Source organism: Chromobacterium rhizoryzae, assembly GCF_020544465.1.
Taxonomy (GTDB): domain Bacteria; phylum Pseudomonadota; class Gammaproteobacteria; order Burkholderiales; family Chromobacteriaceae; genus Chromobacterium.
This window is the reverse complement of record NZ_CP066126.1, coordinates 3,868,493-3,920,444: the sequence shown is the minus strand read 5'-3', so window position 1 is coordinate 3,920,444 and position 51,952 is coordinate 3,868,493. Positions and strand designations below refer to the sequence as shown.

66 protein-coding genes and 5 tRNA genes (2 of these 71 cut by a window edge) are annotated in these 51,952 nt (G+C 59.6%); 26 read left to right on the top strand and 45 right to left on the bottom strand.

Features of this window, described 5'->3' with window-relative positions:
• Nucleotides 1-1,464 carry the 3' portion of a carboxypeptidase M32 gene (locus JC616_RS17715; protein ID WP_227104564.1) on the top strand. 30 nt of this gene lie to the left of the window's left edge, so only the last 1,464 of its 1,494 coding nucleotides appear in the window; its start codon lies beyond the left edge, outside the window; it ends in the stop codon at nt 1,462-1,464.
• Nucleotides 1,465-1,623: 159 nt separating this feature from the next.
• Here JC616_RS17715 and JC616_RS17710 read toward each other — a convergent pair whose 3' ends face one another.
• The 3 genes from JC616_RS17710 to JC616_RS17700 form a co-directional block, all read right to left on the bottom strand.
• Nucleotides 1,624-2,502, bottom strand: coding sequence for an alpha/beta fold hydrolase (locus JC616_RS17710; protein WP_227104562.1), 879 nt, complete (start codon nt 2,500-2,502; stop codon nt 1,624-1,626).
• A gap of 200 nt (nt 2,503-2,702) precedes the next feature.
• The gene (locus JC616_RS17705; protein WP_227104560.1) at nt 2,703-4,319 is read right to left on the bottom strand and encodes an MFS transporter; all 1,617 of its coding nucleotides are present in this window, start codon (nt 4,317-4,319) and stop codon (nt 2,703-2,705) included.
• 92 nt (nt 4,320-4,411) lie between these two features.
• Nucleotides 4,412-6,028, bottom strand: a complete 1,617-nt coding sequence (locus tag JC616_RS17700; RefSeq protein WP_227104558.1) for a GMC family oxidoreductase — start codon at nt 6,026-6,028, stop codon at nt 4,412-4,414.
• Nucleotides 6,029-6,190: 162 nt separating this feature from the next.
• Here JC616_RS17700 and JC616_RS17695 point away from each other — a divergent pair, with 162 nt between their 5' ends.
• Nucleotides 6,191-7,114, top strand: coding sequence for a LysR family transcriptional regulator (locus JC616_RS17695; protein ID WP_107798474.1), 924 nt, complete (start codon nt 6,191-6,193; stop codon nt 7,112-7,114).
• 9 nt (nt 7,115-7,123) lie between these two features.
• Nucleotides 7,124-7,987 (top strand): AraC family transcriptional regulator, encoded by an 864-nt coding sequence (locus tag JC616_RS17690; protein ID WP_227104556.1) that lies wholly within the window; start codon nt 7,124-7,126, stop codon nt 7,985-7,987.
• Between the two features lie 82 nt (nt 7,988-8,069).
• On the opposite strand, the gene guaB is transcribed toward JC616_RS17690, so the two are convergent.
• The gene (gene guaB / locus JC616_RS17685; RefSeq protein WP_107798476.1) at nt 8,070-9,533 is read right to left on the bottom strand and encodes an IMP dehydrogenase; all 1,464 of its coding nucleotides are present in this window, start codon (nt 9,531-9,533) and stop codon (nt 8,070-8,072) included.
• A gap of 160 nt (nt 9,534-9,693) precedes the next feature.
• Between guaB and JC616_RS17680 the strand changes: the two genes are divergently transcribed.
• The 9 genes from JC616_RS17680 to JC616_RS17640 all read left to right on the top strand — a co-directional run bounded on the left by JC616_RS17680 (nt 9,694) and on the right by JC616_RS17640 (nt 14,568).
• The gene (locus JC616_RS17680; RefSeq protein WP_158274239.1) at nt 9,694-10,128 is read left to right on the top strand and encodes a DUF4124 domain-containing protein; all 435 of its coding nucleotides are present in this window, start codon (nt 9,694-9,696) and stop codon (nt 10,126-10,128) included.
• On the top strand, nt 10,129-11,934 hold the full coding sequence (gene uvrC, locus JC616_RS17675) for an excinuclease ABC subunit UvrC (RefSeq protein WP_107798478.1): 1,806 nt from the start codon (nt 10,129-10,131) through the stop codon (nt 11,932-11,934).
• Nucleotides 11,935-12,046: 112 nt separating this feature from the next.
• Nucleotides 12,047-12,628, top strand: coding sequence for a CDP-diacylglycerol--glycerol-3-phosphate 3-phosphatidyltransferase (gene pgsA / locus JC616_RS17670; protein ID WP_107798479.1), 582 nt, complete (start codon nt 12,047-12,049; stop codon nt 12,626-12,628).
• Nucleotides 12,629-12,726: 98 nt separating this feature from the next.
• Nucleotides 12,727-12,802: transfer RNA gene (locus JC616_RS17665), tRNA-Gly, on the top strand.
• 26 nt (nt 12,803-12,828) lie between these two features.
• Nucleotides 12,829-12,904 (top strand) — tRNA-Gly (locus JC616_RS17660).
• 26 nt (nt 12,905-12,930) lie between these two features.
• Nucleotides 12,931-13,006 (top strand) — tRNA-Gly (locus JC616_RS17655).
• 31 nt (nt 13,007-13,037) lie between these two features.
• Nucleotides 13,038-13,113 (top strand) — tRNA-Gly (locus JC616_RS17650).
• A 40-nt stretch (nt 13,114-13,153) separates the two neighbouring features.
• Nucleotides 13,154-13,227, top strand: a tRNA-Cys gene (locus JC616_RS17645).
• Nucleotides 13,228-13,392: 165 nt separating this feature from the next.
• On the top strand, nt 13,393-14,568 hold the full coding sequence (locus JC616_RS17640; RefSeq protein WP_227104554.1) for a site-specific integrase: 1,176 nt from the start codon (nt 13,393-13,395) through the stop codon (nt 14,566-14,568).
• A 61-nt stretch (nt 14,569-14,629) separates the two neighbouring features.
• Here JC616_RS17640 and JC616_RS17635 read toward each other — a convergent pair whose 3' ends face one another.
• The 9 genes from JC616_RS17635 to JC616_RS17595 all read right to left on the bottom strand — a co-directional run bounded on the left by JC616_RS17635 (nt 14,630) and on the right by JC616_RS17595 (nt 20,305).
• The gene (locus tag JC616_RS17635; protein ID WP_227104552.1) at nt 14,630-15,235 is read right to left on the bottom strand and encodes a hypothetical protein; all 606 of its coding nucleotides are present in this window, start codon (nt 15,233-15,235) and stop codon (nt 14,630-14,632) included.
• A gap of 197 nt (nt 15,236-15,432) precedes the next feature.
• On the bottom strand, nt 15,433-15,774 hold the full coding sequence (locus JC616_RS17630; protein WP_227104550.1) for a helix-turn-helix domain-containing protein: 342 nt from the start codon (nt 15,772-15,774) through the stop codon (nt 15,433-15,435).
• A gap of 105 nt (nt 15,775-15,879) precedes the next feature.
• The gene (locus JC616_RS17625) at nt 15,880-16,239 is read right to left on the bottom strand and encodes a hypothetical protein (protein WP_227104548.1); all 360 of its coding nucleotides are present in this window, start codon (nt 16,237-16,239) and stop codon (nt 15,880-15,882) included.
• Nucleotides 16,240-16,476: 237 nt separating this feature from the next.
• Nucleotides 16,477-18,735: a replication endonuclease gene (locus JC616_RS17620; protein WP_227104546.1), complete on the bottom strand. Its 2,259-nt coding sequence runs from the start codon at nt 18,733-18,735 to the stop codon at nt 16,477-16,479.
• Complete coding sequence (locus JC616_RS17615) at nt 18,732-19,109, bottom strand: hypothetical protein (RefSeq protein ID WP_227104544.1); 378 nt, start codon at nt 19,107-19,109, stop codon at nt 18,732-18,734. The genes JC616_RS17620 and JC616_RS17615 overlap by 4 nt, the downstream gene beginning before the upstream one ends.
• A 10-nt stretch (nt 19,110-19,119) precedes the next feature.
• Nucleotides 19,120-19,266, bottom strand: coding sequence for a hypothetical protein (locus JC616_RS17610; RefSeq protein WP_227104542.1), 147 nt, complete (start codon nt 19,264-19,266; stop codon nt 19,120-19,122).
• Between the two features lie 88 nt (nt 19,267-19,354).
• Complete coding sequence (locus tag JC616_RS17605) at nt 19,355-19,579, bottom strand: ogr/Delta-like zinc finger family protein (RefSeq protein WP_019102738.1); 225 nt, start codon at nt 19,577-19,579, stop codon at nt 19,355-19,357.
• A 2-nt stretch (nt 19,580-19,581) separates the two neighbouring features.
• Nucleotides 19,582-20,028 (bottom strand): YmfL family putative regulatory protein, encoded by a 447-nt coding sequence (locus JC616_RS17600; protein ID WP_227104540.1) that lies wholly within the window; start codon nt 20,026-20,028, stop codon nt 19,582-19,584.
• Between the two features lie 61 nt (nt 20,029-20,089).
• Entirely contained in the window at nt 20,090-20,305 is a 216-nt protein-coding gene (locus JC616_RS17595) for a hypothetical protein (protein ID WP_227104538.1), read from the bottom strand.
• A gap of 125 nt (nt 20,306-20,430) precedes the next feature.
• On the opposite strand from JC616_RS17595, the gene JC616_RS17590 reads away from it, so the two are divergent.
• The 3 genes from JC616_RS17590 (at nt 20,431) to JC616_RS17580 (ending at nt 22,491) form a co-directional block, all read left to right on the top strand.
• The gene (locus JC616_RS17590; RefSeq protein ID WP_227104537.1) at nt 20,431-20,748 is read left to right on the top strand and encodes a helix-turn-helix domain-containing protein; all 318 of its coding nucleotides are present in this window, start codon (nt 20,431-20,433) and stop codon (nt 20,746-20,748) included.
• Nucleotides 20,749-20,886: 138 nt separating this feature from the next.
• Entirely contained in the window at nt 20,887-21,366 is a 480-nt protein-coding gene (locus JC616_RS17585; RefSeq protein ID WP_227104536.1) for an OB-fold putative lipoprotein, read from the top strand.
• 60 nt (nt 21,367-21,426) lie between these two features.
• Nucleotides 21,427-22,491 carry a hypothetical protein gene (locus JC616_RS17580; protein ID WP_227104535.1) on the top strand — a complete coding sequence of 355 codons (1,065 nt, stop codon included), beginning with the start codon at nt 21,427-21,429 and terminating at the stop codon, nt 22,489-22,491.
• Nucleotides 22,492-22,681: 190 nt separating this feature from the next.
• Here JC616_RS17580 and JC616_RS24615 read toward each other — a convergent pair whose 3' ends face one another.
• Both JC616_RS24615 and JC616_RS17575 read right to left on the bottom strand, forming a co-directional pair.
• Nucleotides 22,682-22,996 carry a 4-fold beta flower protein gene (locus JC616_RS24615; RefSeq protein WP_404990254.1) on the bottom strand — a complete coding sequence of 105 codons (315 nt, stop codon included), beginning with the start codon at nt 22,994-22,996 and terminating at the stop codon, nt 22,682-22,684.
• Nucleotides 22,997-23,114: 118 nt separating this feature from the next.
• Entirely contained in the window at nt 23,115-23,420 is a 306-nt protein-coding gene (locus tag JC616_RS17575) for a hypothetical protein (RefSeq protein WP_227104534.1), read from the bottom strand.
• 737 nt (nt 23,421-24,157) lie between these two features.
• On the opposite strand from JC616_RS17575, the gene JC616_RS17570 reads away from it, so the two are divergent.
• The 7 genes from JC616_RS17570 to JC616_RS17540 all read left to right on the top strand — a co-directional run bounded on the left by JC616_RS17570 (nt 24,158) and on the right by JC616_RS17540 (nt 30,052).
• Nucleotides 24,158-25,057, top strand: a complete 900-nt coding sequence (locus tag JC616_RS17570) for a WYL domain-containing protein (protein ID WP_227104533.1) — start codon at nt 24,158-24,160, stop codon at nt 25,055-25,057.
• Between the two features lie 62 nt (nt 25,058-25,119).
• On the top strand, nt 25,120-26,400 hold the full coding sequence (locus JC616_RS17565) for a hypothetical protein (RefSeq protein WP_227104532.1): 1,281 nt from the start codon (nt 25,120-25,122) through the stop codon (nt 26,398-26,400).
• A gap of 311 nt (nt 26,401-26,711) precedes the next feature.
• Entirely contained in the window at nt 26,712-27,590 is an 879-nt protein-coding gene (locus tag JC616_RS17560) for a DUF6731 family protein (protein ID WP_227104530.1), read from the top strand.
• Between the two features lie 2 nt (nt 27,591-27,592).
• Nucleotides 27,593-28,009, top strand: coding sequence for a hypothetical protein (locus JC616_RS17555; protein ID WP_227104528.1), 417 nt, complete (start codon nt 27,593-27,595; stop codon nt 28,007-28,009).
• Between the two features lie 751 nt (nt 28,010-28,760).
• Complete coding sequence (locus JC616_RS17550) at nt 28,761-29,141, top strand: hypothetical protein (RefSeq protein WP_227104527.1); 381 nt, start codon at nt 28,761-28,763, stop codon at nt 29,139-29,141.
• The gene (locus JC616_RS17545) at nt 29,128-29,580 is read left to right on the top strand and encodes a helix-turn-helix domain-containing protein (RefSeq protein ID WP_227104525.1); all 453 of its coding nucleotides are present in this window, start codon (nt 29,128-29,130) and stop codon (nt 29,578-29,580) included. Before JC616_RS17550 ends, JC616_RS17545 begins: the two co-directional genes overlap by 14 nt.
• A complete protein-coding gene (locus tag JC616_RS17540) occupies nt 29,555-30,052 on the top strand; it encodes a protein-export chaperone SecB (RefSeq protein ID WP_227104523.1) in 498 nt (165 codons plus the stop codon). Before JC616_RS17545 ends, JC616_RS17540 begins: the two co-directional genes overlap by 26 nt.
• A gap of 113 nt (nt 30,053-30,165) precedes the next feature.
• Here JC616_RS17540 and JC616_RS17535 read toward each other — a convergent pair whose 3' ends face one another.
• The 4 genes from JC616_RS17535 to JC616_RS17520 all read right to left on the bottom strand — a co-directional run bounded on the left by JC616_RS17535 (nt 30,166) and on the right by JC616_RS17520 (nt 32,986).
• Nucleotides 30,166-30,639, bottom strand: a complete 474-nt coding sequence (locus tag JC616_RS17535; RefSeq protein WP_227104521.1) for a hypothetical protein — start codon at nt 30,637-30,639, stop codon at nt 30,166-30,168.
• Between the two features lie 603 nt (nt 30,640-31,242).
• Nucleotides 31,243-32,145 carry a DUF4238 domain-containing protein gene (locus tag JC616_RS17530; RefSeq protein WP_227104519.1) on the bottom strand — a complete coding sequence of 301 codons (903 nt, stop codon included), beginning with the start codon at nt 32,143-32,145 and terminating at the stop codon, nt 31,243-31,245.
• Between the two features lie 140 nt (nt 32,146-32,285).
• Nucleotides 32,286-32,702: a helix-turn-helix domain-containing protein gene (locus tag JC616_RS17525; protein WP_227104518.1), complete on the bottom strand. Its 417-nt coding sequence runs from the start codon at nt 32,700-32,702 to the stop codon at nt 32,286-32,288.
• Nucleotides 32,699-32,986 carry a type II toxin-antitoxin system HigB family toxin gene (locus JC616_RS17520; RefSeq protein ID WP_227104517.1) on the bottom strand — a complete coding sequence of 96 codons (288 nt, stop codon included), beginning with the start codon at nt 32,984-32,986 and terminating at the stop codon, nt 32,699-32,701. The genes JC616_RS17525 and JC616_RS17520 overlap by 4 nt, the downstream gene beginning before the upstream one ends.
• Before the next feature lie 237 nt (nt 32,987-33,223).
• Between JC616_RS17520 and JC616_RS17515 the strand changes: the two genes are divergently transcribed.
• Nucleotides 33,224-33,613: a hypothetical protein gene (locus JC616_RS17515; RefSeq protein WP_227104516.1), complete on the top strand. Its 390-nt coding sequence runs from the start codon at nt 33,224-33,226 to the stop codon at nt 33,611-33,613.
• Between the two features lie 20 nt (nt 33,614-33,633).
• On the opposite strand, the gene JC616_RS17510 is transcribed toward JC616_RS17515, so the two are convergent.
• The 7 genes from JC616_RS17510 to JC616_RS17480 are packed head-to-tail and all read right to left on the bottom strand — an operon-like array spanning nt 33,634 to nt 40,190.
• Nucleotides 33,634-34,839 (bottom strand): phage late control D family protein, encoded by a 1,206-nt coding sequence (locus JC616_RS17510; RefSeq protein WP_227104515.1) that lies wholly within the window; start codon nt 34,837-34,839, stop codon nt 33,634-33,636.
• Nucleotides 34,836-35,279 carry a phage tail protein gene (locus JC616_RS17505; protein ID WP_227104514.1) on the bottom strand — a complete coding sequence of 148 codons (444 nt, stop codon included), beginning with the start codon at nt 35,277-35,279 and terminating at the stop codon, nt 34,836-34,838. The genes JC616_RS17510 and JC616_RS17505 overlap by 4 nt, the downstream gene beginning before the upstream one ends.
• Nucleotides 35,279-38,008, bottom strand: a complete 2,730-nt coding sequence (locus tag JC616_RS17500; RefSeq protein ID WP_227104513.1) for a phage tail tape measure protein — start codon at nt 38,006-38,008, stop codon at nt 35,279-35,281. Before JC616_RS17500 ends, JC616_RS17505 begins: the two co-directional genes overlap by 1 nt.
• A complete protein-coding gene (locus JC616_RS17495) occupies nt 38,005-38,115 on the bottom strand; it encodes a GpE family phage tail protein (protein ID WP_264372984.1) in 111 nt (36 codons plus the stop codon). Before JC616_RS17495 ends, JC616_RS17500 begins: the two co-directional genes overlap by 4 nt.
• Before the next feature lie 17 nt (nt 38,116-38,132).
• Entirely contained in the window at nt 38,133-38,441 is a 309-nt protein-coding gene (locus tag JC616_RS17490; protein ID WP_227104512.1) for a phage tail assembly protein, read from the bottom strand.
• 45 nt (nt 38,442-38,486) lie between these two features.
• Nucleotides 38,487-39,005 (bottom strand): phage major tail tube protein, encoded by a 519-nt coding sequence (locus tag JC616_RS17485; protein WP_227104510.1) that lies wholly within the window; start codon nt 39,003-39,005, stop codon nt 38,487-38,489.
• A 12-nt stretch (nt 39,006-39,017) separates the two neighbouring features.
• Nucleotides 39,018-40,190 carry a phage tail sheath protein gene (locus JC616_RS17480; RefSeq protein ID WP_227104508.1) on the bottom strand — a complete coding sequence of 391 codons (1,173 nt, stop codon included), beginning with the start codon at nt 40,188-40,190 and terminating at the stop codon, nt 39,018-39,020.
• Nucleotides 40,191-40,320: 130 nt separating this feature from the next.
• Here JC616_RS17480 and JC616_RS17475 point away from each other — a divergent pair, with 130 nt between their 5' ends.
• Together JC616_RS17475 and JC616_RS24530 are read left to right on the top strand one after the other, a co-directional pair.
• A complete protein-coding gene (locus JC616_RS17475; RefSeq protein ID WP_227104506.1) occupies nt 40,321-40,755 on the top strand; it encodes a response regulator transcription factor in 435 nt (144 codons plus the stop codon).
• A 138-nt stretch (nt 40,756-40,893) separates the two neighbouring features.
• Complete coding sequence (locus tag JC616_RS24530) at nt 40,894-41,022, top strand: hypothetical protein (RefSeq protein ID WP_264372983.1); 129 nt, start codon at nt 40,894-40,896, stop codon at nt 41,020-41,022.
• A 61-nt stretch (nt 41,023-41,083) separates the two neighbouring features.
• On the opposite strand, the gene JC616_RS17470 is transcribed toward JC616_RS24530, so the two are convergent.
• The 19 genes from JC616_RS17470 to JC616_RS17380 all read right to left on the bottom strand — a co-directional run bounded on the left by JC616_RS17470 (nt 41,084) and on the right by JC616_RS17380 (nt 51,763).
• A complete protein-coding gene (locus JC616_RS17470) occupies nt 41,084-41,563 on the bottom strand; it encodes a tail fiber assembly protein (RefSeq protein ID WP_227104504.1) in 480 nt (159 codons plus the stop codon).
• Between the two features lie 2 nt (nt 41,564-41,565).
• Nucleotides 41,566-42,492, bottom strand: coding sequence for a gp53-like domain-containing protein (locus JC616_RS17465; protein WP_227104502.1), 927 nt, complete (start codon nt 42,490-42,492; stop codon nt 41,566-41,568).
• A 15-nt stretch (nt 42,493-42,507) separates the two neighbouring features.
• A complete protein-coding gene (locus JC616_RS17460) occupies nt 42,508-43,071 on the bottom strand; it encodes a phage tail protein I (protein ID WP_227104500.1) in 564 nt (187 codons plus the stop codon).
• The gene (locus tag JC616_RS17455; RefSeq protein WP_227104498.1) at nt 43,064-43,978 is read right to left on the bottom strand and encodes a baseplate assembly protein; all 915 of its coding nucleotides are present in this window, start codon (nt 43,976-43,978) and stop codon (nt 43,064-43,066) included. Before JC616_RS17455 ends, JC616_RS17460 begins: the two co-directional genes overlap by 8 nt.
• Nucleotides 43,975-44,334 carry a GPW/gp25 family protein gene (locus tag JC616_RS17450; RefSeq protein ID WP_227104496.1) on the bottom strand — a complete coding sequence of 120 codons (360 nt, stop codon included), beginning with the start codon at nt 44,332-44,334 and terminating at the stop codon, nt 43,975-43,977. The genes JC616_RS17455 and JC616_RS17450 overlap by 4 nt, the downstream gene beginning before the upstream one ends.
• Complete coding sequence (locus JC616_RS17445; RefSeq protein WP_227104494.1) at nt 44,331-44,975, bottom strand: phage baseplate assembly protein V; 645 nt, start codon at nt 44,973-44,975, stop codon at nt 44,331-44,333. Before JC616_RS17445 ends, JC616_RS17450 begins: the two co-directional genes overlap by 4 nt.
• A gap of 114 nt (nt 44,976-45,089) precedes the next feature.
• Entirely contained in the window at nt 45,090-45,524 is a 435-nt protein-coding gene (locus tag JC616_RS17440) for a hypothetical protein (RefSeq protein ID WP_227104492.1), read from the bottom strand.
• Between the two features lie 65 nt (nt 45,525-45,589).
• Nucleotides 45,590-46,048 carry a phage virion morphogenesis protein gene (locus JC616_RS17435; protein WP_227104490.1) on the bottom strand — a complete coding sequence of 153 codons (459 nt, stop codon included), beginning with the start codon at nt 46,046-46,048 and terminating at the stop codon, nt 45,590-45,592.
• A complete protein-coding gene (locus JC616_RS17430; protein WP_227104487.1) occupies nt 46,048-46,464 on the bottom strand; it encodes a phage tail protein in 417 nt (138 codons plus the stop codon). Before JC616_RS17430 ends, JC616_RS17435 begins: the two co-directional genes overlap by 1 nt.
• Nucleotides 46,461-46,664: a TraR/DksA family transcriptional regulator gene (locus JC616_RS17425; RefSeq protein ID WP_019100194.1), complete on the bottom strand. Its 204-nt coding sequence runs from the start codon at nt 46,662-46,664 to the stop codon at nt 46,461-46,463. Before JC616_RS17425 ends, JC616_RS17430 begins: the two co-directional genes overlap by 4 nt.
• Nucleotides 46,657-46,881: an Rz1-like lysis system protein LysC gene (gene lysC, locus JC616_RS24610; RefSeq protein ID WP_227104485.1), complete on the bottom strand. Its 225-nt coding sequence runs from the start codon at nt 46,879-46,881 to the stop codon at nt 46,657-46,659. The genes JC616_RS17425 and lysC overlap by 8 nt, the downstream gene beginning before the upstream one ends.
• Before the next feature lie 327 nt (nt 46,882-47,208).
• Nucleotides 47,209-47,616, bottom strand: a complete 408-nt coding sequence (locus JC616_RS17415; RefSeq protein WP_227104483.1) for a M15 family metallopeptidase — start codon at nt 47,614-47,616, stop codon at nt 47,209-47,211.
• Nucleotides 47,617-47,630: 14 nt separating this feature from the next.
• Complete coding sequence (locus JC616_RS17410; protein ID WP_043591227.1) at nt 47,631-47,939, bottom strand: phage holin family protein; 309 nt, start codon at nt 47,937-47,939, stop codon at nt 47,631-47,633.
• The gene (locus JC616_RS17405; protein ID WP_227104482.1) at nt 47,936-48,316 is read right to left on the bottom strand and encodes a putative holin; all 381 of its coding nucleotides are present in this window, start codon (nt 48,314-48,316) and stop codon (nt 47,936-47,938) included. The genes JC616_RS17410 and JC616_RS17405 overlap by 4 nt, the downstream gene beginning before the upstream one ends.
• A 2-nt stretch (nt 48,317-48,318) precedes the next feature.
• Nucleotides 48,319-48,534 carry a tail protein X gene (locus tag JC616_RS17400; RefSeq protein WP_227104480.1) on the bottom strand — a complete coding sequence of 72 codons (216 nt, stop codon included), beginning with the start codon at nt 48,532-48,534 and terminating at the stop codon, nt 48,319-48,321.
• Nucleotides 48,534-49,007, bottom strand: coding sequence for a head completion/stabilization protein (locus JC616_RS17395; protein ID WP_227104478.1), 474 nt, complete (start codon nt 49,005-49,007; stop codon nt 48,534-48,536). Before JC616_RS17395 ends, JC616_RS17400 begins: the two co-directional genes overlap by 1 nt.
• A 203-nt stretch (nt 49,008-49,210) precedes the next feature.
• Nucleotides 49,211-49,873, bottom strand: a complete 663-nt coding sequence (gpM, locus tag JC616_RS17390; RefSeq protein WP_227104476.1) for a phage terminase small subunit — start codon at nt 49,871-49,873, stop codon at nt 49,211-49,213.
• Nucleotides 49,870-50,901 carry a phage major capsid protein, P2 family gene (locus JC616_RS17385; protein WP_227104474.1) on the bottom strand — a complete coding sequence of 344 codons (1,032 nt, stop codon included), beginning with the start codon at nt 50,899-50,901 and terminating at the stop codon, nt 49,870-49,872. Before JC616_RS17385 ends, gpM begins: the two co-directional genes overlap by 4 nt.
• Before the next feature lie 46 nt (nt 50,902-50,947).
• On the bottom strand, nt 50,948-51,763 hold the full coding sequence (locus JC616_RS17380; RefSeq protein WP_227104472.1) for a GPO family capsid scaffolding protein: 816 nt from the start codon (nt 51,761-51,763) through the stop codon (nt 50,948-50,950).
• Nucleotides 51,764-51,911: 148 nt separating this feature from the next.
• Between JC616_RS17380 and JC616_RS17375 the strand changes: the two genes are divergently transcribed.
• Nucleotides 51,912-51,952, top strand: the start of a protein-coding gene (locus tag JC616_RS17375) for a terminase ATPase subunit family protein (protein WP_227104470.1). 1,726 nt of this gene lie beyond the right edge of the window; the window shows 41 of its 1,767 coding nt (coding positions 1-41); it begins with the start codon at nt 51,912-51,914; its stop codon lies off the right edge, out of view.

The window sequence follows — 51,952 nt, the reverse complement described above, 5'->3', positions numbered from 1 at the left end:
ACCCACACTTTCGCCCGCCTGCACCGCTTTAACCACCTCGGCGCCATCGCCGGCTGGGACCAGGCGGCGATGATGCCGAGCAAGGGCAACGACGCCCGCGCCGCCGCGCTGGCGGAGCTGGGGGTGCTGACTCACGGCATCATCACCGCGCCGCAGCTGAAGGAGCAGCTGGACGCGGCGGAACAGGAAAACCTGGACGAGCTGCAACGCGCCAATCTGCGCGAGATGCGCCGCGAATGGGCGCAGGCCAATCTGCTGCCGGCGGAGTTGGTGGAGGCCAAAACCCTGGCCGGCGCGCGCTGCGAGCACGCCTGGCGCAGCCAGCGCCCGGCTAATGACTGGAAGGGCTTTCTGGAAAACCTGCGCGAGGTGGTCAAACTGTCGCGCGAGGAGGGCCGCTTACTGGCCGAGGCCAATGGCGGCAGCCGTTACGACGCGCTGATGGACAAGTACGAGCCGGGGATGAAGAGCGCGGAGATCGAGCGCATTTTCACCGAGGTGAAGTCCTGGCTGCCGGGCCTGATCGAACGCGCGCGCGCCAAGCAGGCGTCGGAAACGGTGATCGAGCCGGTGGGGCCGTTCGCGGTGGCGCAGCAGCGCGCCTTGGGCGTGGAGGCGATGAAGCTGCTGCGCTTCGACTTCGATGGCGGCCGGCTGGATGTCAGCAGCCATCCCTTTTGCGGCGGGGTGCCGGAAGACGTGCGCATCACCACCCGCTACCGCGACGATGATTTCGTCCAGAGCTTGATGGGCATTGTTCACGAAACCGGCCACGCCCGTTACGAGCAGAACCTGCCCAAGGACTGGCTGGAGCAGCCGCTGGGCCGCGCGCGTTCCATGGGTATTCATGAGAGCCAGAGTCTGTCCTTCGAGATGCAGCTGGGCCGCAGCCCGGCCTTCCTGCAGTTGATCGCGCCGCTGATCCGCAGCCATTTCGGCGAGCAGCCGGCGTTTACACTGGAAAATCTGCAAGGCCTGTATAGCCGGGTGCAGCCGGGTTACATCCGCGTGGACGCCGACGAGTTGTGCTATCCGGCGCATGTGATCCTGCGTTTCGAAATCGAGCGCGCGCTGATGGACGGCGAGATCGAGGCCGAGGACATCCCGGCGCTGTGGGACGAGAAGATGATGGCCTATCTGGGCGTGGACACCCGCGGTAATTACACCAACGGCTGCATGCAGGACATCCACTGGACCGACGGCGGCTTCGGCTATTTCCCCAGCTACACGCTGGGCGCGATGTACGCGGCGCAGTATTTCGCCAGCCTGCGCCGCGCCGAGCCGGAGCTGGACGCGCAGGTGGCGGCCGGCAATCTGGAGCCCATCTTCAATTGGCTGAACACCCATATCTGGAGCCAGGGCAGCCGCTGGAGCACGGACGAACTGGTGCGGCGCGCCACCGGCGAAACGCTGAACCCGGCGCATTTCAAGGCGCACCTGGAGCGGCGTTATCTAGGCGTTTGAGTTTGTGGAAGGCAGATGAAAAGCGCGGCTTGGCCGCGCTTTTTTTTGATCCGCTAATCAAACCCCTGATCCTGCGTTGCGCCTCCTGGTCGTACCACTTGTACTGCCTGCGTCGGCGCGCCTTGGCTCAGGTTCTCTGCGAGGTTTTCTTAGCGGCTCTTATTGGGGCTGACTGAAAAACGCGTGGATCGCCGCCGCTAGCGTTTCCGGCTGTTCCCATTGCAGCATGTGGCCGGCGTCGGCAATCACGGTTTCCTGGAGTTGGGCGAAACAGGCGCGCCGCTGCGTCATGCTGGCGGCCACGCTCTTGGCCAGCGGGTGGTCGTCGGTGTCGCCGCCCAGCGCCCACAGCACCGGCGCGCTGATGCGCTGCCAGCAAGCCATCGCTTCTTCCAGCCGGTACAGCACCGGGTTGACCATTTTGTGGCGCGGGTCGGCGCGGTAGTAGAGGCCGTCGTCGCGCTGGCGGGTCAGTTCGCGCGCCAGCCATTGGGCGCGTTCCGGCGTCAGCCTGGGGTTGCGTTCCAATAGTTTGGCGGCCACGGCGTCCAGCGACTGCAAATCGCCGAACTCCGGCGCGGCGCGGGTTTCGCGCAGCCAGCGCGCATAGCGGCCCGGCGCTTCCGCCGGCTTGGTGGCGGCCAGGCCGAAGCCTTCGGCCAGCACCAGCTTTTCTATGCGTTCGGGGCGGATGCCGGCGTAGATGCCGGCAATCATAGCGCCCATGCTGTGGCCCAGCAGCTTCACTGGCTGTTGCGGCGACAGCGCGTTCAGCAGCGCGTCGAGATCGGCCAGGTAGTCGGGGAAGTAGTAGCTGCCGTCGTTCCAGTCGCTGTCGCCAAAGCCGCGCCAGTCCGGCGCCGCCACTTGCCAGCCGTCCGGCAGCGCGTCCACCAGGAATTGAAAAGTGGCCGAGCTGTCCATCCAGCCGTGCAGCAGCACCAAGAGCGGCGCGTCGCGCGGGCCCCAGCGACGCAGATGATAGCGGTGGCGGTTGAGGGTCAGGGTTTCGGACTGGCTGAGGCGTTGAATCGGCATGGCGGCGCGGGTGTTGGGACGAAAGCCCCAGTCTACCCAGAAACACGGCGAACCGGGAGGTTCGCCGTGCGGATGGGAAGGGCGCTTAGAGTCGCTAACAAAACCGCGCAGCGTAGCTGAGCCAAGGCGCGCCGACGCAGGTAGTACAAATAGTACGACAAGGAGGCGCAACGCAGGATCAGGGGTTTTGTTAGCGAGTCTTATTGATGGATGTCGGCCTTATGAGTCTCCTTCAAGCCCAACAGGCAGACGATGAAGCTGACGCTGTAGACGATGACCGGATACCACAGACCGTAGAGGATGTCGCCGGTGTAGACCACCAGCGAGAAGGCCACGGTGGGGAACAGGCCGCCTATCCAGCCGTTGCCGATGTGGTAGGGCAGCGACATCGAGGTGTAGCGGATGCGGGTGGGGAACAATTCCACCATGGTGGCGGCCAGCGGGCCGTAGACCATGGCGGCGATCAGGCTGAGCAGCACCAGCACCGCCACCACCATCGGGTAGTTGATCTTGTCCGGGTCGGCCTTGTCCGGATAGCCGGCCTGTTTCAGCGCGGCCAGCAACGCGGCCTTGTCGAAGCCGGTCAGCGTCTGTTCGCCCACCTTGATCTGGGTTTCGCCGCCGGCGGGCGCCGCCTGGCGCTGATAGGGCACGCCGTTCTTGGCCAGCAGGGCCTTGGCCTGGTCGCAGCTGCTGCTGAGCTTGGCCTTGCCCACCGGATCGAACTGGAAGCGGCAGCTGGCCGGGTCCGCCACCACCACCACCGGCGCCTGGCGCGCGGCGTTGGCGATGTCCGGGCTGGCATAGGCGGTCAGCCATTTGAAGGCGGGAAAGGTCAGCAAGGCCGCCAGCAGCAGGCCGGTCAGCATCACCGGCTTGCGGCCGATGCGGTCGGACAGATAGCCGAAGTACAGGAATAGCGGCGCGGCGATCAGCAGCGACATCACCAGCAGCTGGGTGGCGATCTGCGAATCGACCTTGAGGATCTGGGTGAGGAAGAACAGCGAGTAGAACTGCGCGCAATAGAAGGTGACCGCCTGGCCGCCGTTGATGCCGAACAGCGCGGTGAGCACGATGCGCAGGTTCTTCCAGTTGGTGAAGGATTCGGTCAGCGGCGCTTTGGAATGCTTGCCCTCGGCCTTCATTTTCAGAAAGGCCGGCGATTCGTGCATGGACAGCCGGATCCAGGTGGAGATGGCCAGCAGCGCCAGCGACAGCAGGAAGGGCAGGCGCCAGCCCCAGTCGTCGAAAGCCGGGCCGGTGAGTTTGCGGCAGGCCAGGATCACCAGCAGCGACAGCAGCAGGCCGGCGGTGGCGGTGACCTGGATCCAGCTGGTGTAGGCGCCGCGTTTGTGATCCGGCGCGTGTTCGGCCACGTAGATGGCCGCGCCGCCGTATTCGCCGCCTATCGCCAGACCCTGCAGCATGCGCAGCACCACCAGCAGGATGGGCGCGGCGATGCCTATGCTGGCGTAGCCGGGCAGCAGGCCCACCAGGAAGGTGGACACGCCCATGATCAGGATGGTGGCGAGGAAGGTGTATTTGCGGCCTATCATATCGCCCAGCCGGCCGAACAGCAGCGCGCCGAAGGGACGCACCAGGAAGCCGGCGGCGAAGGTCATCAAGGCGAAGATGAAGGCGGTGGTTTCATTGACGCCGGCGAAGAACTGCTTGCTGATCACCGCCGCCAGCGCGCCGTACAGGAAAAAATCGTACCACTCGAAAACGGTGCCCAGCGACGAGGCGAAGATCACTTTGCGCTCGGAGCCGCTGATCGTGTGTCCCGCCGTGGCGGCGGGCGTCAGGGTGCTGCTCATGGTGCTGTCTCCTCTTGGTGTGGCTTTGCGACAAGTTGTGGGGCGGGAAGTGGGCTTCCTCTGTTTGGATGGATTCCGATGTCGCGCGGCGCTCAGTCCTGCGCGGCGCGGTCTTGCAAAATCATGCGGGCGGCTTTTTCCGCGATCATCAGCGTGGGCGAGTTGGTGTTGCCCGAGGTGATGGCGGGCATGATGGAAGCGTCCGCCACTCTCAATCCGGATAGTCCGTGAACGCGCAGTCTGGCATCGACCACCGCCTCGGTATCCTGTCCCATTTTGCAGGTGCCGACCGGATGAAAGATGGTGGTGCCGATGCGGCCGGCGGCGGCGGCCAGCTCCGCATCGCTCTGGGCGGCGAGGCCGGGCAGGTATTCTTCCGGCCGGTAGCGCGCCAGCGCCGGCGCGGCGACGATGCGCCGGGTCAGCCGCAGCGCGGCCACCGCGACGGCGCGGTCCTGCGGATGGCTGAGGTAGTTGGGCTGGATCAGCGGCGCGGCGTCCAGGCCGGCGCCGCCGATGGCGACCCGGCCGCGGCTGAGCGGACGCAGGTCGCACACCGAGGCGGTGAAGGCGGGGAAGGGGTGCAGCGGCTCGCCGAAGCGTTCCAGCGACAGCGGCTGCACATGGTATTCCAGATTGGCGCGCGTCTGTTCCGGCCCGGATGCGGCAAACGCGCCTAGCTGGCTGGGCGCCATCGCCAGCGGGCCGCTGCGCCGCCACAGGTATTCCCAGCCCATGGCCAGCTTGCCGCTCCAGCTATTGGCCAGCTGGTTCAGCGTGCGCGCGCCGCTGACCTTGAACACCATGCGCAGTTGCAGATGATCTTGCAGATTGGCGCCGACCCCTGCCAGCGCGTGACGCACGGCGACGCCGTGCTCTTGCAGCAGCGCGGCGGGACCGATGCCGCTGCGCTGCAACAAAAGCGGGGAGCCGACGGCGCCGGCGGCCAGGATGATTTCGCCGCGGCAGCGCGCCTGCCAGCGTTGCCGCTGTTGCAGGAATGCAATACCGGCGGCGCGGCCGTCCTCCAGCAGCAGGGTTTCCGCCTCGGCATGGGTCAGCACGGTGAGGTTGGGGCGCTGGCGCACCGGGCGTAAAAAAGCCTTGGCGGTGTTCCAGCGCAGTCCGCCGCGTTGGTTGACTTCGAAATAGCCGCAGCCGGCGTTGTCGCCGCCGTTGAAATCGTCCACCGGGGCGATGCCGCTCTGCTCCGCGGCGTCGCGGAAGGCGTCCAGGATCGCCCAGGACAGCCGCTGCCGTTCCACCCGCCATTCGCCGCCGTGGCCGTGCTGGGCGCGGGCGCTGTCGAAGTGGTCTTCCATGCGCAGAAAGTCCGGCAGCACCTCGTCCCAGCTCCAGCCGGGGCAGCCCTGGGCCGCCCAGCCGTCGTAGTCCGCGGCCTGGCCGCGCATATAGATCATGCCGTTGATCGAGGAGCAGCCGCCCAACACCTTGCCGCGCGGGTAGTTGAGGCTGCGTCCGCCCAGGCCGGCCTCGGGCGCGGTGCGCAGGCACCAGTCGGTGCGCGGATTGCCGATGCAGTAGAGATAGCCGACCGGGATGTGTATCCACGGATAGTTGTCCTCGCCGCCGGCTTCCAGCAACAGCACGCGGTGTCGCGGATTGGCCGACAGGCGGTTGGCCAGCAGGCAGCCGGCGCTGCCCGCGCCGACGATGATGTAGTCGAATGTGTCCGCCAATGCCTGCATGCCGCGCTTTCCTATGACGTCTGTATCGCCACCATATAAGATCAAGCCGGGCCGGCCTGGGAATAGCCAGAGTGGAACAACAGCTGTTAGTTTTCTAACAGCCGCGCAATTGAAGCCTGTCATATTTGTGTGCAAGCGCACCATAAACACGGGGAGGGCTTGATGTTCGACTGGAACGACATCCGTTATTTTCTGGCCTTGCAGCGCAGCGGCAAGCTGCTGGCGGCGGCCCGGCAGCTGCGCACCACGCATGCGACGGTGGCCCGGCATATCGAACAGTTGGAGCGGCAGCTGGGCCAGCCGCTGTTCGTGCAGCAGCCGGACGGTTATCAACTGACCGCGGCCGGCCGGCAGTTGCTGCCCCTGGCCGAGCAATTGGAAAACACCGCGTCGCGGATGCAGGACGAGGCGCGGGTGGGCCATGTGGAGGTGGCCGGCCTGGTGCGGCTGGGCGCGCCGGAGGGCTTGGGCTCGCTGTTTCTGGCGCGGCACCTGCCGCGGCTGACGGAGCGTTACCCGGCGCTGGAGATCGATCTGGTGTCGGTGCCGCGCTTTGTCAGCATCACCAACCGCGAGGTGGACATCGCCATCGCGCTGGAGCGGCCGCAGGCCAATATGGTGGTGACGCGCAAGCTGACCGATTACTGCCTGGGCCTGTACGCGACGCCGGCCTATCTGGACGCGCATGCGCCCATCCGCGAGCGCGAGGACCTGGCCGGGCATCCCATCGTCGGCTATGTCGACGATCTGCTGTTCTCGCGCGAACTGATGTTCCATCGCGGCCTGTGCCGCAACCCCTTGATCCCTCTGCGCTGCACCAGCGTGGTGGGCCAGCAGCAGGCGGCGCTGGCCGACGGCGGCATCGCGGTATTGCCGTATTATCTGACCTACGACGACGCGCGGCTGCGCCAGTTGTTGCCGGAACTGCGCATCATCCGCTCTTACTGGATCAGCGGCCGCAGCGACATCCGCCGCACGCTGCGCTACCGCGTGGTGTGGGACTACGTGGTGGAGCTGTGCCAGCGCATGCAATGGTTGCTGCTGCAACAGCCAACTCAGCAAAACGAATCAATCGATGCGGGATAAGCTCACTTCATGAGAACGCTCTATCGCAACGGCGGCCCGGATTCGCCGTATTTGTGGCGGATGCTGCGGGTGCTGGACTATCTGTGGCGCCATCTGGATGGGCCGGTGCCGCTGGAAAGATTGGCGGAGGAGGCCTGCTTGTCGCCCTTTCACTTTCACCGCGTGTATCGCGGCCTGATGGCCGAAACGGTGGGAGAGACCCGGCAGCGGCTGTTGCTGCATCGCGCGGCCGGGCAGTTGGACGGCGGCTCGCTGCCTTTGTCTAGGGTGGCGACGCGCGCCGGCTACGGCGGCACCGCGGCCTTCGTCCGGGCCTTCGCCAGGGCTTACGGCGAGAGTCCGGGCCGCTATCGCCAGCGCAGAGCGTTCATTTCTAGGCAAGACTGGGAGACCGTTATGCATGAAGTGACATTGCTCAAGCAGGATAAGGGGCTGAGGGTGCTGATGCGCCGCCATATCGGCAGTTATATGGAGATCGGCCAGGCCTTCGGCGCTTTGCAGGCCATCAGCCCGGCTTGCGCGGCCGGCGACGCGCCAGGCCGCACATTCGGGATGTATCTGGATGATACGGAACAGACGGAGGAGGCCAAGCTGCGCTCCATCGCCTGCGTGACGGTGCCGGACTCCTGGCAGGACCGGACGCTGCCGGATGGGTTTGAATGGGGGGAGATTCCCGCAGGAGAGTACGCTTGCGTGACGCATCTGGGACCGTACGCGGAGCTGTCCACGGCCTGGTCCTGGCTGTACCGGCACTGGCTGCCCGGCAGCGGGCGCGCGCTCGGCGAGGTGCCGTGCGTGGAGGAGTATTTGAATTCGCCTTACGACAATCCGCCCACCGCCTTGCGCACTCGGCTGATGTTGTCGCTGGCCTGACCGCGCTGGTGGTTCAGCCATGAAAAAACCCGCGCCGTTTGGCGCGGGTTTTGCCGTAAAGGATGCCTGACGACGTCGGGTCTTAACGGGATACGTGGTAGTTCGGCGCTTCCTTGGTGATCTGCACGTCGTGGACGTGGGATTCCTGGATGCCGGCGGAAGTGATTTCCACGAACTCCGCTTTGGCGTGCATGTCGGCGATGGTGGCGCAACCGAGGTAGCCCATCGAAGAACGTAGGCCGCCCACCAACTGGTGGATCACCTGGCCGATGGAACCCTTGTACGGCACGCGGCCTTCGATGCCTTCCGGCACCAGTTTTTCCACATTGCCTTCGTTGTCCTGGAAGTAGCGGTCGGACGAGCCCTGGCTCATCGCGCCCAAGCTGCCCATGCCGCGGTAGGACTTGTAGGAACGGCCCTGGAACAGCTCGACTTCGCCCGGGGCTTCCTCGGTGCCGGCGAACATGCCGCCCAGCATCACGCAATTGCCGCCGGCGGCCAGCGCCTTGGAAATGTCGCCGGAGAAACGGATGCCGCCGTCGGCGATCATCGGCACGCCGGTGCCCTTCAGCGCTTCGGACACATTGTGGATGGCGGTCAGCTGCGGCACGCCCACGCCGGCTACGATGCGGGTGGTGCAGATGGAGCCGGGGCCGATGCCGACCTTGACGCCGTCGGCGCCGGCGTCAACCAGCGCCATCGCGGCGGCGGCGGTGGCGATGTTGCCGCCGATCACGTCCACTTCCGGGAAATTCTTCTTGACCCAGCGCACGCGCTCGATCACGCCCTGGCTGTGGCCGTGGGCGGTGTCGACCACGATCACGTCCACGCCGGCCTTCACCAGCGCGATCACGCGCTCTTCGGTGTCGCCGCCGGTGCCGACCGCGGCGCCTACGCGCAGACGGCCCTGGTTGTCCTTATTGGCGTTGGGGTGTTCGCTGGTCTTGATGATGTCTTTGACGGTGATCAGACCCTTCAACTCCCAGGCGTCGTTGATCACCAGCACGCGCTCCAGGCGGTGGGTGTGCATCAGCTCGCGGGCTTCGTCGATGCTGGCGCCTTCCTTGACGGTGATCAGGCGCTCGCGCGGGGTCATGATGGAGCCGACGCTCTGGTCCAGACGGGTCTCGAAGCGCAGGTCGCGGTTGGTGACGATGCCGACCACTTTGCCGTCTTCGATCACCGGCAGACCGGAAATCTTGTGATGGCGGGTCAGCAGCACCAGATCGCGCACCAGCATGTCCGGGGCGATGGTGATGGGATCCTTGACCACGCCGCTTTCATGGCGTTTCACCTTGGACACTTCGCTGGCCTGTTTCGCGGGGTCCATGTTTTTGTGCACGATGCCGATGCCGCCTTCTTGAGCCATGGCGATGGCGAGACGGGCTTCGGTCACCGTGTCCATGGCGGCGGACACCAGGGGCAGGTTCAGGGTGATGTTGCGGGTAAGCTTGGTGGAGAGAACTACGTCGCGCGGCAGAACTTCAGAATGGGCCGGGACGAGGAGAACGTCGTCGAAAGTATAGGCTTTCTCGATGATACGCATCTTGGCGTTTCCTTTGCGGCAAAGCGGCATTATACCGAGGCATTGTCGCTATTGCAAAAAAAGGGGCTTTCCGCCCGCAACCCTGTTACCTTTTTGCTCGCAGGCCGCGCAGGCCTTACAATTTGAGTATCTGCAGCGCATTCGGGTCAGGGAGTCGATGATGAAGTCAACCTTAGTATGGACCTTTTTGCTGGCTTTGCTGGGCTCCTCCGCCGCCAGCGCGGAAGTCTATGTATGGAAGGACGAGGCCGGAAAAACCGTGTATTCGGACCAGCCGCCGGCCAGCGTCAACGCCCGCCGCATGAATACGCGCGCGCCGGCGCCGGCATCGGCTCCGGCCAAGGAAAGCAAGAAAGCGTCGGGCAAGGACGCCGGCGGGGAAAACGCCAAGATCGCGGCGGAAAACGCCAAGATCGTGGAGGCCAACGCCAAGATCCGCGAGCAGAATTGCCAGAACGCGCGCAATCAGCTGGCCTCGGTGCAGACCAATAGCCGCATCCGCATGCCGGGTTCCAATGCGCTGGCCACCGACGCCCAGCGCAACGAGCTGATTACCCAGGCGCAGGCCAATGTGCAAACCTGGTGCGGAAAATAAGTGACGAAACCGGTTTTTGACTACAAGGCGGTACTGGCTTCCCTGCCCAATCTGCCCGGCGTGTATCGAATGCTCGACGCGTCGGGCAGCGTGCTTTATGTCGGCAAAGCGATAGACCTGAAACGGCGGGTCAGTTCCTACTTTCAGAAAAACGACCAGTCGCCGCGCATCCAGTTGATGGTGCGCCAGATCGCCAGCATCGAGACCACGGTCACGCGTTCCGAGGCGGAAGCGCTGATTCTGGAAAACAATCTGATCAAGGCGCTGACGCCGCGTTACAACATCCTGTTCCGCGACGACAAGTCCTATCCCTATCTGATGCTGAGCGGTCACGCCTTCCCGCAAATGGCCTATTACCGCGGCGACCCCAAGCGGCCGCACCAGTACTTCGGCCCCTATCCCAACGGCTACGCGGTGCGCGAGAGCATCCAGATCCTGCAAAAGGTGTTCCGGCTGCGCACTTGCGAGGACGCGGTGTTCGCCAATCGCTCCCGTCCTTGTCTGCTGTATCAGATCAAGCGTTGTTCCGGCCCCTGCGTCGACCATATCTCCAAGGACGATTACGCGCGCGACGTGGCCAGCGCGGTGGCCTTCCTGCAAGGCCGTCAGAGCGAGCTGATCGACGGCCTGACCCAGCGCATGATGACGGCGGCCGAGGCGATGGAGTTCGAACAGGCGGCGGAACTGCGCGACCAGATCCAGGCGCTAGCGCGGGTGCAAGAGAAGCAGTTCGTGTCCAGCAACTCCAGCCAGCAGGATTGCGACGTGGTGGCCGCGGTGCAGCAGGAGGGCATGCTTTGCGTCAATCTGGTGATGATACGCGGCGGCCGGCATCTGGGAGACAAGAGCTTTTTCCCGGTCAGCGGGGAGGAGGGGGAACTGGCGGACAGCCTGGAAGCCTTCCTGGCCCAGCATTATCTGGGCGCGCCCCTGCCGCCGGCCATCATCATCAACGGCGAGATTTCCGAGACCCTGCGCCAGCATCTGGAGCGGCAGGCCGAGCGCAAGCTGGCCATCGCCAGCAATCCCATCGGCGAGCGGCGGGTGTGGCTGGAAATGGCGGAGAAGAACGCCGCGCTGGCCATCATGCAGCGGGCTAGCAGCAAGGCCACCCAAAACCAGCGGCTGGCCCAGCTCAACGAGGTGCTGGAACTGGAGGGCGCCGGTCGCTTCGAGTGCTTCGACATCAGTCACACCATGGGGGAGGCCACGGTGGCGTCCTGTGTGATCTACGACAAGGGCGCGATGCAGCCCGGCGAATACCGGCGCTACAATATCGAAACCGCCAAGCCCGGCGACGATTACGCGGCGATGCGCGAAGTGTTGTCACGTCGCTACGGCAAGCTGGCGGCGGGCGACGGCAAATTGCCGGACGCGGTGTTCATCGACGGCGGCAAGGGGCAGGTGGGCGTGGCTTTGGAAGTGTTCGCCGAAATCGGCCTGAACCTGCCCATCGTCGGCATCGCCAAGGGCGAGGAGCGCAAGCCGGGCCTGGAGACCTTGATCCTGCCTTATCTGGACAAGAGCCTGCAGCTGCGGCAGGACCATCCTGCGCTGCATCTGATCCAGACTGTGCGGGACGAAGCCCACCGCTTCGCCATCACCGGCCACCGCGCGCGGCGCGCCAAGGCGCGCACCGCGTCCACGCTGGAGGAGATTCCGGGCGTGGGCGCCAAGCGCCGGCAACAGCTGCTGATGCGCTTCGGCGGCCTGCGCGGCGTGACCGCCGCCAGCATGGACGACCTGGCCCAGGTGGACGGCATCAGCCGCACCCTGGCGGAGAAGATTTACAACGCGCTGCATTGATTGCCGGCGCGCCATCGTTTATACACTGTAACCATTGCCGTGCGTCCCGTTGTGGCTTGGGGCGGACGCGCAGTTTTTGACCGAGCCGCAAACAATAAGATTACTGACACCGATGCCCTTCAATTTGCCGATATTCCTAACCTGGCTCAGGGTTGCCCTGATCCCCATCTGCGTAGCGGTCTTCTTTTTGCCGGATTCCGTGCTGCTGCTGGAAAGCCGCAACCAGGTAGGCGCCGCCATCTTCGCCTTGGCGGCCATCACCGATTGGCTGGACGGCTATCTGGCGCGCAAGTTGGGTCAGACCTCGGCCTTCGGCGCTTTCCTGGATCCGGTGGCGGACAAGCTGATCGTCGCCGCGGCCTTGATCCTGCTGGTGCAGATGGGGCGCACCGAGGGCTGGATGGCGATGATCATCATCGGCCGGGAGATCGCCATCTCCGCGCTGCGGGAATGGATGGCGGAGATGGGCACCCGTAAAAGCGTGGCGGTGGCCTATATCGGCAAGTTGAAAACCGCGGCGCAAATGGTGGCGATTCTGTTGTTGCTGTATGCCGGCCCGCTGCTGCCGGGGGTTTCGACATTAATTTTGGGCAATGCCTTCATGGTGGTGGCGGTGATTTTGACTTTGTGGTCAATGGTTTATTACCTGAGGATGGCCGCCAAGGAGTTTTCCGGGAAAAAAATTGATGTTTGAAGTGTTGACAGTGACTGATAAATCCTTATAATTCGCATCTCTCAGCGCTGCTCCAGCAGCAGCGAAGAGAAAGCAGAAGTATTGCAGCAGTTTTGAATGCGGGAATAGCTCAGTTGGTAGAGCGCAACCTTGCCAAGGTTGAGGTCGCGAGTTCGAGCCTCGTTTCCCGCTCCAAATTCTCTGCAATAGCGTTATGCGACGCGGGAATAGCTCAGTTGGTAGAGCGCAACCTTGCCAAGGTTGAGGTCGCGAGTTCGAGCCTCGTTTCCCGCTCCAAAACTTCTGCAATAGCATTGTGCGACGCGGGAATAGCTCAGTTGGTAGAGCGCAACCTTGCCAAGGTTGAGGTCGCGAGTTCGAGCCTCGTTTCCCGCTCCAGCGCCCACATGCTTGTTGTTGCATCACCCCTGCGGGAATAGCTCAGTTGGTAGAGCGCAACCTTGCCAAGGTTGAGGTCGCGAGTTCGAGCCTCGTTTCCCGCTCCAAATTAAAATCATCAGCCATGGCTGGTGGTTCGCCGGCAACGGCGGGGTAGCAAAGTGGTTATGCAGCGGATTGCAAATCCGTCTACGCCGGTTCGATTCCGACCCCCGCCTCCAGTTAAAGCCCCGTAAGTCAAAGACTTGCGGGGCTTTTGCTTTGTCTGGCGCCAGCTGTCAACCACCGAAACCCTAGCTTTTACCCGTCCTTTTCGACCCTTAACCACTCGCTCAGAGCGGCGAACCACGCGTAGACTATAGTTTTTGCCGACTACGCGAGTTTGCATGGCCACAAAACGTCAGCGCCCCAGTGGTTCCTGGGAGTTCATCGTCCGCCGCAAAGGCGTACTGCCGCGCCCCGTGTCCCTCACCTTCGAACGAGAGGAGGAGGGCGACAATTACTGCGCCAGGCTGGAAGCACTGCTGGACCGCGGCATTGTTCCGCCTGAGCTCCTCAACGAGAAACCGGACATAGCGACTATCCGCGATGCGATCCGCGACTATCTGGTGCAGGTTGCCGTTGCGGAGTCCGACAAGCCCGTGCTGGCCACGCTAACCGGCAAGGTGGGCGAAATTGAGCTGCGCACGGTCAACTACTCATGGGCGGAAAGCTGGGTTCGCAGCATGAAGCAGGATGCAAAGCTCTCGCCTTCCACCATTCGTCACTATGTAGGATCGCTGGCCCGCTGTTTTGACCACCTTACCCGACGACCGAACAGCACATTTGTCACCAACCCGCTGCGGCTGCTGCCCAAGCGCTACGCCACCTACAACGACGCCGATGCCGCCGTGCTGCGCGCGACCGCGGAGGAGGGGAAGGCGGTACAGGTTCCCATTGATGAATGGCGGGACAGAAGGCTGGCGCCAGACGAAGAAAAGGCCGTGCGTGGCATCATGGATGGCCAGAAGCCAGAAGGCCGCCAGCGCGCCCTTGCATTGCGCTGGCAAGGGGCGATTGAGCTGCTGTTCGAACTGGCGATTGAAACCGGCATGCGCCTACGCGAGATGTACACCTTGACGCTGGATCAGATCGACACCGAACGCCGAACTATCTTTTTGGACAAGACCAAAAACGGAGACAAGCGGCAGGTGCCCTTGACGTCCATTGCGCTGGGGGCGCTGGCGCGATACCGACAGCAGGTAGACGTTGGCGAACGTGGGATGGGAGGCTGGCAGTTTGACGGTGGGCGTCTGCTTCCATGGTGGAATGGCAACGACAGCCCCATGGCATTAAAGCAGACCACCGCATTGCTCTCGCGGCAGTACGCGCGGATTTTTGAGGCGGCCGGCTGTACTGACTTTGGGTTCCATGACTTGAGGCACGAGGCAACTAGCCGCTTCTTTGAACGCACCCAGCTCTCCGATCTGCAAATTGCGAAAATCACTGGGCATAAAGATCCGCGCATGTTAGCGCGTTACGCTAATCTACGCGGGAGCGAGTTAGCAAATCAGTTGTGGTGAAAAATGCGTGATTTTATGTTGCATGTAATTAGGTTTTTTTGATTTTAAATGGATTTGCTTTTTATAGTTTTACAAGCCTATATTTTACGATGCAGCCTCCATTTTTGTTGTCCGTATCTAACCCGATTGTTATCGGGGAATTGAGTTTTGCTACAGATCCTAGGGTTGCTCCATGGCATTGGGAAGCATCTCCGTTGGGTTCCATGTAAACCTCCAAGCCATAGTTTTTATTTTTTTCAATTACGAATTTTTGATTGCACCCGCCTCGTCTGTTGTCCATGTCCAAGAAAATTGGCTGGCTTGTAGTTTGTCCATTTTTAGTTATAGGGATTATCGTGCTATCTGGGCCTCCGCATTGCTTTGGGTCACCTCCTTTGTCAGCAGTCCAGCTCAATGTTATCTGCATGTCGCCAAGAATTTCATCAGGATCTTCGATAGAAAAGCTTTGCATGCATCCGCCTGTTTTATTGTCGGTGTCAACAATAATTTGAGGGAGCCACTCTCCAAGAGCTGCACTGTGATGGCCTATGTTACCGCATTGAGTGGCATCGCCATTTGGAGAGACGTTGAAGTATTCATGTAAAATTGGTGGTTGAATTTTTTTTGCTTCTTCTGCGTTTGAAATGGTTGCGATTAATAAAAATATAATGGTGAGATGTGATTTCATTTAAGACTCCTTTGGGTTGGTGCTGTTTAAATATAAAGTCCTTTTTTTTATAGCATGTGTTTTTCTTAAAGAAATTAGGGTGAATACTTAGTTTTAATTGTGGAACTCTAATTGGTTACGGTATTGCTGAGAACCTAGCAGTGCTAGAGAGTCAACGCTGTTCGCCTAATTTCCTAGGAATGCTGATCAATAAAAAATCATGCTGCAGTTTCCAGCATGTCTAGATCCGGAGGTTTGCGAACTTGCTTCCCCCGCGTCCCCGCCGCCCGCGCCGCCGTCTTTACCCGCGCCGGCTTGAAGCCCTCGCCCATGACGCGGGAAGCTTCCGCCAGCGCCAGCCGTTCATTGGTCTGGCGGCGGACTTCATCGCGAATGTAGGTCAACACATCGTCGCGCAGAAATACCCAGGCCACACCCACTTTGCAGCCGGGTAGCGCGCCCTTGTCTGCCAGTTCCCTGGTCGTCTCCGTGCCGATGTTCATCAGGCCGGCGGCTTCATCGAGATTCAGCGTTTCTTTCATCATCTTTTCCTTCTTCATTCTTGTGGCGGCCATAGGCGAGCGGCCTTGCCGGCTTATCAGAGAACGGCGCATCCCAGTTGATTGGGCTGGCCGCTCGCCTATGGCCGCGGTTGCGGCCGGGGTTTAGATGGGCTCCACCACCAGCTCCAGGCTGGCGCGCTCGTTGTCCAGGATCTGGAAGCAGTTGCGGCCCTGGCTGTCGCGGCCGTTTTGCACAAGCTGGCGCTCAAGGGTGTTGCGCACCAGGGCGATGACGTTGCCTTGCAGCTGCAACAGGTCAATCGGCAGGCGCAGCACGATGAACGGGACAGCGCCCGGGCCAGCCTCGGCAGAGGCGTCCAGCTCGATGTCGCGCAGGCGCCGGGCGATGCGCTCGGCGCGGTCGATGTTGTGAAGCTGGCCGTTGACCGCGTCCAGCTCGGCGCGGAATTTGCCGGTTGCGGCTTGCACCAGGCGGGTGTAGAGATTGGTTTGCACGTTCATATCTGATTCATCCCCAAGAGTTGCCTGCATCGAGCCCACTTTGCGCGGGACTCCGCATACGCTTGCTGAAACCGCTGCAGTGTTTCGCCGTATCCACGCCCATCTATAAGCTGCAGGCACACGACACGCGCCATGGCGTTGCTAAGGCCCTCAACGTCTCTGGCTTCCTCGATCAGCAGGTTCGCCATTACATTCCTGTCCGGCCCATACACTTCTAGCTGCATGTTCCCTTCCTCCTCACTGGACCCGAGCGGTGAACTTCCGCGCGCGGTCGATTGCGTTGTTCAGCTGTCTGGCGATGGGCTTGCTGCTGCCGCCCTCGGCGCGCCAGCGTGCGCCTGGCCGTGGCGCGTCCTGGCTTTGCAGCAGGGCGGCCATGCGGATTTCGTTGAGGTGTTCCAGGCCGGCCGCCGGCGCCATGCGCTTGAAGCGCTTGCTCAGGCGCTGGCTGGTCAGGCGTAGCACGGTGTCGGCGCGCTTCTGCTCAGCCTGGCGCTGGGCTTGCTGCACCCAGCCGTCGGCGAACTTCATGAAATCGCTGATCTGCTGCTGGAACTGCCGCTGAGCGGCGCGGCCTCGCTGCTGGCGGGCGCGGTTTTCGGCCTTCGGCAGAAAGACGTCGTCTTCCGGCCGCGTGCTCATGTAGATGTCCATCTCCGCCGCCTCGGCCGCGATGCGCTGGGCATCGCCCGGCTGGGCCGGAATTGGGGTGAATTTCGTTTCCGTAGAGTTATTGACACGAGTCCAAGGGGCGCTTTCGCGCCCTAACACCTCAACCCCGCGCTTGATTTCCCAGGTGTGCATCCGAGTGACCGCCAGCTGCCCGCCGTCCACTTCCACCACCCCGAACAGCCGCTTTTGCCCCGGCTCGCCGTAACGGTTGGTCGACGCCGCGCTGTCCTTGGCCAGTCGCAGCGGCATGTGCTTGCGGCTGGCTTCGTGGCCGCCCATCACCTCAACGAAGCGGCCCCAATTTCCGGCGTCCGCCGCGGCGGCGGCGCGCATCAGCACATCCTCGGCGTCGGCGTAGTCGATGCGGCGCAGCTCGCGCCACACGCCCACCTGCTGGAATTGACGAATGCCCCAGGTACTGGCCCAGGCGTCCACGCGCTGAGCGGTGATCACCGCATCGGTGGCGTAGTCCTCGGCCAGCGTCACGCCGTCGTCGCCATCCGGCCGGCCGCCAACGGCTTCATAGTCCTGGCCGATGGAAAATCCATCCTGGCGGGCGCCGTCGATGTTTTTTGAAATGTATTTGGCGATGTAGCCGGCGGCCGTGCCGCGGCTCCAGTCGATGCGCTTGAAGTCGACGCGGGCCTTGATGGCCTTCCACACCCAGCGCGTGGCCTTGCCGGCCCAGAACGCTTTTTCCCAGCCGATGGCGTCCGCCAGCGCGGCCAGCGGTTCCTTGGCGCCGGCGGCCTTTTGCTTCCGCGCTATGGCCATGGCGTCGGCCTTCGTCAGCGCGTAGCGCAGACCCAACTCGCTGCGGTCTTCTCGCACCGCATGGCGCGCAACGATGCGGCGAAACTCGCGCACATGCTCCGGCTTCATGAAGAACAGGCCGTGATAGTGCGGCGTGCCGTCGTGGTGGGGCTCCGCCACCCGAAAGCCGAAAATCTTGATGTCGGCGCGCGCCAGGCTGGCGCCAATGCGTGACCACACCCCGCCCAGGTAATCCCGCGTATCCGTCGGCGTGCTGACGCCGTCGTAATGCGGATTGCGCTGGCCGCTGGCCGCCACCCGCGGGTGGAAACGGCTAGGGGCGGTCAGGGTGATGAACTCGCCTGCCAGCTCCAGGCCGATGGCGATATGCTCGAAACCGGCGATGCGGCACATCAGCTCGGCGCGGCGGATGCGTGGATTGCTCATGCCGGCGTCGGCCACGTCGGCCAGATTGAACTCCTCGCCCAGCTCATTGATGGCGGTCAGCGCTTCCAGCAGCGCGCGGTTGCGGCGCTTCTGCTCGCGCCGACGTGTCACCGCGTCGTGGCTGGCGTACAGCGCGTGGCGCTTGTGCACCAGGCCCAGCGCGATGGACAAGGCCTCGGCCTTGCGCGCGTTCACCTTGCGCAGGTTCCGGCGCCACCACAGCGAGCAGGCCAGGCGCAGCTTGATGCCGCCGTCGGTGTCCGCGTTCGGAAGCGCAATGCCGTGCTCGCTGCAGAAGCGTTCCAAGTCCTTCATGCTGGCGCCGTCGCGGTGCAGCGCCTCGGCCTGGCTGGCCTTGGCCTTGGCGTACTCCACCAGCTGGCTTTCGCTGGCGCCCAGCTCCAGCGCCTTGGCTGGGAAACGGCCCACCAGCTCGCGCAGGTAATTGTTCGCTTCCGCCTCGCGGCCATCGTCCAGCACGCCCTTGCGGCCGGTGATATTGCGATTGCGGCGGCGCAGCCAGTTGCCGCGCACCGCGCGCTGCAAGTGGCGCGGAAAGTGGCCGATCTTGGCCAGCGCCCAGCTGTCCGGCAGGTGGCTGAGTTCCGGCATCTTTGGCGTCATGCCGCTGCGTCCTGGCTGTGCGGCCGCGCTGCCGGCGCTTCCACGTCTACCGCACCGGCGGCCAGCCGCGCCGCGGCGTGTTCGCTCTCCGCCAGCAAGGTTTCCAGCTGATACCAAAGCTGCCCCATCTCCGCCATGCCCAGGCCCAGGCCGGCCAGCGGCAGGCGATGCAGCGCCGCCATGCGGACAATCTGCTCGCGCACGCCGGCCATCACCTTGAGCCCGTCTTGCATATCGGCGAGGGCCTCCAGCTGCGCCAGCGTCAGCACCTTGGACTGCAAGGCGCGCACCGACTGCAAATGCTGGACCGCGCGGCGGTCTTCCGTTTGGTCGGCCAGCCGCTGGCGGGCCTGTTGGAATGCGGCGTAGGACATGACGGCTTCCTCAGACGGGCAGGGTGAACTGGAGCACCACCAACAGCGCCAGCACCAGGCCGGCGGCGATGGCCTGGCCCTTGCCGGCCGGCTGGCGCAGCGGCGCGGTGTAGCAGCCGGTGCCGTTTTGGAAGCGGACATAACGCAGCTTTTTCATGGTGATCTCCAGTTTTTGGGCGTAAAAAGCCCCCTCGCGCCGCGCGGGTGCGATTTTTGCAAGGGGGAAACGGGGTTAAATCAGCTCGTCAGGCGAGGCCGGGCAGCTCCAGCTGCCTATCGTCAATCGGCGTTCTCAAGCCCAGGCGTGTGCGCTTATGCTCGATGGCGCAGGACTCGCTATAGGTTTTGAACGGCTTGCCGCAGTGCTCGTAATCGCCGCACTGGTAGTAGGTTTCCCTCACCGTTTCCGTCAGCATCCGGCTGGTGCGCGCGTAGGAGACAAAGCCGCAGTATTTGCACGGGTAAGCCATGCTCAGCTCCGGCAAAACAACTGAAAGGTCAGCTCGTTCATCTGCACCGTCTTGGCGCAGATATCGTGCTGGATGCGCTCCAGGCGGCGGCGCTCGCGGCCGTCCACCTCGCCGTCGCGGGTGGCCTCGCGCCACTCGCGCGCCAGCCGCGCCACGTCTTCCACCAGCTCCATGTACAGACTCTGGATTTCTTCGTTGTCCACCGGGCCCACGTCCGGCATGCGCACAAACACGCCGCCGCTGTCCATCGCCACCGCCTCGGCAAACAGCGTGGAGCCGTGGAAGGCCTGCATCTGCATCGCTTCATGCAGGCTGACTTCCTGGCCGCGGCGTTCGTAGACCCGGTTCTCCAGCGCGTCCTTGGTGATCCCCAGCGCGGCGGCCATCGCCGGCCAGCCGCCGGGCATGCCCTTGCACATCTGTTGGTAGCAATTTCTGAAGTTGTCCATCGGGTTTCACCAAAAATCTAGAGGTCTTGTGGTTTCCAGGCCGCGGCGGCTTGGCTACAGTTCAAGCATTGCCGGCGCGGCTGGCTTTCCAGGCGGCCAGGCCCAGCAGATAGATGTCGCGGGCCAGCTTGCTTTCGGAGTAACCGGTGTCGGCGATGGCCTGATCGAACTCGCTGCGTTCAGCTTGCAGCAGGCGCATCTGCACCGGCTTGACCTTGGAGGTGCCGCGCGGACCGTAAGCGCGGCGCGGGCGGGCTGTCTGTTCGGCGTTTTGCATGTGAGTTACCATCAACAAAGAATGTAAGTTACTGCGGATACTACTGCAATATTTTGTAGTTGACAATGCATTGACTGCAATATGTTTTTGTTGTGATTCACTTTGTACACTTGTGGGGAACACCTTTGGACATCGGCAAGCGCCTAAGAGAAGAGCGAGCAAGGCTAGAGTTGCTGCAGAATGATGTGGCTAAAGCTGCTGAAATTAGCTATGGCTCATATCTTGGATACGAAAAAGGAGATCGCCCGCCGAACGCTGAAGTGTTGGCAAAACTATATTCCATAGGGTTTGACATACTTTATATCGTTACTGGGCAACGTAATGAGTCCACACTCCCACAGCAGGCCCATGTCCTACTAAATCTATTCCAGCAGCTGGACCCGCGCGGCCAGCGCCTGGCCCTCGGGGTGATGCAGCAGATCCATCAAAACCTGTCCGAGTAGCGCGGACCCAAGCCCATGAAAGCAACGCCCGGCCCAGTGCCGGGCGTTGCGCATGTGATTTACACTATGCCCACATGATATGATAAAGGTCTGGCAGGTTTGATTTGATAATGACAACTATCGCTTAGGATGCACGCTATGAAAAAAGCCCTGAAATGGATTGGGATTGCCCTGGTGGCCTTGATCGCCATCGGCATTATCTTCGGAGAGAACAAGGGCAAGGCGCCGGCCACGGCCAGCCATGACGCCAGCGGCGCCCAACAGACGGCGCAGCAGGAGGTGCCCGCCGCCGTGCCGGCCAAGGAGCCAGCGATCAAGGTCAGCGCCAAGAAGTTATTCCAAGCTTACGACGATAACGAGGCCGCGGCGGATGACGAGTACAAGGGCAAGCTGCTGGAGGTGGAAGGCCGCATTGCCTCCATCGACAAAGACGCCTTCAACAACACGATAGTCTGGCTGCGCGCCAAGGACGATTTCAACCGTGTCATGGCAAAGCTGAGTGACGAGGAAGCCCCCAAGGCGAAAGCACTGAAGAAAGGGCAGACCGTGACGGTGTCCTGCCAGGGTAGCACCCGAATCATTGGCAACCCCACCTTGGAGCGTTGCGCGATCCTCTAAAACAATAGCCCCGCAATAGCGGGGCTTTTTGCTGGAGTCGACGCATGAAATGGGAGAATTATGCTGTTTTCACAAATGCCTGGGTATTTATATCCAACAATTGCCATCTATCCTTCCGCTTGGTATGAGAATGGTGGGATATGGATTATGTGGGCTTTAAAATTAACGCCTGATGGAACATTAAAATGGTATCGTCATTGCATAGATAAGGGCACAGGTAATGCTCATGCTCATGCTGATGCCTATGCCTCATTCGAAGAGGCCAATAAGGTTGCAAACGAGTTCAATAAGACTATCCGTGAAAGAGTCAATGTCTTAAATTTTGATGATGCGCAGAAGCTTTCTCTTTCTTTAAAAGCAGAGAAAGAGGTTGTTACCAAGGAACGGCTTGCACAAGAGGAACAGCTTATGCTAGCTGAGGCAATCAAGCGTAGTGCCGCTTTTCCAAGGCCAAGCATTGACAGTTTAGTTCTCCCCAAAAACGGTGAAAAGTATAGAGATGATCTATTCAAATGTTTGAGTGAATCGCCAAACGTTCATGTCGTTCAGCTTACAAGTCACCGTGTTTCGTTGGAACGCAAAGGTGAGTTTGATTGGTCGGCTGTGATCAATACTAATAGAAAAACGGGCAAGTATGCTTTCCGAGAAAGGGTTGCAAGCGGCTTTGGTCTGTCAGGAAGTGATCATTGGGGGGAAACTAAAGCAAAGATCCGTGATATGCTTTTACCCCGTGCAAATAAGCTGCTCAAAATTTCAAGTGTTCAAAGAATTCTTCATGACGCATTGGCGAAAGGTCTGCATGTTATTGTCTTTGGTGGCTTTGTGTTCTGGTATGAGCAAGGCAAAGATGTTGGGTGGACGGTCAAAACTCTAGGTAATGGTGGCATCAGTAAAGAAGGAGAAACCCTTTGGAAAGAGGGGAAGATCGTCTCAAAAAATCATGGCCGTATCGTTGTATTGCCTTACATAAAAGAGAATGGTGAGCTTGTCCAAGGCCATACAAAGAACTCCCCTAAAGATGGCAAAGCTTTACCTAGGCATCCTGATTATTACTTAGAGTTGCCATTTGAGGTTCTTGACGGTGACTTGATGATTGGTTTGTTTGGTGAACTGCCTTATGAATGATAAATATTAATGATGAAATGATGACGCGGAGCATTTACTTTGATGAGTCAGCCCACCACTGCTCAAGAGTGTCTTGAGAAGCCGGGGCGATTCACACATCCTCTTGAGGTCTAACGTTGAAGTGAGCGGCCCGCGCGGCTTTTTGCGCAGCTCCACTCGACTGCACGGTATCCTCCCCTTTGGTCTGCTACTACGGCGGCGAAGGGAATTCGTCCAGAGCATCGACCCACCCCAACTTTCCGATGCGAGCGATACGGTTCATTTTTCGGATTGGTTGAATCGGCTTTATTGGGGGTATGCGAGCTACTAGCTTAGACGAAGTGCTTCGGTTTGCCTTTCGGAGAATGTAGTTTTCTTCATATGTCTCGCCAAGAAATGAACCGTCTGCCCGCCACACGCGGCCGTCTTCCGTAATCCAGCCAAGATAGTCTGCTACTGCATTGAACAGTCGGCCTCGCTTTACGAAACCGAAGTATTCACCGTTCCAACGATAGATTGCAGTCAAGTTAAAGCTCCTTCGGTCGCTGAGGTCCAACTTCAAAGTTCAGGCGCGGCCGTAGGCCTTCGCCTGCAACGATAGGATAGGCTGACTTGAATCGTATTGAAACGATATCTGTACAAAACTACCTAGCCCCGTTTTGCTCCATAGCTTGCTCATAGGTAAGCCCTGGTTTGATAGCAGTGAAACCATTGTGGCCTCCGTCAATGACGAAGCACAGGTCTCTGACAGTCGCTTCTGGGTAGCCTGTTTTGGCTGCGATTTGATAGTAAAGATAGACCTGAATCGGCTCTGATTGATTGCGAAGAAGTTCATTGATGTAAGACTCCAACTCGGCAGCAATACGATTTTGTTCTGCTGCTTTCTGGCGCTTTTTCGGGTCAGCGCCTCGATAATTTGAGCGCTTGACATGTATAGGATGAGTTACCATTGCTCGCTCTGCTCGCTGTAGTGGAAGTGATTTCTACAAGGTTAACGTAAAGTGGACCGCGTAAATGATGGAATATTTTGGGGCATGGCGGAACTCCTTGTCAGGCGAACTGGCCAAGGTGGAGTGATACAGGCATCGGTTCTCAGCAATGTCAATGTCTTTCTCGCCCTTTGTGGATAAACAAAAAACGGCAAAAGCGTCGTAGCACTTTATCTCACAAACACAACTGCCCACCCTCCTTGCTGCCGATCCCATTATGCAGGTGGCAAGAGAACAAGTGAAGATTACGAACCGGATTGATGCGTTTCCCAACGAACGGTGGCTATGTGGAAGCAACTTAGTAGGCTGTCGGCAGATAGGAGCCCCCTGAGCACGGCCCCAGACCCCACTCTCGCCGCGAGGCAACTGTGCCACTTCAGTCTTCCTGTACCTTGTGGATGTCTCATGCGAAGCCGACCCCGAACACTCAGCCAACCCAAGAAGTCGGTCAGGTAATTAATGATGTGGCCGGCGTCTTGTGGAGAACGCGGCACGCAGCTCAGGGCGCAGGGGTGATGCAGCAGATCCACCAGAGTCTTTCCGAGTTGCGTAGGCTCAAGCTCGAAAACACAACGCCCGGCCTAGTGCCGGGCGTTGTGTTTGTGATTTACATCATGTCAACGTGCTATGCTTTTGGGTTGTAATGAGTGTTGCGACAATGTATTGCGACATATAGCACCTTTGACATTGAGGCTCTCATGTCCCTTATCTTCTTCCTTTCCGCCATTTTTAGCATGGCTGCCTTTTGGTATGCGGCAGCAAAAGAACATGCCTCAAAAGGCCGCAGCGGGTTGACCAGGCATTGGTTAGCGGGAATCACCGCTTTCATTATCGGCACCCTCCAAGCCATGCTGTTTGCCGCCGATGCCTGGTACTGGAATGCCGCGGGCTTCCTGATCGTTCTTGGCGCTGCCGGGAGCCTCATGGAGGCCAAGAAACCGAAGACCTCAAGCCCTCCGACTGCCAAGGCGCCTCCCCGGCAGCCTAAACCGGTCAGCACTTCATTTTCTGGCGACGTGTGCTTGAATAGCGCGCTGGAAGAGCTGCGCGAGATGTGTCGCGAAATGGCGGAAGACGGGGTGATGGAGGAGGGGGAAGTCCGCATGCTGGCGGGCTGGTTGGATCTGCACCCCTGGGTGGCGAGGGGCGGCCCGGTCAAACTCATGGCCGACTATATCCGAGAGGTGTTGGCCGATGGCGAAGTCTCCGTCATGGAAGGCATGGATGTACTGGAACTGGCCGAGGCTGTGGCCTATGGCAAAAGCATCGCCGATATGCGCGGTTGGACGGCCCTGACACCACCAACCGATACCAGCCCGCCCAAGGTCAAGCGCCGCTCCAAGACCCCCAGCCGACATCGCATCACCGGAAACCAGCTGGACACCATCCGTTTCGCCTATCGCAACGCCAGCGGTGAGTACTCCGAACGCCGCGTTGTGGTGCGGGTGGTCGATGAAGAGTATTTCCAGGGGCACTGCCTGACACGGCAGTCAAAGCGCACCTTTCGCTTGGACCGGGTTCAGGGTTATGTGACGTCTGAGGAGTCCGGCGAGGTGGCCAACCCATTCGATTGGGCGCAGGGGGTAAAGTATCAATAATTATCTAATTGATATTTTTGTTTTTATCTAGAGTGGGTTTTCATGATTTGGGTGAGGTTTTGATGAACGTTAATGATTTGATTTCGACTTTGAAAAATATTAGAGAGGCGCTTAATAAGTTACCTAATGATAAAGTGAGTGATCAGCATGGATATAATGCACCACCTATTGATCGCAGTGATATTTCATATTCTTTTTATGTTCTGATTGATTTGCTTGAGTCCGTTGATCTTTCTACAGTAGAGGATGTTGACTCTCAAAGGGATTATATTGATGACTTAACCGAAAAGGCCAAAGTGTTGTTGAGCTCACATGTGCCGAATCTCTTTTCGTCGCCACATTCCTCCGTCGCTCTTATGAGCTTTGTTTTTGCCGCAGAACACCAAATTGCCAGTCTAATTAATTCTGATCAATTGAAAGGTGTTTTGGTGCTGCCTACAAATCTAAGGCGCCACGTCCTGAGTGCACAGGACCGTTTAAATAAAGCCGTTGGAGAGATAAATGAAATTAAGAATAAAGTACTGAAAATTAATTCTGCATATGATGCTGCGTTAAATTTGCCTACAACAATGTCCGATTTGGAGGCCGCTGTTGCTGATATTGCATCTTCGAAAAATGAAGTTGAGGCAAAGAAGGGACAAATTGATAGCGCGGTTCACGCTGCAGAGAAAAGCTCTTTGCTCATTGCTGAGAAAGAGTCTCAAGCTTCTATTTTGATGGAAAATTTAAATGCTGCATATGTTGCAGCAACCTCTCAGAGTCTTGCCTCATCTTTTTCTAAGCGTGCAAAAAGCCTGAGCTATTCTGTTTGGGCGTGGACGATTATTCTAACCGCTGCATTATTTGTTGCTGGTTACGTGACGTTTTATCGTTTTCCTGAAATGAAGGTTCTTATTGAGTCTGATCCGACTTGGAGGCGAGTTGCCATTAGTGCGACCCTGAGTTTTTCCCAGTTAGCTGCGCCTATTTGGCTTGCGGTTGTAGCAACCAAACAGATTGCATTTAAATTTAGGTTGGCTGAAGACTATGCATATAAAGCATCGCTTGCGGCTGCGTACCAAGGCTATAAGCACGAAGCTAATGTTCTTGACCCTATGCTGGGAGCTCAGCTTTTTTCAATCGCTTTAAATAGGCTTGATGAAATTCCTTTAAGGTTGGTCGAAAAGGATGTCCATGGAACTCCCCTTATGGAGCTCATTAAATCTCAGGAATTTAAGGATGCAGTAGGTGTCGTTCCAAGTTTAGGTGAACGTTTGCATAATATTTTAAAACGAGTGGGTGCTGAAAAAAAGGTGCCGCCAGTTAAATCAGAGAAAGTTGATCCGGTGGACACGTCGTCTTGATTGAAGTGGAGTACCCGAGCACAGGATGGACAATGCCTGGAATCGTTTGTGGTACCGCTTACTAATAAGGTGTTAGATGTGATCAATGTGTGGAAATGCCGAGAGCCTCAAGCCATCTCTCAGGATGGCGACTCAGTGGGTCGACTTGATAAACTCTGTGCATAGACAGGTAAGTGGTTGGTCTATGATGCTGAGTTTGCTGATTAGAAGGCGCACATCTTGAGTGCGGTTTAGAATAATTAAGTATGTCTTATGTGTAGTGATTTTTTAAATTTGATTTGTGTTTTTGTTTAAATAATATGAGGTAATATATGGCAGGATCGATGATGGTTCATTTGTATAAGGTGCAAGCTGGAGTTGGCTCTATACCTTTAGTCGATCAGTTGAGGTTGATAAATGCGGTCCCGCTTGAAGATAGAAGTAGAGAGGTTTCAAAGCAGCTGATTAGACTGGAGTTTGCAGATGAAGTAGATGGTGCTTGGTTGATGGATTTTGGAAAAATTCGCTTTAATAGTGGCCCTGGAAAGGCAAGTGTTACTTCTCCTATTGTTGGGTTTGATATGGAGGATGATGAAGGTTTTGGAGAAGAAACTGCTGCTTTGTATAATCCTGCTCTAGGTTATATTGCTGTTCAATATAATCATATTGGAGTGAGGCATGGAACGATGGCCGAATATTTGTCAACATTTGATCTCAATGTATTTAATGGTTATCAGTTTGCAATTTGTTTTGATCCCGATGTTGAAGGCAAGCTGGCCGCTAAGGAGTTTTTCAGGAAGCTGCATTTTTCTATGAATTTTGGGAAGATGTCTCCTGAGCATCGAGCTGCGGGGCTGGCTCTTCGTGATGTTATTGCGTTAGAAAATACATTTAATGCTGGCTCAATTGAAGTTATTGTAAGGATGCCTCGTGGTGGCGATGGGTTGAGCTTGGTCGCGGTTAGAGATGCGATTAATTATATGCGTGGTATTAGAGATGATGAAAACAAATCTATTCCGAAGTTACAGGTTTTTGCTGGAAATGATGCAGATGCTAGTGCTGAAGTTTTAGATTTGGTTAGCCAAAGAATTGTTGCTGAATATGGTGAGCCTGATCTAGTACTTGGGCAAGATAAACGCTATACTAGAGAATCTAGGTTTAATGTGCTGATTCGTGCTATGCGCGGTTGGCAGCGATTTATGGAGAGATAGTCATGTCACTTGCTTGGGAGAGATTTTATCCGTTCGTGCTCTCCTTTGTTTTGACGGCTGTGTATTGGCGTTATCCTTTACCTTTCCCTGATGATGTGAAAGATTTGTTGTCAGCATCTTTGAGTTTTGGCGCAATTACAGCTGGTTTTATCGCAACGGCTATTGCTATTTTGATGGCATTGCCAAATGACTCTATTATGGCAAGTATTAAGAGTAGTGGTTTTGTCGAGGATTTAATTCGGTATCTGAGACAGGCATTTTACTCTTCACTGTTGTTTTCATTGTTCTGTTTAGTGTCTTTTTTGTTTTTAAAAGATTTTAAATTATGCTTGCGTGTTTTTTGGGTTTTCTCTGCGTCAATGACTTTTTTGACATTGCATCAAGTGGCTAATCTGATGCTTACGATTCTGAGAAAGTAATAGCATGTGAAGCAAAAAAGCCCCGCTATGCGGGGCTTTTTCGTATTTCAGGGGTGTTCAATGATATTTCTAGCGCTGCTTGCATTTGCTTTGCTATTAATCGTGGCACAAGCCATAGCAGCATTGCTATTGTGTACGAATGTCAGACCAGATGACTCACAGACGAGTAAAGTGTTAGACGCACAGCAGGTCACGATCATGCTGAAGCGGTCATAGTCTGGACGAGCGGCTGGCCGCTCTGGGCATCACGGTCGAGCAGGATCGCTTTGGCAAGGTGACGCTGGAAGAGGTGTGTAGCAGCAATGGCCGCTTGAAAGTGGGGGACGTTTTTTACCAGCTCACCACCAGCGCCCCAGGCGATAGTGTGACGCGGCAATGTCCGATCTCCAGCTTGTTCTCATTGGTCAAACGTGGCGGAAAGTGGTTGCCACAGGAGAGGACTGGGAATTTTTTGCTGAATCATCAATGCGCCCCGTTGAGGGGTGGGTAGGGGACTTTACGTTAGATCTGCTCGTAAGCAGAGGGCGGTGAAGGTAATGGCTACAAGCCTGTTCGGCCCCTTTTCAATGAGTGCCCCTTCATGTTGTCTTTGGGTATGCGAACGTCAATTCCTTTTGGGTGGCGAAGGCTGTTGGTGTACACTTTATGCGGTTTGGGTGGGTCTGGCGGTCAGTGCTACTGCAGATCTTGTTGGTGACAGGTGTCATCTCGGACAAAACTCTGTACTAGGGTTAACATATAAGTTAACATCGTGGCGAAAGTATTCTACACTGGCAGTAGGTATGTCATTGTCTTCACTGATCGTGCGGTTGAAACGTTTGATCAACTGAAAGATCAATCACCCTCTCACAAGAAGGCTCTGGTTCATTGGACGGAGAGAGTGAGAAGGTTTGCAGATGGTGTTGATCTGCACGCTCCTGATCAGATCAATCAGGAGGGAGGTGGTTTCTTTGCGATCAAATCGAACAGCATGTCTCTAAGAGCTTACAGCTGGTTCTGCGCTGAGAAGCGTAAGAACATTGTTATCAGCCACTTTATCGCTAAGAAAACAAAGAAACTTAGCAAGGCTGATAAAGATATTATGAATCTTGAAAAACGTAACTATACAGGGGTCGAAGATGGAACTGCTTGACGAGTGGTTTGCAAATGATCCTGAGGCTCAAAACCTCGCACGACAAGAGAGTCTTATTATTTCTGTGACCGAAGAGATTTGGGCGGAAATGAATAGGCAGAATATGAGCAAAACAACTCTTGCAGAAAAGCTTGGAGTCACAAAGCCTCGTGTAAGTTCTATGCTGAATGGCGGAGCAAATTTGACTATCAGGAAATTGGCAGATATTGCTCATGCTCTTGATAAAAAATTTGTTGTTAACTTGGTTGATGCTGAGCAGAGATGCATGCCTATGGTTGAGCCTACTATCTTGGGTGGAAGTGTTATGAAAAATTTCATTACTACTCCGAGTAATGGCTCTCTTGGATTTATGAGCACTCGATTAGCAGTTAGAGTTTGTAACTCTGATTCTGTTGTTGAGGATGGTGAAGAAAATGCAGCAAAGCCCATTGCAGCTTGAGCGCTATCATTTTAATTTAGGATACGTTCGGGCGAGAACTGATGTTGAGTCATCGCACTCTTGTAATGCTGACTCGCTAATTGGAGTAGAAATTTCTGAGCAGCTTTCTTGGAGTAGTGTAGAAAATCGAGATGGTAAAAGTTATGTGCACTTAAAACTTTATATTGCTCTTGAGAATAAAAATGAAAATAAAGCTCCTTACGATGTGGCGGTTGAAGTAGAGGGCGAGTTTAGAATAGCTCCTCCGTTTATGAAGAAGGACGACTGGGAAAAGATCTTCATTGTTAATGGTGCCTCAATGCTTTACACTGTTATTCGAGAGTATTTGCTTTCATTTACGGCGAGAGCAGTGTATGGGCCTTTGATGTTGCCAACAATGAATTTTTTGGATTACATGGATAAAATTACCGAGGCAAAAGAAAAATCGCAAGCTCAGCAGGAAGCAGAAAAAAAAGACGTTCATGCCAAATGAATTGTTCCGTGTGATGTTGTGTGACTCCAATCTATAGCTTTAACTGGATACTCCTCCAAAAAAGGCCTCTCAAATTGAGAGGCCTTTTTACTTGCAGGAAAACCTCAGGTAACTTAATTCGGTGTCCCGCTTGGAATAATTACATCACCATCTTCGTTGAAATTATTCAATGTGTTTGCAATAAATCCAAGCAGCCATTCGCACTCATTGGGGCTAAGTATTAATGTTGCCTTGTCATCCGATTTTCCTAGTCCAATAGTTATTTCCATATTGTGATTTGCGCGGACATGCCCATGAATCTGATTGATAATTGCGGATACTGGCAAATTAGTGATTTCATCTTGACTGATAATCGGTGACTCTGATCTGATCGTGTTTTCTATGGAGTCTGGATTGCACGGAGCATTTACTTGTTGAATATAGTCATGGTACTCAGCAAGGGCCTCCATTAGCCGTGTCATATGTGGCTTTGCCCAGGCGGTCAATAATTCGCTCTGATCTTTAAATCTGAATTTCAAGAGGAGTGCACCAAATTTACCACCCATTAGGCTTACTCCAACAGCAAAGCTGATTATTTCCCTGTTCATCGCTAGTTCCTTATGTAAATAGAGCGTCCATTTTAGTTCCTTGTCATTTTTTGGTCTATGTGAAAAATGATTGGAGGAGCTCGACGAGCACACTTGGTTATACATTTGCTACGGATGAGGCGGGCTCCTCTACGGCTTCATAACTTCCAGCATGTTAAGAACTTTGGGGACGAGGCGTCCGGTCGTGAGATGACCCTGTATGGTGAAGTCATGTGCGTCAACTTCACCCCACCCACCGCCAGCTGCTTGATCATTTCGGCCTTGATGTTGCGGGTCTCGCGTGGAAGCCGGGCACATGGCAGGACTACCCGCGATGCGCGCCGCTATGGCCGGGCGGTGATGCGGTTCACCTGGCTGGCCGGGGGTGATGGTGCTGGGGTGGCTGCTACTGTGGCGCGGCTAGGGGGAGGCTAAGGTTTAAGCGGTCGTTTTCTCGGTTATGGTGATGACTATCAGTTGGACCACGACAGCACCCTTTACTTTTGTGTTGGGCTTTCCATCGCTCAATAATAGGGTATTTCAATACATTTGCTAGACTTCGTAAGTCAGTCAACTCGGCTTCATTAATATGAAACTTGACCTTGCTGTATGCTATTTTTGGAGTTAAATTTTTAATAGCTCACGCTCGTTTGAGTACAGCTGTTCATGCGAGTAATCTTTTATTATTTCGTTGTATGTTGAAACTTCTTTTTCGTCTAAATATATTGTTTCTCCTTCTGTTTCACAAACAGAAAACAGAATGGCAAGGGTTGGTGATAGGGGGTGAAAGTATGATGCTCCCCCGGTTTGTGGATTCCAGTCTTTTTGGATGGCCTGTAGGTTTATAAATGGACAGTCACTTGTTATGAATTTTGCATTGTGCATTGTTTCTATAAATGTAAATTTGTAAGAGGTGTCTAGTAGATAGCTACTGGTTGCGCTTGTGGCAAATACATGCCTTAAAATAGGCCAGCAGTTTTCTACTTTTACGTTGCCAAAGTTGCTCGGGATTTTTAATTGGCTGGTGATGTTGTCTCTCATTTTCTTTGTTCTGAAATGCCCGTTAAATATGTAATCTATCAATTTCCATCTGATTCCTGTTCCATGGGCAAATGGAGCTAGGTTTTTATTCCTGATGTTGTTAAGCGCAAACTGGTAGTCGTTTTCAAGTTCACTGTAAACGTCTTCTTCCCAGTTGTTAATGATTTTTCTGGCATCTTTTTTTGCCTCCTCGCTGCCAATTTTTTCTAATGCTATTGCTATTTTAATAATCGTATTGAATGAGTTTAACCACCCCATATTCGATTTTCGTGTCAATTTGTTTTTATTGAATTGAATCATGTGTGTTAAATATTTTATATCATCAGAACTTAATTGAAGAAGTTTGTAAAAGTCATTTTCCTGTGCAATATTTATTATGTTGGCCCCAAAAACGTCACCTTTAAATCTTTTACACCATAGCTTATCATCCTCTGCCCAAGCTCTTAGATAAGCCCTTGAGATGTAATGGTGCTTTCTTTTTATCACGTAGAAACCTCCTCAGAATTTCTGGTTGCTTTAGCCGGTAAAAGTTCTGTTGTTTGGCCAGGGTACTGCTGAATTATCTAAGCCGTGACACTCTAATAAAAATCCCCGCATGAAGCGGGGGTTCTGTCATATGGCGCCTATTAATCTATAAAGGTCGCCGGGCTGACGCCAAAGCGGGCCGCCAGTTGCTTGACCTGGCGCAGGTTCAGCTCGCGCTTGCCGGCCATCACTTCGGACACCACACCCTGGCTGCCAATCTCCGGCAGGTCGTTCTGGCGCAGGCCGTGTTCCTGCATCAGATGGCGCAGCGCATCCAGGCCGGTGGCGTCCGGTAGCGGGTGATTGCGGTTTTCGTAGTCGTGGACCAAGTCCCCGACCAGCTCGCTCAAATCCCACAGCGGGTGTTGATCATCGCCCTGGGTGCTGTCCCACAGCGCGTCCAGCAGCTCGCTCATGCGGTCGTAGTGGTCGGCATCGCGGATGGGGCGGATGTCGGTGGCCTGGCTGAAGGCCCGCCAGGCGGGCAGCAGGCTGGCGGCGTCGATACGGGCGTTCATGATTTCCAGTCTCCTTTGTCATACTGGCCATGCGTCAGCACGGCCTTCACATACACTACTTGTCGAGGGAACTGCACAAAGGCGATCAGCCGGAACTTGTTGCCCCCGATATTGAACACCATCAGCTCCCCCACCTTGTCCATGCTGTTGAAGGCTTGCTTCATTGCGGCATAGTTGGCGAACGCGTTCTTTTCTATGACGCGGCGCCAGCCTTGCAGCGGCTGTTCCGCGTCCGGGTGAGCCTGGGCGAAGTCGCGCAAGGCGCGGTTGCTGATCAGTTTCATGAGTCTACTGTATCTCAAAATGAGATATTGTCAAGCAACGGCAAGCGAAAAAGGGTGGTCTTGCGCTTTACTCAGCGCGGTTTGCTTGGGCGCGGCTTTGTCCCGAATGGGATGGGGAGGGGGTTGTGTAGCCACCCAAAATGACAGGAAATGTCATTTGATTTATTTGTGTTGGATGCTCATAGTTTTGTAAGCAAAAACTGAAGTCGTGAGTTTATTTAAATACTAAAAGGAAGAATGGTGAAAATAAAATATGATGATAGATTTTTGCAAAACCATTCGGCGCAAGGAGTGGCGGATGACGCCACGGCAATAAATATTCATATTATGAGAAATGCTAATGGAAGATATCAGCAATACAATACAGTTTTTTTTGAGGTGAAAGACGAGTTTAAGAAGCACCTAGAAACCTATGCGTGGGATTTTGTTGACAATAAAACCTATGAGGCAAGATTTACGGTTGGGGAAGATGTGAGTTGTGTAACAACTAGGGCTAGAAAAGTTAATAATATAATTCAGCCTCCGGTGGTGGCAGAATCTGGTGTTATATACATTTTTGCACTTGTGGAAATAAAAGGTGGCTCCGTAACATATTTTCCATATCATGTGTCTACTTCTCCGAAGTGAGATGCTGAAATAGCCCACCATTATTTAACTTCATCCAGCCTCATCTCCAGCTCCAACTGGCAGGTATAGCCGCCGTCATTCAAGGTGTGGGTGATTTTGTTGATCACCCATTCCGTGGCGTCGATGGCCGGCTTGAAGCCCTGCACCCTGGCCGGTAGTTCGGCGAACAGCTCCGGCCGGCCGTAGGCCAGATTGATGCTGAACTCGGCCGCGCCGCGCTGCAGCTTTTCCCATGCCGCTTTCGCCCCCTGCAGTGCGGTGGCTTCGCTGGCGTAGATGTGGCGCAGCACTTTGACGTTGCCGGCGCTGGGCTCCACGCCTTTTTGCTGAATGGCGGTCAGTTTTTTGCGCTTGGTTTTGCGTCCCAGCTTGGTGACGGTGGCGCGGCGTTCGAAGCGGGTGTTTTTGTCGACGATGATTTCGCCGCGCTTTGCCCGGTTCAGATCCTGCCATTGGGCTTTGACGGCGGTGTAGGCGTTGCGGTCGGCAATGTTGAAGCGGTGGCTGTCGCCGCTGGCGCGGGTGAGGGTGCAGACCGGGAAGGGCTTGCCACTGACGGTTTCGGCGTCGCCGGCTTTGCAGAACACTAGGCGGCCGTTTTTCACCGTAGCCACAGCGTCGTGTTCGCGCGCCAGCCGGTGCAGCAGCTGGGCGTCGCTTTCATTGCGCTGGTCCAGCTGTTCGACGCGGCGCTTGGCCAGCCAGTCCGGTATCGCCGGCTGCAGCTGGTTGGCGGCGGCGATGGCGCGGACGATGGCGCCGAGCGTGGTCTTGCTCCAGCTCTTTTCGCGCTTGGCGGCGATGCCTTCGCGCAAGTCGCTGGAGCGGGCGCGCAGGGTCAGAATGTCCGGCGTGCCGCTATGCTCCACTTCGTCGACGGTGTAGCTGCCCTTGTCGATCAGGCCGCTATGCCGCCAGCCCAGCGCCACGGCGATGACGGCGCCGCGGCCGGGCAGCTCTAGCATGCCGTCGCTGTCGTCCAGCACGATGTCGAGCTGGTCGGCGTCGAAGCCGCGGTTGTCGGTCAGCGTCAGCGCCACCAGCCGGCGGCGCAGCGCGCTGTCCAGCGGCTTGCCGTTGAGCGTGAGCCGCCAGGCCGGCGTCGGCGCGCCGTTGAGGCCGGCGAAGCTGGCCAGACTGTCTAGGCCGTCCAGCGCCTGGCCGGCCAGGTCCAGGCCTTGCTGGGCGATGTCCTGGCCGGTGGCCATCAGGCTGTCCAGGCTCAAAACGCCAGCTCCATCACCGCGCGGCTGAGGTTGCCGAGCAGGTCCAGCATGCTGCCGTCGACGCGCTGCAGGGTCAGGGTGAAGTCGATCTCGCGCGCCTTGCCGTCGCTGAAGAATTCACGGCGGGTGAGGTCCAGCTTTTCGATGACGTAGAAGCCGTAAATCATGCCGGTGCCCTCGATCAGCGGCCAGGCCAGCGCCTGGTCGGCCATCAGCTTGAGCAGGGCCAGCGAGCTGTCGCCGCCGGTCAGCTCCGGCAGCAGCTTGCCGGACAGGGTGACGGGCTCTTCCTCCGGCCCGGTGTATTGGCGGCCGGGCGCGGCGCCGACGCGGGGATTGCCCGGCCAGCGCCAGCCGTATTGCTGTTTCATTTCCTGATAGGGCAGGGTGCTGCGGGTGAACACGAACAGCCCTAGCGCCATCATCGGCAGGCCTAGCATTAGTCGATGTCTCCAAATTTGCTGCGCTGGCGGGCCTGGGCGTCGCGCTGGGCTTTTTCCAGCTCCTGACGCACCAGCCGCGCCAGCGCGCGTTCGTCCATGCCGGGCGCGGCGTGGATGGTGATGGGGGCGTTGATCATGATGGGGGCGGTGGCGGCCATGGCCGGCCGCGCCAGCGGCGGGCGGGTGTCCAGCTGGCCGGCCAGCGCCGGCCCGGCGCCGAGCATGACGCCGGCGCCGAGGGCGGTCAGCTTGCCGGTGGCGTTGCGCAGCGCGGCCAGCGGGCCGCCCTGGCCCTGGGTGATACCTTGCTCCAGCCCGGCCATGGTGTAGCCGCCGATGCCGGCGAACACTCGGCTCGGGCTATGGATGTCCAGCTTCTTGCGCAGCCACTCCGGCAGCATGTCGCCGACGCCGAGGATGGCGTCTTTGACCCAGCCCAGGCCGCCTTTAATGCCGGTGACTAGGCCTTGCATGATGTTGCTGCCAAATTCGACAAAGCGGCCGGGCAAGTTCTGGAACCAGTCCAGCAGATCATTGGCCGAGGTTTTGACGAAGGCCCAGCCCGCCTTAAATTTCTCTTTGATCTTGTCGATGACCGGCAAGATGTAGAGCACGACGAACTCGGCCAGCTTCATGCAAATCCAGTTCCAGCTATCGCTGAAGAACTGTTTGATGCTGGCCCAGAGCTTGGCGAATTTGGGGCCGAGCGTGTCCCAGTGGCGCCAGATCAAGTAGGCGCCCACGGCAATGGCGGTGATCAGCAGCAAGATGGGGTTCATCAGCAACACCCGGCCCAGCCAGAACATCGCTTTGCCCACGATGGTGATGGCTTTCCAGGCGGCGCCGCCCATCCAGCGGAGCGCGGTTCCCAAGGATTTCAGCGCGCCGCCCAGTCTGGAGAACGCCAGCCGCCCCGCCGAGGCGGCGATGCCGAGCGAGGAGAAGGTAAAGCGCAGCATGGCCAGCGGGATGATCAGCGCGGCCAGGGTGGCGAGCGCGGCGGCCAGCGTCATCAGCGCGAGGGTGATGGCCTTGGCCGCCGCCGGGTTGGCTTGCATCCAGTCGCTCAGTTTTTTGACGGCGGCGGACGCCATTTCCAGCGCCTGGGTATATTCCGGCATCACCGCATCGCCCAGGACCTTGTAGGCGTCGGCGCGGCGGGTGATCAGGTCGATTTCCTTGCCTTCGGCGGTGTCCTTGGCCTTGTCGTAGATCTGATCGATGTTGTCGGCCCGGGCGTTGACCGCGGCGCTTTTCGCGAATTGCTTTCTTTGCAGCACCAGCTTGCCGAATAGACCTGAGGCGTTGCGGTTGGTGAAGATGCCGCCCAACACGTCTTCGATTTGTTGTCGATCCTTGATGCCTTTCTTTTCCAGCGTGGGCAGCAGGATTTCATCAATCCATTTGAAGGGGTCGGTTTTGAAGGTGGCGGCGCCTTTCAGCGCGCCCGGGTTCAAAAAGCTGACTTGGCCGGCTTTGTCGTGTTTGATTTTGCTGCGGTCGCCGATCAGGTCGAACTTGTCGAGCAGCAGCGCGGCGCGTTTGGTGGTGCGGCCTTGATAGAGGTTTTGGTAGGCGGACATCCAGGCCTGGCCGGCGGTGTCGCCGCCCATCTCCTGAATGACCGGCTCCATTTTGTAATAGAAGGCTTCATTGCTCAGGCCTTGGCCGGCCAAGCCGGAACGCTTGGTGAAGCGATACCACTCATTGGGACCAACGCGGCCGCCGGTTGCGGCGATGACTTGCTGTACCTTGTTGGCTTGGGCCATGAAGTCTTTTTCATTATTGGCCCCGCCGCGCATTTCGATCACCTTCATCATGTCCATCAGTTGCTTGTCTTTTTCCTGTCCTTCTCCTTCGCCAAACATGGCCTTGTTCGCGAACTTCATTCGGGTCAGCACCGGGGTGACCATTTCGGCGTGGTCGCGATCAGCGAATACCGCCCAGGCGTCACGGTGCAGCTCTAAGGTTTCGGTGGCGCTGACGCCGTAGGCATTCAGATTGGCGGCGAACTGCTTGGCGCGATTGGCTTCTTTATCGCCAATGCCCAGTGCGCGCACGCGCTGGAATTCGGTTTGGTAATGCTTGCTTTCTTCGATGGGACTGCGCATGCCGCTGACGATGGCGCGCGGCAGGCTGCCGACATTGACCACCGGCATGCCGAGCTGGCCGGCGCGGTCCAGCGAGCCGCGAAGTCTGGCTTTGTTCTCCTGCAGTTTCTGGCTGCGTTGGCTGGTCTGCTCCAGGGCGCGTTGTTGTTCTTTCAAGGCGCGGGTGACGCCGTCCACCTTGCCCTTGAGCGCGGTTTCCGCGCTGCCCAGCTGGGCGACCTTGACGCCGGCCTCGCTCAGCTTGGCGCGCAGCGGGGCTAGGTCGCGGGTTTGGCGCTGCACTTGGGTGGTGAGGCTATGCACGCTTTCGTTGGCCTTGGTGAAGGCCTTGCGGAATGTGTCGGTCTGTTCGACGCCGGCGCGCATCTGCTCGCGCATGGCGCGCACGCGCTGCTGCGCCTGGTCCAGCTTGGCGCGGGTGTCCTGCAGCGCGGCGGTCTGCTTTTTGTAGCCGCTGATATTGGACTGGGTGCGCTCCAGCGCCTTCAGCTGTTCGCGGGAGTGCTTGACCGCCTGGGCCAGCGCCTTGTTGCCGGCCATGGCGTCGCGCAGCGGGCGGCTCAGTTTGTCCACGCCCGCCAGCAGCACTTCCAGCTTCATCCGGGTATCGCTCATGTGTCCTCGTTGCCGCTGCGCAGGCGGGCGTGTTCGCGCCAATCGGCCAGTTCGGCCAGGCTCATGTGATCAAACGCCGACGGCGGCCAATGAAAAATGACCGCCACGTCGGCGATGGCGTCTTCTACGCGGCCGGGGAGGCCGTGTCCGCTTCGTTCGGCTGCCGTTCCTTCTTCCCCAAAAAACTGGCCACCGCGATACCGCATTCGGTCAGGTCGGCCGGATCCATGCTTTGCACTTCCTGTTCGGTCAGCGGCGGCAGGGTGATGCGCGGCAACAGGGTGATCAGCGCGCCGACGTCCATTTGCAGCAGGTCCACCAGCTTGGTGCCGCGCAGCTGGCCGGCGCTGGGCTTGCTGATGCGGAGGGCGGCGATTTGGGTCTGTCCGCGCTGGATAGGCTGGTCCAGGGTGATGGGGTCTTTGTCTTGCATGTTCAATCCTTGGTGTGAGCGGCCCGGGCGGGCCGGGTGATAGGGTTAAAGACCGACGTTGGCGCGGTGCGCGGCTTGGATATCCTTGCCGAAAACCTTGAACACGTCGTTGACGACATCGACTTCCAGCCACTCCTCGCCGTCGACAATCAGCTTGTAGTAGCTGAGGTCGGTTTTAACCTTGAATGAGCCGTTTTCCTTGGCCTTGGCGTCGCCCATGTCCATCTCGTTGTGGCGGCCGCGGACGACGACTTCCACCGCCTGGGCGCTGCCGTCATCCTCCTTTGCGTAGCTGCCCATGAAGCGGATTTGGGCGGCGTCGTGTTGTTCGGCGCCGAAAGTCATGACGATTTCGCGGATGGGTCCGTTATAGGTCTGCTCCATTTCCAGATCGCCCAAGCCCTTGAGCAGCGCGACGGAGCCGATCATGCCGGCACCGCGGTACTTTTCGGTTTCCATGGCGACCTTGGGCAGCTTGACTTCCAGCGCCTGGCCGATGAAGCCGACGCCGTCGATGAAGACATTGAATTTGCGCAGCGCGCGCGGCAGTGCGATGCCTGACATGGGGGCGTGTCCTTATGCGTTGACCTGGCTGGCGAAGTCCATCAGGTATTTATCGGTGATGCGCTGGCGCAGGCTGATGTTCTCCGCCGGCGGGACCGGGGTGTAGTCGTAGTCGATGGCCAGTTTGCCGGCCTTGAGACTGTCCTTGTCGTTGACCTTGGCGTCGAACCAGCAGTCGAAGCCGAGCAGATAGCCTTGGTTGACCAGGCTGCGGCCCTTGGCTTTCAGGCTTTCGATGATGTCGCGCGCCAGGCCCGGGGTCAGCGGCTTGTCGACGGCCCAGAATTGCGCCTCGGCGAAGGTGTCGGCCAGCACCTGGGCGGTGCGGGTGTAGCTTTCGAACGCATACAAGGGGTCCGCGCTGCAGGTGCGCGAGCCCCAGAAGCGGTAGCCGTTCTGGTTGATCAGGGTGGTGACTTCATTGCTGTTCAGGTAGTCGGCGTCGGTGGCGGTGCCTTGCAGATCGAAGTAGATGTCGGCGCTGATGCCGGTGACGCCTTGCACCGGCACGTTGGAGAGGGTCTTGTGCCAGCCGACGGTTTCGTCGATGAAGGCGCGCAGGCCCAGCGCGCGGGCGGTGGCGTAGGCGGCGGCTTCTTTGTTGGCGGCGCCGTCCCAGGCGATGAAGTCCGGCCAGATCAGCATCGCTTCGCGCTGGCCGAACTTTTTGCGGTAGGCCACGGCCTCTCCCATGGTTTTGCAGCCGTAGGCGGACAGGTAGGCGAAGGCGCGGGTCTGTTGCGCCAGCGCCGCCAGCGCCGCCGCCACCGGCTGGCTGTCCAGGCCGGGCGCGCCGAGGATGCGCGGCACCAGGCCAAAGCGGGCTTTGCTGTTCAGCAAGGCCTTGATGCCGGTCTTGCGGCCGTCCGGGGTGGTGGTGCCGATCACCTTGGTGGTGGTCTCTTCTGCGGTCTTGCCGGGCTTGATGCGCACGACGATGAGCACCGGCTTGCACTGGTCGGCGATGGCGGCCAGGCTGGGCGCCAGCGTGCCCTTGACGCCGGCCTTGCCGATGGCGCGGTCAATATCGGTAATCAGCACCGGCATGTCTTCCGGGAACGCCGTCGGGTCGGCGTCGTCGGAGGTGCAGACCATGCCGATAACGGCGGTGGCGACGGTGCGGATGGGGCGGCTGCCTTCGTCGATTTCAAGGACGCGGACGCCGTGATGGTAGTCAGTTGCCATGCGGGCTTCTCCATGCGGGGTTTCCGGCATGGTGGCGCAGGCGGCGGGTCGGTGCGACTGCGCTGCGTTGTGCCAGCGGGCCGGACAACTTAGAGTGACGGGCCGATGGTCTGAATTAGAATGTTTTAGGATGCCGCCAGACGCCGCCGGCTTGCTCCAGCATTATTTGGCGGCGGCGGGAGACCGCGAGATTCGCGCGTTGTTGCGGCATCTGTCCGGCGTCGCTCATCTTGAGATTCCGCCCCATTTGGTGGGCGGCATGGCGCTGGGTTTGCGGCGCTTGCTGGGCGATGCCGCGGCGCGTGAGCAAAATATATCCCATGCTTTAGGTCAATTGACGGATAGGGAAATTCAGGTTCTTGAGGCGGTGGCCGCTGGCGGTAGCAATCGGCAAGCGGCGAAAGCTTTGGGCATTAGCGAGCGAACCGTGCGGAATCACATTGAAAACATTGGGAGAAAACTTGGCGTGGGCCGTTTTGATGGGGGCAAAATCACCGTTAGAAAAATCATCCGCCATGTCTATTTTGCGGAGGCTATGCGGGACACCGGCGTTTCCGCCGATTAACGCGCGGGAGGCGAGCCTTCACAATCGTCGTTGCAGCACATCAAGCAAGCGAGGTTAAAAATGACTCTAGGCGCCGTGACGACTCCACAACAATTAAACCCCCTGATCGGGGACACTTGCCAGGATACGCTGGAAAACTTGACCACCTGTCTGAGCCGGCTGGGCGAAACGCTGGCGGCCAGCCATGCCGATCCTTCCATCTATTTTTTCACCGCCAGCTGCGCGGCGGCGCTACGGTTTGAGGCCGGCAGGCTGGGCCAGCGCTGATTCTCCATCACCCCAATAAAACAGCCCGGCGCATGGCCGGGCTTTTTGCGTGTCGCGCCGATCAAGGCGCGGGCGGCCAGTCTACCGCCATGGGATAGCCGGCTTGTTGCGGCACTCGCGTCAGCAGTACGCGGCAGCGCTTCCAGGCTTTGAGCGCGGCCAGTTCGTCCGCCGTGGCCATGCCCAGCTCCACCGCGTCTTCCAGCGGGGTGATGGCGGCATCCGCCGCCGCTCGGCGGCGATCCAGTTCGCGTTCCACATTCGCCCGCTGATAGTCCGCCTCGGCCGCCGGCGAGGCTTCCCACGCCGCGCCGTTCCAGCAATGAGCTTGACTTGGGCGCGGACTGTCGGCGAGGTCAGGCAAGCCACTGTCAGGATTCACTACAAGCGTGTATTCCGCTGGTCGCTGAAGCGCCACCCGCCGATACAAGGCTTCTTCAATCAGCACCGCATCCTCCGGCCAGCACCCATTTTTTTCATACGACGCGCGCATGCTATCCGGGAAAAACGCCATCATCGATTTTGAAAAATAGACCGCCATGTTTATCGTCCTATCGCAAAAATACGCGGCGTGATACCACCACTCAAGCTGCCGCCGCCGATGAACTGACCGACGACCGAGCACCAACCGCGATTAATCGTTCGCTCTTGAAACCAGCCATCCGACAGCGCCGTGGAACCGGCTATGGTTGAAACTGCCAGGAAAATACACTCGTTCGGGAAGGCGATAGGGAACGTGATGTTTTGTTCTTGGTCCCCCACGGTTGTCATCGTCCCTACCGCCCATTGAAACACCCAGCCCCCCAGCCACCATGGAGACGCGAGATAGCCGTTTTGCGTCAAGCTGCAGCCAAAGCCGAATTTCAGGGTTTTGGGCGTCACCGCCACGCCGGCATTGCCGCCGGCATTGACTTGCGCCTGGCTGGCGATTTTGAGAATGCCGGCGGCGGCTTCCGTCGCCGGGGCGTTGCTCAGGGCGTCGGTGATACCGTAGCCCGCCAAAGTGGACGGCTTGCCGCTGGCGATCTTGCCCCAGTCCAGGGCCGGCACGTCGGCCGCTGTCATTGTGCGACCGCTGGTGACGCGGCCCATGGCGTCAACCACCACCATGCTGTAGTTTCCCGGTGTCACGCCGCTATTGGACAGCGCCACGGAAGGGTTGCCTGCCTTGCCGTCGGCGTTGCTGATGGCGAGGCCTTGGCCGGCGGTAAGAGTCCGGGCGGCAGCGGCTCCCGGTCCGGTACTGACATAAAATCCGGCGCCTTTGATACCGGCTAGGGCACTTAGGTCCGGGCTCAGCGGCTGGGCTTTGCGTGCAGCTTGTTCCGCTTGCTGTTTCAGAAACGCGGTACGGTTGGCCAAGGCCTGAATCGGCACGTTGTCCGGACAATCCGGGCCGCCGGTCAGCACCGCGTCCTCCGCAAAGTAGGGGACTTTGTCCCAGCTTTCCTTGTCGTTCAAATATCCCATGGGTTCCCTCTCGATTCACGCCAGGCCGCGCGAGAACACGCCGTCGCGCCGGCCATAGCCGTTGCGCGTCAGCGCGGCGCGGCTGAAGTCCAGCGCCACCAGCCGGCAGCGGCCGGCGGCGATGTCGTCCAGCAGCGCGCGCGCGGTCCTGGCTTGTTGGTTGGTCAGCAGGCTGTAACAGATGACGCGGTATTCGGCCCAATGTGCGCCGCGCGGACCGCGTCGGTTGTAGGCTTCGCGCCGGCGGCTGCCGTCGCGCCGGTAGCCGCTGCGGCCTTGCTCAATGTCGACTTCGCCCAGGCCGAGATCCCGGAACAGCTGGCGCACCGCGGCGACGGTGCCCTTGCGGCGATGCACGGCGACGGAGGAGCGGATCACGGCGCGCTGGCGCGCTTCGCTGGCGGCGGCGTCGAAGTTGTCGATGCTGCGCTCCCAGGCCAGCAGCGGCAGCAGCGCCACTGGACAGCGGGCGCTGTCGGCGATGCCGCGTATCGGCGAGGGGTCGAGATCCGGCGCGCAGCAGTCGGCGATGGCGGCTTCCAGCGGGGTGCGATTGCCGGGCAGCAGGCGGCTAGTCATGAAGGGCAATCTCCTCGACCGTGGGGAATTGGCGCAGCGAGCACAGCACGTCGGCCGCCGGCGCGGTGAGCAGCACGCGGCGCACGCCGGCGACGTGCAGCGCGGCGTCAATGGCCGAACGCGCGACGGCGGCGCCCAGCCGGCGACGTGATTCCAGCAGGCGGGCCAGCCTCTGTCTGGCACCCTCCAGCCCGCCGCTGGCGGTCTTGCCGCCGGGCTCCCATTCGATGGCGGCATCCACGGCAAAGGCCAAGGGCTCGGCCGGCCGCACTTCGACGGTGTCGCAGATCGGCCGCATGGCTTCATCGTTGAGCGCGGCGGCGACGGCGGCCTGTAAGGCGGCGTCTGGCACGCCGTCGCCGCGACGGTCCATCACGAACACGCGCACGGCGCCGGGCTCCGGCGGCATAGGCAAGGGACTGTTCGGCCCCTCGACGCTGGCGTCCAGCACCTGGCCGTTGGCGCTGAGGGCGTGGAATTTGTAGGCGCCGGCCGGGCCGGCCACGCTGAGGCCTTCCAGCGCCATCTGGCAGCGCCGGCGCAGCGCGCTGTCATCTTCCCATTCCGCCGGTGTCGGCGGCTCGGTGTCCGGATCGGCCGGCTGCAACAGCAGCCGCTGCACGCCGTAGTCGGCGGCGCGGTTGTCGAGGTCGGCTCCGGCGGCGTAGGCCAGCAGGCTGGCGAGCGCGGCTTCGTTGACGCGTTGGCGCAGCAGCAGCTCGGTGTAGGCGAACTCCTGCAGCAGCATGGTCAGCGGTTCACTGTCCAATTGCAGCGCGGCGGCGAGGCCGGCGCGCAGCTCCGCCGGCGCGGCCGCCAGCAGCCGGGCCTTGCGGTTTTGGAACAGGGTTTCGAAGTCCAGCGCCTCGATGACGTCCGGCGGCGGCAGTTGGGTCAGGTCTATCATCGCAGGCCCACCGAGAGCTTGAGCGCCTGGCCGGCGGACGGTCCATCGCGGCGTCGCGCTTCGATGTCGATGGCCAGCGCACCGGCCTGGCCGCCGGCGCCGATGCGCATGCCCACCCGCTGCAGCTCGATGCGTGGCTCATGACGCGCCAGCGCCATCACGGTGGCGGCCAGGCATTGCATCCGGGTTTTGCCGTTGAGCGGCGCGTCCACCAGTTCCGGCAGCTGGCTGCCGAACAGCCGGCGTTGCACGCGCTGATACAGCGGCGTGGTCAGCACTTTCTGCACGCACTGCCGCAGCTGCGCATCGTCGACGATGGCGCGGCCGGTGCGGGCGTTGAGTCCGAGGTAGTTCATTGCGGACCTCCGGTGTTGCCGCCGTGGGCGTCGGGGTGGGTGTGGTTGTCCAGCACCACGCCGTTGCTGCTGAGCTGGCCGCCGCGGTGGGTGAGGGCGCCGCTGATGGCGGTGCCGGCGCCGCCGCCGGTGCCGGCCAGGCCGGCTTGATAGCTGAGCAGGCCTTCGCTGGTGGTGGCGCCCTTGACCAGCAGATTGCCGCCAACGGTCAGGTTGCCGCTGGTTTCGGTTTCCGGGCAGTCGATGACGCAGCGCACCGCGGCCTGGACGGTGGCGGTCTGGATGCCAGACACGCTGAGTTCGCCGCGGCCGTGGTGATAAGCGAGGCGGGCGCCGTCCGGGAACACCCGCACCCATTCACCGGTGTCGGCGCTGGGCGGCGGCGCGTCGTCGGCATTGAGGCCCAGCAGCACCAGGCCGGCGGTGGTTTCACCGGACGGGCTCAGGATCAGGCATTGTTCGCCGGGCGTCGGCGGATCCCAATCGCGGGTGCCGCCGGCGCGCGCGTGAAACCAGGCCAGCCAGCCGGTCAGCAGGCCGCCGGAGCGGACGCGGACGCGCGGCGGCTCAGCCTGCACGGCGGCGACGGTGCCGGTGCGCAGCAGGTTTTCAAAGCGGGTGATCAGGTCGATGAGGTCCATGCCGGGCAGTGTGCCCTGACCTGAACTTGTGCAGTGGCGCGGCCTGTTGTGGGAGAGGCTGGCACAAGTAATAGGCAAAAAAAACCGCGCGGATTGCGCGGTTTACGATTGAGTTTAAGTCGATGCTAGTTGGCTTTTGTATGCTTGATAGGCCTGGAAGTGGTCCTTGGTGTGCCTAGAGAAAGCCACGTAAGTGACAATCATAAAAATGAGGGAGGGCGCTCCCGAGGCCAGCGATATCAAGAGCAGGAAAACGACGCCAATGCGTGTAGTAAGCAGTTTTCTTTTGATCGTGGAGTAGAAGAAAAAGACGGTAAAGCTGTAGGGAACAAAAATTTTCCCCATCATCTCCGGAATCATCAGGGGCTCAGAGGCGCTGAAGCCGAGCTTACCCGAAACGCCTCTTGAAAAGCCCACCGCCCACTCTATCGGTGATTCAGCGCAGCCTACATAGAGAAGGATCAGAAGAATGATTGATTGCAGCGTGAACATGAACGCGCCGACGCCAAAGAGCACCTTGTAAGAAAAATTACTGAGTGGTTTTGTCATGGTTGTGATTGTTTTTGGTTCATCAAACGGGGCCTATCTTACGGTGGTTTTATGACGTTGGATAGTCATGTCATTTGCGCTAGATGCTCAATCACTTGATCCTGGATTGCTTGAATATCGGTATTGCTGAAGCCCAGCAGCTCGCGCGCAGGGTATTGCGCCATGACTTCGCGTTGGCGGCTGACGCGGTCGCGCAGGCCGAGCTGATGCACGCGGGCGATGCGCTGGACTTGGCCGATGAATTCCACCGCGCCGCCGGCGGGGCCGGCCTGGGTCTTGAGGAAGCGCGCCAAGCGCAGCTTGGCGAACATCTGGCGGCGGAGGGCGCCCTTTTTCTTGCGCAGCTGCGGCCGGCGCGCTTCAAAGCCGCTGCCGTCCGGGTTTTGCTGCAGTCGGATGCGCTGCTGCTGGCTGGCGCGCAGGCGGGTGACGATCTGGCGCGCCAGCGCGCGGCGTTGGGCGGGGCCGAGCTGGGCGAGCAGGCCGGACAGCTTGCTGTCCAGCTGGGCGAGGGCGTCGGCCATCAGAACATGCCCGGCGGGTCTTCCGGCTCGCCCAAGTATTCGAAGGCGAAGCCGCCGGCGGCGTCTTTGACCGCCTTGACGCGCTCGCTCAGCTTGAGGGTGATTTCGATGTCCTCGGCGCTGTGGCTGATGATTTCACTGCGGTAGCTGAGGCCGTCGGCGCGCGCGTCCGGGTTTTGCAGCAGCGGCGGTTCGTTGACGGCGATCCAGTTCAGCAGCGGCAGCAGGATGGATTCGATGCCGCGGCCGTATTCGATGACGACCAGTTTCAGGGTGTAGTGCAGGGTGAAGTGCAGCGCGCCGGGCCGTGTGGCCAGCTGGCCGTCCTCGGTCCACATGGTCAGCCGGTCCGGGTTGTGACGCAGTTCGGGCAGCGCGGCTTCCAGCGCCACGCGCAGGGCGTGGGGCTTGTTCATCGTTCCGCCCATTGCTGGCAGGGTACGCAGCGGGTGCAGCCGGGGACGATGCGCTGGCGCATGGCCGGGATCGGTTCACCGCAATCTTCGCAGTGGCTGAGGCTGTCGCCGGCGGCGCGGGCGCCGGCGAAATGGGCGTCGATGGCGGCGTCGCGTTGCAGCTGCTCCAGCGCCTGGGCGCGGTCGTAGAAATCAGTCATGGTCTTGGCATTCGAGGGTGGCGGTGACTTTGGCGGCGCAGACTTCAAGCGCCTGCCGCTGTAGTTGCAGCGCCTGGGCCAGCTGGCGGTTGTTGGCCGGCGCCGTCGGCGGCAGCTGGCAGCGGGTCAGCGGCGCGCAGCGCTGGCTGCTCAGCACCGTGAGCGCCGGCGGCGGCGTAGTCGAGCAGGCGGGCAATGTCAGCAGGGATAGCCACATCGCCCCAAGCAATATTTTCCGGGGTGGCATTGAGGGCTTGCTCCAGTTTGGCCGCGTTGGCGGCGTGTTTGCGGGCGAGGATTTCCAGGCGCTCAGCCATTTGGCGCACGGCGGCAGCCTGGGCGCGGGCGTCCTGTTCTTGCTGGCGCAGTTGTGCGGTCTGCTGGCGGTGGGCGGCTTCCAGCTGGGCATAGGCGGCGATCCGTTCCTGCGCCGTCGCTTGCTGCTGCTGGATGACGCGGGACTGCAGCCACAGGCCGAGCCCGCCGAGCAGCGCGGCGAGCAGCGCCAGGGTGGCGGCGTAGCGCTTGACGATGTCGGCGAGCATCAGCGCGCGTCCTTCGGCAGCTCGAAATGGGGGAACTCGCGGAACGGCGCGCCGGGGCGGCCGTACCAGTTGAGGCCCAGCTCCATGCCGATGCGGCCGGCGATCTGCCAATGCGGGTGGGCGGCATTCCATTCCGGCTTGCCGTTCACCTTGGGCACGATGTCGAAGGCGCGTGCCGCCGGCTTGCCGTCCAGCATGGCGTTGTGGGCGGACTGGCCGGCGCGGGCCTTGGTGACTTTGGCGCCGGGCGCGGTGCGGCCCTGGGCATAGAGCTGGTCTTGCTCTTGGCCGCTGCGCCAGGTGCAGGTGATCAGGATGTCGAGGCCGGCGGCCTGGCAACGCTCCAGGAACTGGCGGCACAGCGGCTGCAGCGCCGGGTGCAGGTCTTCAATGCGACGGCTGGGCATGGCGGTTTCCTCCTTCAAATCCATTTTTCTTTGCGCAACAGGATGGCGAGCCAGGACTGGCGGTTGTCGGTGGTGCGGAACAGCTCCACCACATTGCCGCGCACCGCCAGCAACGCCAGTAGCAAGGCCAAGTGCAGCACCAGTTGCGGCAGGCGGCTGTCCAGGCCGAACAGCTCGAATACGCCGACGCTGCCGGCGGCGACGGCGAGCAGGTAGGCGAACAGGCCGGCGCGCGGCCGGTGGGTGGCGCCGCCGCGGGCGAATAGCAGCAGGCGGGCGGCGATCAGCAGGCAAACCAGGGCGGTGGCGGTGGGAAGGGTCATTTCTCTTTCCCCTTGAGCAGGCGCAGCTTTTGGAAAAACTCCGGGCTGTCGGCGGCGCTGATCAGGCTCAGCAGCGTCTTGACGGCGAGGGCGGAGGCGATCAGCGCGCCGACGCCGTTGCTGACTTCCACCGGTTCCGGCAGCAGCCAGTCGACGAAGGAGGCGACGCCGCGGGCGGCAACCAGGCCGGCCACGAAGCTGAGCACGAAGAAGACCGCCTTCTTGCCGACGCTGATGTCGTTGGAGCTGAGAACGAAGACGGCGCCGCCGGCGAAAGCGCCGAGCACGACGGCGGCGTCGACGCCGGGAATCAGGGTCAACAGCGCGGCGGTGGCGAGCGCGCCGGCGGTGGTGGTGGTGCTGATGGGTTCGGCCATGTTTAGTCCCACAGGTTGATTAAGGTTTTGACGGGTTCGGCGTCGGCGGCGTCCAGCTCCGGCAGTTGCACGGCCAGGCCCATGGGCAGGATCGGGCCGTGGTCGGCCAGGCCGGGGTTGGCGGCCAGGATGGCCTCCACCACGCCGGCGGTTTTGCTGAAGTGCCGCCAGGCGATGGCGTCGACGCTGTCATGCTGCTGGGCGCGAACGGTGCGCATCAGATCAGGTCCACGGTGGCGCGGCCTTTGCTCTGGATGTCGCTGATGGCCCAGCGCGCGTCGCGGCGCAGGTCGTCGGCGGCCAGGCCCAGCTCTTCGGCGCGGCGCCGGCCTTCGGCGGTGCTGTCGAAGCTGCGATAGCGTTCGTTCAGCGCGGCGGCGGCGGTGGCGTAGATGGCGCGGCGCCAGTGGGTCAGATTGACGGGTTCGCCGTCGATGTCCTCGCCGGCCACGTCGGCCAGCCGCTGGAAGCCGGCGGTCTGCTGGCGTTGGCGCCACGCGGTCAGCTCGCTGTTGACGCTGGCGATGGCGACCACCAGTTCATGGCGCAGCCGTTCATCGGTGACGGTGCCGTCCAGGCGCATGACGGCGCGGGCGTGGGCCGGGTCAACATCAGGCCAAAACGCGCTGGCGCGGATGGGCTGGGCCAGCGGGCTGTTGGCGGCCGGGGCGGCGGAGGAGGGGATGATCATGGCTGTCCTTGGTGTGACGGTGGAGGGGGCTTCGGCTGTGGGCGGGTGCCCGGCGTCCACCCCCTGCCGTCAGTCGCGCGGGGTCGCTCGGTGTGGCGCGTCGAGCCAGACGCCTGATACGGCGTGGCGCCTCCTTGCCGTACTGGGTGTACTGTCTGCGTCGGCGCGCCTGGTCTCAGGCCTCTGGTTCGCTGCGCCTTGTCTCAGCCTGGCGGCGGCGTGTTCTTCAGCTTGCGTTCCAGCCCTTCGATGGCTTTCTTGACGCCGATGCCGTTGTGCAACTGCAGCGCGCGGCGCAATTGCTCCAGCGCCTGTTCCGGGTTGCTGTCCGCCAGCGCAAAGCCCAGCTCGCAATGCAGTTTGGCGCGCACTTGGTCCGGCATGTCGGCATGGGCGGTCATGGCCATGGCGCGCGCCAGCAGGCCGACATCGAAGCCGGACGCTTTGGCGTCGCGCAGGCGCTTGGCGGCGTCGGAGAGTTCTTCGGCGACGATGGTGCCCAGCGTGCGTTCGAAGCGGTCCGGCACATAGAGGTCATGGCGCATTGCGTAGTCGGCGATGTCGAGCGCGCCCGGGTAGTCGCCGGCGTCGATGCGCCAGATCATGACCGTGACCACGACGTCGTCGCGGCCGCCGGCGTCGGCCTGCAGCACGCCGTCGATCCAGGGCGCGTAATCCGGCAGCAGCTCGCGCTTGACCTCGCCCTTGCGCTCGATGGACTGGATTTGCTTGAGCCGGCGCCGGTCGTCGGCCAGCTTGGCCAGCATCAGCTGGTAGCCGCTGGCGTTGGCCATGCCGCCGAAGTCGTCCTCGCCGGGCTCCCGCCGCGCGGCTTCGCGCTGGAAGTGCTCGCGGAACAAGTTCATGCGGCGGACTCCGGCAGCAGCTCGATGTTTTCGATGAAGGCGCAGCAGCCGTAGTCCTCGATGACGAAGTCGTCGTTGCTGGACTGGTAGGTTTCGATGCGGTCGCGCTTGGGGTTGTCGATGACGCTGCGGCGGTTGGTGCCTTCCTGCCAGTACACCGACAGGTTGTCCAGGCGGGTGATCAGCATGGCGTTGGGCGGGAAGTAGGGCACTTGCACCGCTTGCAGATTGCCGATGCGACGCTGGCTGACGATCAGATCCTGGGCGGCTTTCTGGTTCATCGGGTCGTAGTTGCCGTTGACCAGCGGGAACAGCTTGTCCGACATCAGCCGGCGGCCGCTGATAACCACCAACTGAGTGTCGTTCTGGTGCCAGGGGTCGATCAGCTCATTGACCGCGGCGAACACCATCGCGTCCAGGTTGTTGAAGTCGCCGCCCTTGCCGATCTTCATCTTGCCGGCTTCTTTCTTGCCTTCCTTCAGGTAGCGGCCGGGCGCGCGCTCGCGGATTTTTTGCAGCCAGCCGACGGCGACGTCCTGCAGCAGCGGGTATTGCTCGCGGCGGCTGGTGCGGGCGCGTTTGACGCCGTTGAAGCTCATCATGATGCGGTCCAGCGCGATGCGCTGGATGATGGCGCCGCTGAGTCGAGGGGCGAAGTCCGGGAATTTGGCCCAGGCGTCGAGCATCTTGTATTTGATGTGGGTGTCGTAGTTGATCTGCTCGCAGCGGTAGCCGTCTTCGTCCAGCTGCGCCACGTCGCGAGTTTCGCGTTCTCCCTCGTCGGTGTTCTGAGTGCCGGCGATGGGGCCGGACACGCCCAGGCCTACGGTGTCGCCGGATTGTTCTTGCACCGGGTAGAGGTTGACCTTGCCCAGGAATTCGCTGGATTCCTGCACCCGGGTTTCCAGCTTTTGCTGGACGCTGGGCTCGACGTTGAATTTGCTGACGACGTCGCCGACTTCGATGCCGTTCAGGCGGGCGATGTCGCTCAGATAGTGTTTGAACTGTTCGCGGGTTTCTTTGCGCATGTTTTGGGGCTCCGGGGTTGTGGGCTTGGGTTCGGCCGTCGATGGCTCAGCAATCGGTCGCGATGCGGTCTTTGCCGCCGGCAGTGGGCTGGCGGACGAAGCCGGCCGGCTGCGCGCTCAATTGCTGCTTCAGTTCGGCGAAGTCGCCGGCCAGGGTCTTGTGCTCGGCCTGCAGCGTCTTGTGCTGGTCTTCCAGCTGGCTGAAGCCTTCCGTCTGTTTGAGCACTTGCTGTTGGCTGTCGGCGATGGTTTCGATGGCTTGCTGCAGCTCGCTGAAACCGCTGTCCACCGCCTTGCGGTTGCCGCTGAACATGGCTTTGATCTTGTTGGCGAAGCCTTCGACGGCGCCGGCGTTGTCGTCGTCTTCCAGCTCCAGGGTGAATTCGATGGCTTCGGTGAACAGATTGTTAGGGCTGAGCTTGCGGCCGGCCAGCGGGCTTTGGCTCGCCGTGGAGCTGAACTGCAGCATTTCGCAGCCCAGGCTGGCGGGGTCGTCGGTGACGGCCAGGCCCACAAGATAGGCCTCGCCGGTATCGGAGAACTCGGGGTTCACTTCGATGGAGGTGTAAACCTTCTGTCGCGCCTTGTTCATTGCGATCAAGTCTTCTGTGGGGTCGATGACGGCGAACAGGCCGAGTTTGTTGTCTTCCACTTTGTCGGCGCTCAGCGCCAGCACGTCTCCGTAGCGCTTGAACTGGCTGTCCGGCGAGATGCCTTTGACGTGTTCCAGGTTGACGCGGGCGCCGTATTTTTTCGGGTTGTAGTTCGCGGCCATCTGCTCAATCCAGACGCGTTCGATTTTGCGGCCGTCGGTGGTGGCGCCTTCGGTGGCGACGCGGAATTTCCGGCTCTTGCTTGCCATGGGTTGCGGTCCTCTGTCAGGTGTCGGTCGTGACGATGCGCCCATGTTCCGGCCGCGCCGCCGCGCCGTCATCGACATGTCGTTGTGCCACGCCGCAGGACAACCGGCATGGCGGGATTTAGCCGGGAGCGCTCTGCACACTCGCGGCATGACGAGCACTTTTCCCATTCCCGACGATCTGGACCCGCG

Excerpts from the sequence above, each read along its gene's own strand:
- JC616_RS17710 (WP_227104562.1), bottom strand. The coding sequence starts at position 2,502 with ATGCCGATTCAACGCCTCAGCCAGTCCGAAACCCTGACCCTCAACCGC.
- JC616_RS17705 (WP_227104560.1), bottom strand. The coding sequence starts at position 4,319 with ATGAGCAGCACCCTGACGCCCGCCGCCACGGCGGGACACACGATCAGC.
- JC616_RS17700 (WP_227104558.1), bottom strand. The coding sequence starts at position 6,028 with ATGCAGGCATTGGCGGACACATTCGACTACATCATCGTCGGCGCGGGC.
- JC616_RS17695 (WP_107798474.1), top strand. The coding sequence starts at position 6,191 with ATGTTCGACTGGAACGACATCCGTTATTTTCTGGCCTTGCAGCGCAGC.
- JC616_RS17690 (WP_227104556.1), top strand. The coding sequence starts at position 7,124 with ATGAGAACGCTCTATCGCAACGGCGGCCCGGATTCGCCGTATTTGTGG.
- guaB (WP_107798476.1), bottom strand. The coding sequence starts at position 9,533 with ATGCGTATCATCGAGAAAGCCTATACTTTCGACGACGTTCTCCTCGTC.
- JC616_RS17680 (WP_158274239.1), top strand. The coding sequence starts at position 9,694 with ATGAAGTCAACCTTAGTATGGACCTTTTTGCTGGCTTTGCTGGGCTCC.
- pgsA (WP_107798479.1), top strand. The coding sequence starts at position 12,047 with ATGCCCTTCAATTTGCCGATATTCCTAACCTGGCTCAGGGTTGCCCTG.
- JC616_RS17640 (WP_227104554.1), top strand. The coding sequence starts at position 13,393 with ATGGCCACAAAACGTCAGCGCCCCAGTGGTTCCTGGGAGTTCATCGTC.
- JC616_RS17635 (WP_227104552.1), bottom strand. The coding sequence starts at position 15,235 with ATGAAATCACATCTCACCATTATATTTTTATTAATCGCAACCATTTCA.
- JC616_RS17630 (WP_227104550.1), bottom strand. The coding sequence starts at position 15,774 with ATGAAGAAGGAAAAGATGATGAAAGAAACGCTGAATCTCGATGAAGCC.
- JC616_RS17625 (WP_227104548.1), bottom strand. The coding sequence starts at position 16,239 with ATGAACGTGCAAACCAATCTCTACACCCGCCTGGTGCAAGCCGCAACC.
- JC616_RS17620 (WP_227104546.1), bottom strand. The coding sequence starts at position 18,735 with ATGACGCCAAAGATGCCGGAACTCAGCCACCTGCCGGACAGCTGGGCG.
- JC616_RS17615 (WP_227104544.1), bottom strand. The coding sequence starts at position 19,109 with ATGTCCTACGCCGCATTCCAACAGGCCCGCCAGCGGCTGGCCGACCAA.
- JC616_RS17610 (WP_227104542.1), bottom strand. The coding sequence starts at position 19,266 with ATGAAAAAGCTGCGTTATGTCCGCTTCCAAAACGGCACCGGCTGCTAC.
- JC616_RS17605 (WP_019102738.1), bottom strand. The coding sequence starts at position 19,579 with ATGGCTTACCCGTGCAAATACTGCGGCTTTGTCTCCTACGCGCGCACC.
- JC616_RS17600 (WP_227104540.1), bottom strand. The coding sequence starts at position 20,028 with ATGGACAACTTCAGAAATTGCTACCAACAGATGTGCAAGGGCATGCCC.
- JC616_RS17595 (WP_227104538.1), bottom strand. The coding sequence starts at position 20,305 with ATGCAAAACGCCGAACAGACAGCCCGCCCGCGCCGCGCTTACGGTCCG.
- JC616_RS17585 (WP_227104536.1), top strand. The coding sequence starts at position 20,887 with ATGAAAAAAGCCCTGAAATGGATTGGGATTGCCCTGGTGGCCTTGATC.
- JC616_RS17580 (WP_227104535.1), top strand. The coding sequence starts at position 21,427 with ATGCTGTTTTCACAAATGCCTGGGTATTTATATCCAACAATTGCCATC.
- JC616_RS17575 (WP_227104534.1), bottom strand. The coding sequence starts at position 23,420 with ATGGTAACTCATCCTATACATGTCAAGCGCTCAAATTATCGAGGCGCT.
- JC616_RS17570 (WP_227104533.1), top strand. The coding sequence starts at position 24,158 with ATGTCCCTTATCTTCTTCCTTTCCGCCATTTTTAGCATGGCTGCCTTT.
- JC616_RS17565 (WP_227104532.1), top strand. The coding sequence starts at position 25,120 with ATGAACGTTAATGATTTGATTTCGACTTTGAAAAATATTAGAGAGGCG.
- JC616_RS17560 (WP_227104530.1), top strand. The coding sequence starts at position 26,712 with ATGGCAGGATCGATGATGGTTCATTTGTATAAGGTGCAAGCTGGAGTT.
- JC616_RS17555 (WP_227104528.1), top strand. The coding sequence starts at position 27,593 with ATGTCACTTGCTTGGGAGAGATTTTATCCGTTCGTGCTCTCCTTTGTT.
- JC616_RS17545 (WP_227104525.1), top strand. The coding sequence starts at position 29,128 with ATGGAACTGCTTGACGAGTGGTTTGCAAATGATCCTGAGGCTCAAAAC.
- JC616_RS17540 (WP_227104523.1), top strand. The coding sequence starts at position 29,555 with ATGCAGCAAAGCCCATTGCAGCTTGAGCGCTATCATTTTAATTTAGGA.
- JC616_RS17535 (WP_227104521.1), bottom strand. The coding sequence starts at position 30,639 with ATGAACAGGGAAATAATCAGCTTTGCTGTTGGAGTAAGCCTAATGGGT.
- JC616_RS17525 (WP_227104518.1), bottom strand. The coding sequence starts at position 32,702 with ATGAACGCCCGTATCGACGCCGCCAGCCTGCTGCCCGCCTGGCGGGCC.
- JC616_RS17520 (WP_227104517.1), bottom strand. The coding sequence starts at position 32,986 with ATGAAACTGATCAGCAACCGCGCCTTGCGCGACTTCGCCCAGGCTCAC.
- JC616_RS17515 (WP_227104516.1), top strand. The coding sequence starts at position 33,224 with ATGGTGAAAATAAAATATGATGATAGATTTTTGCAAAACCATTCGGCG.
- JC616_RS17505 (WP_227104514.1), bottom strand. The coding sequence starts at position 35,279 with ATGCTAGGCCTGCCGATGATGGCGCTAGGGCTGTTCGTGTTCACCCGC.
- JC616_RS17500 (WP_227104513.1), bottom strand. The coding sequence starts at position 38,008 with ATGAGCGATACCCGGATGAAGCTGGAAGTGCTGCTGGCGGGCGTGGAC.
- JC616_RS17490 (WP_227104512.1), bottom strand. The coding sequence starts at position 38,441 with ATGCAAGACAAAGACCCCATCACCCTGGACCAGCCTATCCAGCGCGGA.
- JC616_RS17485 (WP_227104510.1), bottom strand. The coding sequence starts at position 39,005 with ATGTCAGGCATCGCACTGCCGCGCGCGCTGCGCAAATTCAATGTCTTC.
- JC616_RS17480 (WP_227104508.1), bottom strand. The coding sequence starts at position 40,190 with ATGGCAACTGACTACCATCACGGCGTCCGCGTCCTTGAAATCGACGAA.
- JC616_RS17475 (WP_227104506.1), top strand. The coding sequence starts at position 40,321 with ATGCCGCCAGACGCCGCCGGCTTGCTCCAGCATTATTTGGCGGCGGCG.
- JC616_RS17470 (WP_227104504.1), bottom strand. The coding sequence starts at position 41,563 with ATGGCGGTCTATTTTTCAAAATCGATGATGGCGTTTTTCCCGGATAGC.
- JC616_RS17465 (WP_227104502.1), bottom strand. The coding sequence starts at position 42,492 with ATGGGATATTTGAACGACAAGGAAAGCTGGGACAAAGTCCCCTACTTT.
- JC616_RS17460 (WP_227104500.1), bottom strand. The coding sequence starts at position 43,071 with ATGACTAGCCGCCTGCTGCCCGGCAATCGCACCCCGCTGGAAGCCGCC.
- JC616_RS17455 (WP_227104498.1), bottom strand. The coding sequence starts at position 43,978 with ATGATAGACCTGACCCAACTGCCGCCGCCGGACGTCATCGAGGCGCTG.
- JC616_RS17450 (WP_227104496.1), bottom strand. The coding sequence starts at position 44,334 with ATGAACTACCTCGGACTCAACGCCCGCACCGGCCGCGCCATCGTCGAC.
- JC616_RS17445 (WP_227104494.1), bottom strand. The coding sequence starts at position 44,975 with ATGGACCTCATCGACCTGATCACCCGCTTTGAAAACCTGCTGCGCACC.
- JC616_RS17440 (WP_227104492.1), bottom strand. The coding sequence starts at position 45,524 with ATGACAAAACCACTCAGTAATTTTTCTTACAAGGTGCTCTTTGGCGTC.
- JC616_RS17435 (WP_227104490.1), bottom strand. The coding sequence starts at position 46,048 with ATGGCCGACGCCCTCGCCCAGCTGGACAGCAAGCTGTCCGGCCTGCTC.
- JC616_RS17430 (WP_227104487.1), bottom strand. The coding sequence starts at position 46,464 with ATGAACAAGCCCCACGCCCTGCGCGTGGCGCTGGAAGCCGCGCTGCCC.
- JC616_RS17425 (WP_019100194.1), bottom strand. The coding sequence starts at position 46,664 with ATGACTGATTTCTACGACCGCGCCCAGGCGCTGGAGCAGCTGCAACGC.
- lysC (WP_227104485.1), bottom strand. The coding sequence starts at position 46,881 with ATGTGGCTATCCCTGCTGACATTGCCCGCCTGCTCGACTACGCCGCCG.
- JC616_RS17415 (WP_227104483.1), bottom strand. The coding sequence starts at position 47,616 with ATGCCCAGCCGTCGCATTGAAGACCTGCACCCGGCGCTGCAGCCGCTG.
- JC616_RS17410 (WP_043591227.1), bottom strand. The coding sequence starts at position 47,939 with ATGACCCTTCCCACCGCCACCGCCCTGGTTTGCCTGCTGATCGCCGCC.
- JC616_RS17405 (WP_227104482.1), bottom strand. The coding sequence starts at position 48,316 with ATGGCCGAACCCATCAGCACCACCACCACCGCCGGCGCGCTCGCCACC.
- JC616_RS17400 (WP_227104480.1), bottom strand. The coding sequence starts at position 48,534 with ATGCGCACCGTTCGCGCCCAGCAGCATGACAGCGTCGACGCCATCGCC.
- JC616_RS17395 (WP_227104478.1), bottom strand. The coding sequence starts at position 49,007 with ATGATCATCCCCTCCTCCGCCGCCCCGGCCGCCAACAGCCCGCTGGCC.
- gpM (WP_227104476.1), bottom strand. The coding sequence starts at position 49,873 with ATGAACTTGTTCCGCGAGCACTTCCAGCGCGAAGCCGCGCGGCGGGAG.
- JC616_RS17385 (WP_227104474.1), bottom strand. The coding sequence starts at position 50,901 with ATGCGCAAAGAAACCCGCGAACAGTTCAAACACTATCTGAGCGACATC.
- JC616_RS17380 (WP_227104472.1), bottom strand. The coding sequence starts at position 51,763 with ATGGCAAGCAAGAGCCGGAAATTCCGCGTCGCCACCGAAGGCGCCACC.